Source organism: Terriglobales bacterium (assembly GCA_035573675.1).
GTDB lineage: Bacteria > Acidobacteriota > Terriglobia > Terriglobales > Acidobacteriaceae > DATMAB01.
Genome location: DATMAB010000018.1, coordinates 57,545 through 114,615, shown reverse-complemented (window position 1 = coordinate 114,615; position 57,071 = coordinate 57,545). Strand labels below are relative to the sequence as shown.

Annotated in this window: 54 protein-coding genes and 1 tRNA gene (2 of these 55 running past the window's edge); 40 read left to right on the top strand and 15 right to left on the bottom strand. The window is 63.9% G+C overall.

Annotated features, from left to right (window positions below; translation table 11 throughout):
* The 10 genes from VNK82_08510 to VNK82_08465 all read left to right on the top strand — a co-directional run.
* Positions 1-1,725: the 3' portion of a POTRA domain-containing protein gene (locus VNK82_08510; protein HXE90988.1), read on the top strand. The gene continues 1,221 nt to the left of window position 1, outside the view; only the last 1,725 of its 2,946 coding nucleotides appear in the window; the start codon falls outside the window, past its left edge; its stop codon occupies positions 1,723-1,725.
* Positions 1,725-2,375, top strand: coding sequence for a SurA N-terminal domain-containing protein (locus VNK82_08505; GenBank protein HXE90987.1), 651 nt, complete (start codon positions 1,725-1,727; stop codon positions 2,373-2,375). The genes VNK82_08510 and VNK82_08505 overlap by 1 nt, the downstream gene beginning before the upstream one ends.
* The gene (locus tag VNK82_08500; GenBank protein HXE90986.1) at positions 2,372-6,364 is read left to right on the top strand and encodes a translocation/assembly module TamB domain-containing protein; all 3,993 of its coding nucleotides are present in this window, start codon (positions 2,372-2,374) and stop codon (positions 6,362-6,364) included. Before VNK82_08505 ends, VNK82_08500 begins: the two co-directional genes overlap by 4 nt.
* Before the next feature lie 22 nt (positions 6,365-6,386).
* Positions 6,387-7,052 (top strand): protein-L-isoaspartate(D-aspartate) O-methyltransferase, encoded by a 666-nt coding sequence (locus tag VNK82_08495; GenBank protein HXE90985.1) that lies wholly within the window; start codon positions 6,387-6,389, stop codon positions 7,050-7,052.
* A 21-nt stretch (positions 7,053-7,073) separates the two neighbouring features.
* Positions 7,074-7,934, top strand: coding sequence for a UbiA-like polyprenyltransferase (locus VNK82_08490; protein ID HXE90984.1), 861 nt, complete (start codon positions 7,074-7,076; stop codon positions 7,932-7,934).
* A gap of 169 nt (positions 7,935-8,103) precedes the next feature.
* Complete coding sequence (locus VNK82_08485) at positions 8,104-8,307, top strand: cold-shock protein (protein ID HXE90983.1); 204 nt, start codon at positions 8,104-8,106, stop codon at positions 8,305-8,307.
* Positions 8,308-8,430: 123 nt separating this feature from the next.
* Positions 8,431-9,555, top strand: coding sequence for an aminofutalosine synthase MqnE (mqnE, locus tag VNK82_08480; protein ID HXE90982.1), 1,125 nt, complete (start codon positions 8,431-8,433; stop codon positions 9,553-9,555).
* A gap of 152 nt (positions 9,556-9,707) precedes the next feature.
* Positions 9,708-10,745, top strand: coding sequence for a sigma factor-like helix-turn-helix DNA-binding protein (locus VNK82_08475; protein HXE90981.1), 1,038 nt, complete (start codon positions 9,708-9,710; stop codon positions 10,743-10,745).
* A gap of 23 nt (positions 10,746-10,768) precedes the next feature.
* On the top strand, positions 10,769-11,938 hold the full coding sequence (locus VNK82_08470; GenBank protein HXE90980.1) for a hypothetical protein: 1,170 nt from the start codon (positions 10,769-10,771) through the stop codon (positions 11,936-11,938).
* 84 nt (positions 11,939-12,022) lie between these two features.
* The gene (locus VNK82_08465) at positions 12,023-13,207 is read left to right on the top strand and encodes a N(4)-(beta-N-acetylglucosaminyl)-L-asparaginase (GenBank protein ID HXE90979.1); all 1,185 of its coding nucleotides are present in this window, start codon (positions 12,023-12,025) and stop codon (positions 13,205-13,207) included.
* A gap of 59 nt (positions 13,208-13,266) precedes the next feature.
* On the opposite strand, the gene glpX is transcribed toward VNK82_08465, so the two are convergent.
* The 3 genes from glpX to VNK82_08450 form a co-directional block, all read right to left on the bottom strand.
* Positions 13,267-14,301, bottom strand: coding sequence for a class II fructose-bisphosphatase (glpX, locus tag VNK82_08460; GenBank protein ID HXE90978.1), 1,035 nt, complete (start codon positions 14,299-14,301; stop codon positions 13,267-13,269).
* Between the two features lie 114 nt (positions 14,302-14,415).
* Positions 14,416-15,594, bottom strand: a complete 1,179-nt coding sequence (locus VNK82_08455; protein ID HXE90977.1) for an acyl-CoA dehydrogenase family protein — start codon at positions 15,592-15,594, stop codon at positions 14,416-14,418.
* Between the two features lie 228 nt (positions 15,595-15,822).
* The gene (locus VNK82_08450; GenBank protein ID HXE90976.1) at positions 15,823-16,185 is read right to left on the bottom strand and encodes a hypothetical protein; all 363 of its coding nucleotides are present in this window, start codon (positions 16,183-16,185) and stop codon (positions 15,823-15,825) included.
* 89 nt (positions 16,186-16,274) lie between these two features.
* Between VNK82_08450 and VNK82_08445 the strand changes: the two genes are divergently transcribed.
* Positions 16,275-16,481, top strand: a complete 207-nt coding sequence (locus tag VNK82_08445; protein HXE90975.1) for a hypothetical protein — start codon at positions 16,275-16,277, stop codon at positions 16,479-16,481.
* A gap of 39 nt (positions 16,482-16,520) precedes the next feature.
* Complete coding sequence (locus VNK82_08440) at positions 16,521-16,706, top strand: hypothetical protein (protein HXE90974.1); 186 nt, start codon at positions 16,521-16,523, stop codon at positions 16,704-16,706.
* 9 nt (positions 16,707-16,715) lie between these two features.
* Here the strand turns inward: VNK82_08440 and pyrF are convergent, their stop codons facing one another.
* The 3 genes from pyrF to thiD form a co-directional block, all read right to left on the bottom strand.
* Positions 16,716-17,474 carry an orotidine-5'-phosphate decarboxylase gene (gene pyrF / locus VNK82_08435; protein ID HXE90973.1) on the bottom strand — a complete coding sequence of 253 codons (759 nt, stop codon included), beginning with the start codon at positions 17,472-17,474 and terminating at the stop codon, positions 16,716-16,718.
* A 23-nt stretch (positions 17,475-17,497) separates the two neighbouring features.
* Complete coding sequence (locus VNK82_08430; GenBank protein HXE90972.1) at positions 17,498-17,974, bottom strand: septal ring lytic transglycosylase RlpA family protein; 477 nt, start codon at positions 17,972-17,974, stop codon at positions 17,498-17,500.
* Positions 17,975-18,132: 158 nt separating this feature from the next.
* A complete protein-coding gene (gene thiD / locus VNK82_08425) occupies positions 18,133-18,978 on the bottom strand; it encodes a bifunctional hydroxymethylpyrimidine kinase/phosphomethylpyrimidine kinase (GenBank protein HXE90971.1) in 846 nt (281 codons plus the stop codon).
* 107 nt (positions 18,979-19,085) lie between these two features.
* Here thiD and VNK82_08420 point away from each other — a divergent pair, with 107 nt between their 5' ends.
* The 8 genes from VNK82_08420 (at position 19,086) to VNK82_08385 (ending at position 27,489) form a co-directional block, all read left to right on the top strand.
* Complete coding sequence (locus tag VNK82_08420; GenBank protein HXE90970.1) at positions 19,086-20,312, top strand: tetratricopeptide repeat protein; 1,227 nt, start codon at positions 19,086-19,088, stop codon at positions 20,310-20,312.
* Positions 20,313-21,202: 890 nt separating this feature from the next.
* Positions 21,203-22,837 (top strand): hypothetical protein, encoded by a 1,635-nt coding sequence (locus VNK82_08415; GenBank protein HXE90969.1) that lies wholly within the window; start codon positions 21,203-21,205, stop codon positions 22,835-22,837.
* A gap of 118 nt (positions 22,838-22,955) precedes the next feature.
* A complete protein-coding gene (locus VNK82_08410; protein ID HXE90968.1) occupies positions 22,956-23,732 on the top strand; it encodes a hypothetical protein in 777 nt (258 codons plus the stop codon).
* 290 nt (positions 23,733-24,022) lie between these two features.
* On the top strand, positions 24,023-24,340 hold the full coding sequence (locus VNK82_08405) for a PspC domain-containing protein (GenBank protein HXE90967.1): 318 nt from the start codon (positions 24,023-24,025) through the stop codon (positions 24,338-24,340).
* Positions 24,341-24,497: 157 nt separating this feature from the next.
* A complete protein-coding gene (locus VNK82_08400) occupies positions 24,498-25,295 on the top strand; it encodes an alpha/beta fold hydrolase (protein HXE90966.1) in 798 nt (265 codons plus the stop codon).
* A gap of 101 nt (positions 25,296-25,396) precedes the next feature.
* The gene (locus tag VNK82_08395; protein ID HXE90965.1) at positions 25,397-25,804 is read left to right on the top strand and encodes a hypothetical protein; all 408 of its coding nucleotides are present in this window, start codon (positions 25,397-25,399) and stop codon (positions 25,802-25,804) included.
* Between the two features lie 89 nt (positions 25,805-25,893).
* A complete protein-coding gene (gene aroA / locus VNK82_08390) occupies positions 25,894-27,183 on the top strand; it encodes a 3-phosphoshikimate 1-carboxyvinyltransferase (protein ID HXE90964.1) in 1,290 nt (429 codons plus the stop codon).
* 39 nt (positions 27,184-27,222) lie between these two features.
* Positions 27,223-27,489: a hypothetical protein gene (locus tag VNK82_08385; protein ID HXE90963.1), complete on the top strand. Its 267-nt coding sequence runs from the start codon at positions 27,223-27,225 to the stop codon at positions 27,487-27,489.
* 51 nt (positions 27,490-27,540) lie between these two features.
* On the opposite strand, the gene VNK82_08380 is transcribed toward VNK82_08385, so the two are convergent.
* Positions 27,541-28,389 carry a fatty acid desaturase gene (locus tag VNK82_08380; protein HXE90962.1) on the bottom strand — a complete coding sequence of 283 codons (849 nt, stop codon included), beginning with the start codon at positions 28,387-28,389 and terminating at the stop codon, positions 27,541-27,543.
* A gap of 207 nt (positions 28,390-28,596) precedes the next feature.
* On the opposite strand from VNK82_08380, the gene VNK82_08375 reads away from it, so the two are divergent.
* Positions 28,597-28,673, top strand: a tRNA-Lys gene (locus VNK82_08375).
* 49 nt (positions 28,674-28,722) lie between these two features.
* On the opposite strand, the gene VNK82_08370 is transcribed toward VNK82_08375, so the two are convergent.
* From VNK82_08370 to VNK82_08360, 3 genes are read right to left on the bottom strand one after another with little or no spacing between them, the layout of a single operon-like run.
* Positions 28,723-29,700 (bottom strand): phosphatidate cytidylyltransferase, encoded by a 978-nt coding sequence (locus VNK82_08370; GenBank protein ID HXE90961.1) that lies wholly within the window; start codon positions 29,698-29,700, stop codon positions 28,723-28,725.
* The gene (locus VNK82_08365; protein ID HXE90960.1) at positions 29,697-30,335 is read right to left on the bottom strand and encodes a lysophospholipid acyltransferase family protein; all 639 of its coding nucleotides are present in this window, start codon (positions 30,333-30,335) and stop codon (positions 29,697-29,699) included. Before VNK82_08365 ends, VNK82_08370 begins: the two co-directional genes overlap by 4 nt.
* Positions 30,332-30,994: a CDP-alcohol phosphatidyltransferase family protein gene (locus tag VNK82_08360; GenBank protein ID HXE90959.1), complete on the bottom strand. Its 663-nt coding sequence runs from the start codon at positions 30,992-30,994 to the stop codon at positions 30,332-30,334. Before VNK82_08360 ends, VNK82_08365 begins: the two co-directional genes overlap by 4 nt.
* A 509-nt stretch (positions 30,995-31,503) precedes the next feature.
* Between VNK82_08360 and VNK82_08355 the strand changes: the two genes are divergently transcribed.
* Complete coding sequence (locus VNK82_08355) at positions 31,504-32,652, top strand: aminotransferase class V-fold PLP-dependent enzyme (GenBank protein ID HXE90958.1); 1,149 nt, start codon at positions 31,504-31,506, stop codon at positions 32,650-32,652.
* A gap of 63 nt (positions 32,653-32,715) precedes the next feature.
* On the opposite strand, the gene VNK82_08350 is transcribed toward VNK82_08355, so the two are convergent.
* Positions 32,716-34,785, bottom strand: coding sequence for a M13 family metallopeptidase (locus VNK82_08350; protein ID HXE90957.1), 2,070 nt, complete (start codon positions 34,783-34,785; stop codon positions 32,716-32,718).
* Between the two features lie 177 nt (positions 34,786-34,962).
* A complete protein-coding gene (gene lysS / locus VNK82_08345) occupies positions 34,963-36,513 on the bottom strand; it encodes a lysine--tRNA ligase (GenBank protein HXE90956.1) in 1,551 nt (516 codons plus the stop codon).
* Positions 36,514-36,757: 244 nt separating this feature from the next.
* Between lysS and ndhC the strand changes: the two genes are divergently transcribed.
* From ndhC to VNK82_08265, 16 genes are all read left to right on the top strand, one after another.
* On the top strand, positions 36,758-37,117 hold the full coding sequence (gene ndhC, locus VNK82_08340; protein ID HXE90955.1) for an NADH-quinone oxidoreductase subunit A: 360 nt from the start codon (positions 36,758-36,760) through the stop codon (positions 37,115-37,117).
* 213 nt (positions 37,118-37,330) lie between these two features.
* Complete coding sequence (locus VNK82_08335) at positions 37,331-37,957, top strand: NADH-quinone oxidoreductase subunit C (GenBank protein HXE90954.1); 627 nt, start codon at positions 37,331-37,333, stop codon at positions 37,955-37,957.
* The gene (locus VNK82_08330; GenBank protein HXE90953.1) at positions 37,954-39,108 is read left to right on the top strand and encodes an NADH-quinone oxidoreductase subunit D; all 1,155 of its coding nucleotides are present in this window, start codon (positions 37,954-37,956) and stop codon (positions 39,106-39,108) included. Before VNK82_08335 ends, VNK82_08330 begins: the two co-directional genes overlap by 4 nt.
* Before the next feature lie 470 nt (positions 39,109-39,578).
* Complete coding sequence (locus VNK82_08325; GenBank protein ID HXE90952.1) at positions 39,579-40,859, top strand: complex I subunit 1 family protein; 1,281 nt, start codon at positions 39,579-39,581, stop codon at positions 40,857-40,859.
* A 4-nt stretch (positions 40,860-40,863) separates the two neighbouring features.
* Positions 40,864-41,325 (top strand): NADH-quinone oxidoreductase subunit I, encoded by a 462-nt coding sequence (locus tag VNK82_08320; GenBank protein HXE90951.1) that lies wholly within the window; start codon positions 40,864-40,866, stop codon positions 41,323-41,325.
* 16 nt (positions 41,326-41,341) lie between these two features.
* Positions 41,342-41,851, top strand: coding sequence for an NADH-quinone oxidoreductase subunit J (locus VNK82_08315; protein ID HXE90950.1), 510 nt, complete (start codon positions 41,342-41,344; stop codon positions 41,849-41,851).
* 105 nt (positions 41,852-41,956) lie between these two features.
* A complete protein-coding gene (gene nuoK / locus VNK82_08310; GenBank protein ID HXE90949.1) occupies positions 41,957-42,262 on the top strand; it encodes an NADH-quinone oxidoreductase subunit NuoK in 306 nt (101 codons plus the stop codon).
* A gap of 113 nt (positions 42,263-42,375) precedes the next feature.
* Positions 42,376-44,475 carry an NADH-quinone oxidoreductase subunit L gene (gene nuoL, locus VNK82_08305; protein HXE90948.1) on the top strand — a complete coding sequence of 700 codons (2,100 nt, stop codon included), beginning with the start codon at positions 42,376-42,378 and terminating at the stop codon, positions 44,473-44,475.
* Between the two features lie 133 nt (positions 44,476-44,608).
* Entirely contained in the window at positions 44,609-46,393 is a 1,785-nt protein-coding gene (locus VNK82_08300; protein HXE90947.1) for an NADH-quinone oxidoreductase subunit M, read from the top strand.
* Positions 46,393-47,955, top strand: coding sequence for an NADH-quinone oxidoreductase subunit N (locus tag VNK82_08295; protein ID HXE90946.1), 1,563 nt, complete (start codon positions 46,393-46,395; stop codon positions 47,953-47,955). Before VNK82_08300 ends, VNK82_08295 begins: the two co-directional genes overlap by 1 nt.
* Before the next feature lie 32 nt (positions 47,956-47,987).
* Positions 47,988-48,239 carry an AtpZ/AtpI family protein gene (locus VNK82_08290; GenBank protein HXE90945.1) on the top strand — a complete coding sequence of 84 codons (252 nt, stop codon included), beginning with the start codon at positions 47,988-47,990 and terminating at the stop codon, positions 48,237-48,239.
* A gap of 4 nt (positions 48,240-48,243) precedes the next feature.
* Complete coding sequence (locus VNK82_08285; protein HXE90944.1) at positions 48,244-48,663, top strand: ATP synthase subunit I; 420 nt, start codon at positions 48,244-48,246, stop codon at positions 48,661-48,663.
* A 21-nt stretch (positions 48,664-48,684) separates the two neighbouring features.
* On the top strand, positions 48,685-49,434 hold the full coding sequence (gene atpB, locus VNK82_08280; GenBank protein ID HXE90943.1) for a F0F1 ATP synthase subunit A: 750 nt from the start codon (positions 48,685-48,687) through the stop codon (positions 49,432-49,434).
* 99 nt (positions 49,435-49,533) lie between these two features.
* Positions 49,534-49,851, top strand: coding sequence for an ATP synthase F0 subunit C (locus VNK82_08275; protein ID HXE90942.1), 318 nt, complete (start codon positions 49,534-49,536; stop codon positions 49,849-49,851).
* Positions 49,852-49,965: 114 nt separating this feature from the next.
* On the top strand, positions 49,966-50,862 hold the full coding sequence (locus VNK82_08270; protein ID HXE90941.1) for an ABC transporter ATP-binding protein: 897 nt from the start codon (positions 49,966-49,968) through the stop codon (positions 50,860-50,862).
* A 97-nt stretch (positions 50,863-50,959) separates the two neighbouring features.
* On the top strand, positions 50,960-51,667 hold the full coding sequence (locus tag VNK82_08265) for a hypothetical protein (GenBank protein ID HXE90940.1): 708 nt from the start codon (positions 50,960-50,962) through the stop codon (positions 51,665-51,667).
* Between the two features lie 93 nt (positions 51,668-51,760).
* On the opposite strand, the gene VNK82_08260 is transcribed toward VNK82_08265, so the two are convergent.
* Positions 51,761-53,245 carry an NADH-quinone oxidoreductase subunit N gene (locus tag VNK82_08260; protein ID HXE90939.1) on the bottom strand — a complete coding sequence of 495 codons (1,485 nt, stop codon included), beginning with the start codon at positions 53,243-53,245 and terminating at the stop codon, positions 51,761-51,763.
* Positions 53,242-54,750 (bottom strand): NADH-quinone oxidoreductase subunit M, encoded by a 1,509-nt coding sequence (locus VNK82_08255; protein ID HXE90938.1) that lies wholly within the window; start codon positions 54,748-54,750, stop codon positions 53,242-53,244. The genes VNK82_08260 and VNK82_08255 overlap by 4 nt, the downstream gene beginning before the upstream one ends.
* Before the next feature lie 107 nt (positions 54,751-54,857).
* On the opposite strand from VNK82_08255, the gene VNK82_08250 reads away from it, so the two are divergent.
* Together VNK82_08250 and VNK82_08245 are read left to right on the top strand one after the other, a co-directional pair.
* Positions 54,858-55,124, top strand: a complete 267-nt coding sequence (locus VNK82_08250; GenBank protein ID HXE90937.1) for a hypothetical protein — start codon at positions 54,858-54,860, stop codon at positions 55,122-55,124.
* 9 nt (positions 55,125-55,133) lie between these two features.
* On the top strand, positions 55,134-55,580 hold the full coding sequence (locus VNK82_08245; GenBank protein ID HXE90936.1) for a type II toxin-antitoxin system VapC family toxin: 447 nt from the start codon (positions 55,134-55,136) through the stop codon (positions 55,578-55,580).
* Positions 55,581-55,606: 26 nt separating this feature from the next.
* Here VNK82_08245 and nuoL (VNK82_08240) read toward each other — a convergent pair whose 3' ends face one another.
* A protein-coding gene (gene nuoL, locus VNK82_08240; GenBank protein ID HXE90935.1) for an NADH-quinone oxidoreductase subunit L crosses the window boundary here: on the bottom strand, positions 55,607-57,071 show its 3' portion. The gene runs 497 nt beyond the window's last position; the window shows 1,465 of its 1,962 coding nt (coding positions 498-1,962); its start codon lies beyond the right edge, outside the window; it ends in the stop codon at positions 55,607-55,609.

The following is a 57,071-nucleotide window of genomic DNA, read 5'->3' as shown; positions in this document are numbered from 1 at the left end:
TCGAACGGATTCGCGCAGGTGAAGGTTTCCAGCCGCGTCGAGCAGTTCGAGGGCGACCGCCTGCGGGTGGTGCTGAGCATCGAGGAGGGGCCACAAACCCGCGTGGCGTCGCTGGCCATCCGCGGAAACAAGGCCGTGGCCGAGGAACAGATCCGCTCGATGATTTCCATCATTGAGGGGCAGCCGTTCTCAGAGGCGAACGTCCTGAGCGACCGCGACCTGGTGCGCAACTTCTACTTCAACCGCGGGTTCCCGGAGGCCACGCTGGAATTCTCCTCGCAGCCCGATCCGGCCGACGCCACGCGCATGCACGTGACCCTCGAGATCCATGAAGGCCCGCAGTTCTTCGCCGATCAGGTGATCGTAAGCGGTCTCCGCTACACCCGCCCGGAGACGGTGAACCGGCAGGTGCGCATCTCGCCGGGCGGACCTCTCTCGCTGTCGGACATGCTGGAGACCCAGCGCCGTCTTTACGACCTGGGGTTGTTCAACGAAGTCGATATCGGCGTGCAGAATCCTGACGGGAATGCGCGCAACAAGAACGTGCTCATCCAGGTGGAGGAAGCCAGTCGATGGACGTTCGACTACGGCGCCGGGTTCGAGGTGCAGACCGGGGCCGCCGGGGTCGAGCCCCAGGGCGACCTTGAAGCCAGCCCCCGATTCTCTTTCGACGTGACACGCATCAACTTCCGCGGACGCGACCACTCCCTGGTCTTTAAGTCGCGCGTCGGGCGCCTGCAGCAGCGAGGGCTCATCGGCTATATTGCGCCACGCTGGTTTGACAAGGAGAACCTGCGGCTGTCTCTTACCGCCTTCTATGACAGCACCAGCGACGTCCGCACCTTCACCTCCGAGCGCCTCGAAGGTTCCATCCAGGCCGATCACGTACTCAGCAAGGCCACGACGCTGCTCTACCGGTTCGCCTTCCGCCGGGTCCAGGTGGACGAATCCAGCCTGAGGATCGAGCCGGCCCTGATTCCCCTGCTGTCGCAGCCGGTGCGCGTCGGCATTCCGAGCGTCACCTACATTCGCGATACGCGCGACGACCCCATCAACTCGACCCGGGGCTGGTACCTCACCAGCGACCTGGGCATCTCCAGCAAGATCTTCGGTTCGGAGGCCGATTACTGGCGGCTGTTCCTGCAGAACACCACCTACCACGCTTTCCGGCGGCGCAGCATCGTGCTGGCGCGCTCGACTCGCATCGGATTCACCGAGCCGTTCGATACCACAGACATCATCCCGCTGCCCGAGCGGCTGTTCAGCGGCGGCGGCAATTCGCATCGCGGCTTTGCCATCAACCAGGCCGGCCCGCGCGACCGCGAGACCGGGTTCCCGCTCGGCGGGCAGGCCCTGTTCCTGAACAACGTGGAACTGCGCCTTCCGCCGGTTACCTTGCCCTACCTGCGCGAGAACGTGAGCTTTGTCCTGTTCCATGATGCCGGCAACGTCTTCGAGAGCGCCCGCGACCTGTTCCGCGGCCTCGGGCGCTGGTCCCAGCCGAACCCCGCCCAGTGCCGCCTGCTGACCCTGAACGCCCGCTGCGACCTCAATTACATGTCCAATGCCGTCGGAGGCGGCCTCCGCTACCAGACCCCCATCGGCCCGGTGCGCGTCGACTTCGGATACAACCTCAACCCGCCCACGTTTCCCATCCGCGAGGAGGGCCGATCGGAAACGCTGCGGCACTTCAACATCTTCTTCAGCATCGGGCAGACATTCTGATGATTTGTCGCTTACGAATCGCCTTGCTTGTCTTCCTGGCTGCGGCGCCCGTGATGCACGCCGGCCAGCTCCTGGATCGCATCGTCGCCACCGTCGATTCGCGCATCATCGCCGAGAGCGAGTGGGAGGAGGCGGTGCGTGTGGAGTGCCTGTTGGAGGGCCGCCCGGTCGAACAGATTGGCGCCGCCGACCGCCAGGCCACTCTCCAGCGCTTGATCGATCAAGCCTTGCTGCAGCAGCAGATGGAGAACACCGGCTTCGAGCCTGCCACCTCGGAGGACGTAGCAGAGCGCCTGCGCAACGTCCGGGAGCGCCTTCCCCAGGGACAGGACGACGCTGCGTGGCACGCCCTGCTCGCTCGTTACGGACTGACCGAAGACACGCTTCGCCAGCGCCTGGCCCTCCAGCTCGACCTGGAGCGTTACATCGACCAGCGTTTCCGCTCCACCGTCTATGTCGAGCCGGCCGCCGTCGAAGCCTACTACCGCGACCAGCTTGCGCCGCAGCTCCAGGCGAAGAACGCGCCTGTGCCGTCGCTGGCTGAAGTGCGCGAGCGGATCGAGCGCCTGCTCACGGAACAACGCGTGAATGAGCTCGTGGCCTCGTGGCTGAAAGCGCTGCGTACACAAACGGAGATTCAGGTGCGATGAACGAGTCCGTGCCCAAGCCGCGCCGCCGTGGCCGATGGCTGCTGCGTCTCGTCATCTTCGTGCTGGCAAGCGGGTTGCTTGTGGGATGGTACTTGTCGAGTGAGGCCTTCGAAGCCCGCTTGCGCGCGCAAATGGTGGAGGGCATCGAGGAAGCGATTGGGACTCGCGTCGAAATCGGCTCTTTCCACTGGGACCTCTGGAACCTGGGCTTTGAGGCTCGCGAGATGGTGCTGCACGGTCGCGAGCCGAAGGGAGAGCCCGCGCTCGCTCGCATCGAATCCCTCAGCGTTCGCCTGAAGGTGCTGTCACTGTTCCGGCCGAGTTTTGGCGTGCGCGAAATCGTGGTGACGCGGCCGGTCGTCCGCATCATTACCTTTCCGGATGGCTCGCTCAACGTGCCGATGCCCGGCACCAGCCGACCGAAAGGCGCAGGCACGCCGGCGAACCTCCATGCGCTCTCGGTCGACCGCCTCGACATCACCGGCGGCGAATTGTCCTGGAACGAACGCCGCATTCCGCTCGACCTTACAGTTCGAGGCGTCACGCTCTCTCTGGCGTTCGCACGGTTCGACCGCAGGTACGACGGAGACCTTTCGCTGGGGAACATCGAGTTCCGCTATGGCGGAGCCCCACCACTGACCTCGCGGACACGGGTGATCTTCCGCATCTGGCCCAAGGCGGCGGAAATCTCCAGCCTGCGCTGGGACTCGAAAACATCACGCCTTGAGGCGACGGCCCGCGTCGAGAGCTTCGTGGAACCCGATCTTCGCGTGAACTACTCGGGAGCGCTGGATCTGCGCGAGTTTGGCCCGCTGGTTCACCGGCCGGCCCTACGGAGCGGCCGGATCGAGTTCAGCGGCGAGGGCAGCGGCCCACCGCGGGAACTCACCTTTTCCGGGCGCATGCGTTGGGCGGATGTCAGCTGGCAGACGCCCGGGGTTCGCCTCTCCGGCCTTGCGGGAGGAGCGCAGTTCACCGGCAGCCGAGAGCGCCTCGCTTTTTCCAACGTCTTCGCCCACGCGATGGGAGGCAATCTTACCGGGTCGGTCGCGGTCGAGAACTGGACGCCGTGGCGCGCTGACGAAAAGTCTGCGCCACGGGGTGTGGCGAACCTCAAGCTCACCGGCATCCGCCTGGCCGCGCTGGCCGGCGCAGTTTCCACGGAATCGCTTCCACTTGCGCGCCTGAAGTTTGCCGGCAGCGCGGCGGGCACCGTGAAGCTGGCCTGGCGCGGCGCTCTTGCGGCTGCGAACTGGGCATTCGCGCTCGATATCGTTCCACCGGCCGCGCCGCAATCGGAAGACTGGCCGCTTAGGGGCGCGATTGTGGGCGCCTATCGCTCCGAGGCGCGATCTCTCAGTCTGGAGCATCTGCACTTAGCCACACCGGCTTCGCGGCTGGAGGCTGTCGGTTCGCTCGGTTCGCCGGGGGCTTCGATGGAGGTCTCGCTGCGCCTGGATCGCCTGGCTGAGGCGCGCAAGGTTCTGGACATATTCGCTTCGTCGCTTCCGCTCCACCTGGAGCCTGAAGGGCGGGCCGCTTTCGACGGGCGCCTGAGCGGAGCACTTGGGTCGCCACGGCTCCAAGGCCGATTCACCGCGGCGGAATTTGCCGTAACGCGGCCCACGGGTGCGGAAGGCAGCCCGCTGACCATGCATTTTGACGCGTTCTCCGCTGACCTGGACTATTCGGCTGCGCACCTCGAAATCCGCAATGCTGAGCTGCTGCATGATGCGGCCCACATCGCATTCGACCTGGCGACCGAGCTTCGCCACGGCCGCCTGGAGCCATCGGCGCCGCTGACGAGCAACGTCCGGATACGGGATGCCTCCCTCGACCGGCTGCAGTCGCTGGCCGGGACCAGCTATCCGCTTCGCGGCGTTCTGGACCTCGAGTTCTCCGCCCGCGGCACGTGGCTCGATCCACGAGGCGAGGGCAGGCTGGAGGTAAGAGAGGCAGAACTGTTCGGTGAGCCGTTCCGGGCGTTCGCTTCCGGCCTCCGCGTCCGGCAAGGGGAACTCGAGCTCAGTGAACTCGTGATGGCGCAAAACGGTGGGCGCGCTGCAGGCACGGCCGCCTGGCGTTTTGCCGATCGCTCTTTCCGGCTCGATCTCGATGGTTCAGGTTTCCAGCTTTCGAGGTTCCGGCGCCTGCAGCGTCCGCAGTTCTCGACTGGCGGTCAGTTTGCGTTCCGGCTGCAGGGTCGCGGAACTCTCGCCCAGCCTGACCTTTCGGCGGATGTGCGTCTGACCGACCTCGTGCTCAACGGAGAGGAAGCGGGCGACCTCGAAGCTCACGCCGTCACCCGCGCGGGAACGTTGCATCTCAGGGCCCGCTCCGCATTCCAACAGGCCGAGCTCGACGCCGATGGCCAGATCGGCTTGCGCGCCGGCTGGCCCGCCCAACTCGCAGTACGCTTCGCCCGGCTCGACATCGATCCGCTGCTGCGAGCGGTGGTGCCCGGGCGAATCACCGGACATTCCGCTATGGCAGGTCAGCTCCGAATCGAGGGGCCGCTCGGTGACCGCAAAGCCCTTTCCCTGGATGCGGAGGTTTCACAGTTGGCCGCGGAGATTGCCGGCGTCCGCCTGGAGAACGACGGCCTCATCCAGTTCGCGGTGCGCAACGGGACGCTGGAGGTGAGGCGCTTCCACATCGTCGGCACGGGCACGGACCTTTCGGCCCAGGGCCGCGCCGAACTCCTGGGTGCGCGCCGTCTGGACCTTCGCTCCCAGGGACGTGTGAACTTCCGCCTGCTGCAGTCCCTCGACCCGAACTTCCAGGCTTCGGGCGACGCCACCATGGACCTGACCATCACCGGCACCGCGCAGCAGCCCAATCTGTTCGGCAAGCTGCGCATCGCAGACGCGTCCCTGGCCTTCATCGACGCGCCCAATGCCTTGAGCGAAATCAACGGCCAGATGACGTTCAACCAGAATCGCCTGCAGATCGAATCGCTCACGGCCCGCACCGGCGGAGGCACGCTCGACCTGGGAGGCTCGGTCGCCTATTCCCGCGGTCTTTTCTTCGATCTCACCGCCCGTGGGCGCGAGATTCGCCTGCGCCATCCTCCCGGCATCAGTTCGGTCGCAGATGCCGACCTGCGGTTCGTGGGCTCGGCCGCGGGCTCGCTGCTCTCCGGCGAAGTCACGGTACGGCGTTTCACGGTCAGCCCCAAGTTCGACTTTGCCGCCTACCTGGTTTCGCGGCGGGCGCCGATGGCCCTTCCGGGACCCGCGAACCTGGTGGAAAAATTGCGGTTCGACGTGCACATCACCTCCACGCCTTCCCTGGAGGTGCAGACCTCTCTGGCCCGCATCTCCGGGGACGTGGACCTTCGCCTGCGCGGCACGGCCGCGGCCCCCGCGGTGCTGGGGCGCGTCGACATCACCGAAGGCCGCATCGTCTTCAGCGGCACGGAGTATCGCATCAACCAGGGCGAGATTACGTTCTCCAACCCGGTGCGGGTGGAGCCGGTGCTCGACCTGGACGCCTCCGCCCGGGTCCGTCAGTACGACATCTCCATCGGCTTGCACGGCCCGATCGACCACCTGACCACCACCTACCGCTCCGACCCGCCCCTGCCCACCCCGGACATCATCGCGTTGCTCGCCTTGGGCCGTACCCGCGAGGAGACCGTCATGACCCGGCAAACCACGGACACGTTCGGCCAGGATGAGGCCAGTGCGTTGCTGGGCTCCGCCTTGAATGCCACGCTCAGCAGCCGTGTGCAGCGGCTGTTCGGCGTCAGCCGCATCAAGATCGACCCGCAGGTCGCCGGTCCGGAGAACAATCCCAACGCCCGCCTCACGATCGAGCAGCAGGTTTCGCCGCACGTCACGCTCACCTACATCACGAACCTGTCCCAGTCCTCGCAGCAGGTCATACAGGGCGAGTTCTACCTTAGCCGGACCGTCTCGCTGGTGGCGGTGCGCGACCAGAACGGCGTGGTCGGTTTTGAGTTGAGAATCCGGCAGCGAAAGAAGTAGAACAGGGAGTCGAGGGAGGCAGTTGGCCGGCGCTTCCCAAGCCGACCCCTATCTGCTGCGCCGCCTGGCCATGGTGGAGGTGCAGTTGCGCGCCCGCGGCATTCGCGACGAGCGCGTCCTCGCTGCCATGGCGCGGGTGGAACGCCATCGCTTCGTGCCGCCCGAGCATCAGGATGACGCCTACGGCGATTTCCCGTTGCCCATCGGCGAGGGCCAGACCATCTCCCAGCCTTACGTGGTGGCGGCCATGCTGGAGGCGCTCGCGCTCCGGCCCGAGGATCTCGTACTGGAGATCGGGACCGGTTCCGGCTACCAGACCGCGCTGCTCGCCGAGCTGGCGCGCGAGGTCTACAGCATCGAGCGCCAGCCGCGCCTCGCCATGCGTGCGGAAGAGGAGCTCCTGGCGTTGGGCTACGCCAACGTGCATCTGCGCGTCGGTGATGGCACCCTGGGCTGGCCCGAGGTTGGTCCTTTCGACGCTATCATCGTCGCCGCCGCGTCGCCTCAGGTCCCTCCGACTCTCTTCGAGCAGTTACGGGAGGGCGGCCGCATGATTGTGCCGGTCGGTTCGACCTTCGCGCAGGAGTTGCAGCTCATCCGCAAGCAGTCTGGCCGCACCTTCGTCACCCATCTGGATGGCTGCCGCTTCGTGCCGCTCATCGGCCGCGAGGGTTTTTCCGCTTCCTGATTCCGCCGCTACAATCTCCCTGTGGCCCTGATCCGCAACATCCGCATCACGCTGGAAATGATCAAATGGGAGCACTCCGTCTTCGCGCTGCCGTTCGCGCTCTGCGGGGCCATGCTGGCGGCCGGCGGCTGGCCGACGGCCCACCAACTGCTGTGGATTGTCGTAGCCATGGTGGCGGCACGATCGGCAGCCATGGCTTTCAATCGCCTGGCCGATCAAGTTCTCGACGCCGCCAATCCCCGCACCCGCACCCGCGCGCTTCCGGCGGGTACCCTCTCGCGCCGTTTCGTCTCCCTGTTCGTGCTCGCCTCGGCCGCCCTGTTTGTGTTTGCGGCGGGGCAGCTGAACCGGCTCACCTTTGCGCTGTCTCCGGTCGCGCTGGCCGTGATCCTGCTTTACTCGTACAGCAAGCGCTACACGCGCTGGTCCCACCTGGTGCTGGGTTTCGCGCTGGGGATGTCGCCAGCCGCGGCTTGGATCGCCGTCCGAGGCTCGCTGGATCCCCGCATCCTGGTGCTGACGGCCGCCGTCACTCTGTGGGTCGCTGGTTTTGACATCCTCTATGCCTGTCAGGATTACGAGTTCGACCGGCAAACCGGCCTGCACTCGATTCCGAGCGCCTTCGGTATCGCGTGGGCGCTGTGGATCGCACGCATCCTGCACGGGGCCATGCTGTTGCTCCTAGCGGCTCTGGTGGCCCTGTTCTCGCTCAACTACCTCGCGATGGCGGGTGTTGTGGTGGTCGGGGTTCTCCTGACCTACGAGCACACCCTGGTTTCGCCGCAGGACCTCAGCCGGCTGAACGCCGCGTTTTTCACCATGAACGGCGTCATTTCCCTGGCGTTTTTCGCCTTTGTCGCCGGTGACCTCCTCCTCGGCTGACCGTACCGGAAGCCGCTTGGCTCTATCCAAACCCTTGACTTTCCCCCTATAATCGCCCTTGAGTCTGGCGTGGTGAGCGACGGTTCTCATGACCGAAGCCCCGGGGCGCTTATGCCCTCGGGGCCTTTGTCTTTAGGACGGCGGCCAGCAGCAAGGAGCAACAGCAGCGATGAGGGAACGAGGCACGGTGAAGTGGTTCAATGCCACGAAGGGCTACGGTTTCATCCAGCGGGAGAAGGGAGGCGACGTCTTCGTCCACTACTCCGCCATCCAGTCCGATGGCTACCGCACGCTTAACGAGGGCGAAACAGTCGAGTTCGAGGTTACCCAGGGACCGAAGGGATTGCAGGCGTCCAACGTAGTCCGCGTCTGACCGCCGGCGTCCGCCAGCCAGGTTTTTCATTCAGTTCGCCGCATCTGTTCGTTTCGAGGGGTTCGTGCGTCCCCACCCGGTACGACGGCGGAGGGCAGCCGTGCGGTATCATCAAATGCACGCATGGCACATCCCTTCCAGACCGACGACCCGCGCCTGCATCCCATCCATGAGAAAGTGATGGCGGGTGTCCGCTTGGATGCCGAAGACGCCCTTGCCCTCTACCGCTCCGCCGACGTGCTGGCCCTGGGCTGGCTGGCCAACCATGTGCGCGAACGCATGCACGGCAATGTGGCCTGGTTCAATGTGAACCGCCACATCAATCCGACCAACGTTTGCGTGGCAGCCTGCCGCCTGTGCGCCTTCGGCCGCAAGCAGGACTCCCCCGGTGCCTACACCATGGCCCTGGAAGAAGCGTTCCAGACGGCGGCTTCCGGCTGGAACGATGCCATCACCGAGTTCCACATCGTCGGCGGACTGCATCCCGACCTGCCCTTCCAGTACTTCCTCGATCTCATCCGTGGACTGAAGGAACGCTTCCCGCAGGTGCACCTGAAGGCCTTCACCATGGTGGAGGTCGCCTATATGGCCAAACGCGCGAAACTTTCCATCCGCCAGACGCTGGAGCAGCTCAAGGCGGCCGGGGTGGAGTCGCTTCCCGGAGGCGGGGCGGAGATCTTCGCCGACCGCGTGCGCCACATCATCTGCGACCACAAGATCGATGGCGACCAGTGGCTGGATACGGCGCGCATCGCCCACCAGATCGGTCTCCGCTCCAACGCCACCATGCTCTACGGGCACGTCGAAACTGACGAAGACCGCGTCGACCATCTGCTCAAGCTCCGCGCTCTGCAGGATGAGACCGGCGGCTTCCAGACCTTTATTCCACTGGCTTTCCACCCCGAGAACACGGCTCTGCGCCATCTGCCCAAAACCACAGGCCTGGCCGACGTGAAGAACATCGCCATCGGCCGCCTGGTGCTGGACAACTTTCCCCACATCAAATCGTACTGGCAGATGGTGACGCCCAAAATCGCGCAAATCACATTACGCTTCGGCGCCGACGACATCGATGGCACCGTCATCGAAGAGAAGATCTACCACGACGCCGGCGCCACTACCCCGCAAGGACTCCGCCGCCAGGAGCTGATCCGGCTCATCCGCGAGGCTGGCCGCGAACCGGTCGAGCGCGACACGCTCTATCGCCCGGTCACGCGGAACGAAGCCTCCTTCACCGTCGCCGTCTGACTCCCTCTTCGCGGGAAAAGTCAAGGCGAAAAGGACCATCCCGGCGGTTTTGCTCTTGACGTTTTTCCGCGGGTGTAGAATCAATTTGTCGGCAGCCTGTAAGGCCGTCCTCAATCGTGGGTGCAGTTGGACTCTCTTATTCCGAGGCTCCCATGAACGTGCACTTCAGCTACAAAGCCGCCAAGACCCCCGAAGTCGAAAAGGAACTCCAGAACCAGATAGAGAAGCTCGAACGACGGTTGCACGCCTTCCGCCCGGAACTGGTGCACCTGCACGGCAGCATAGAGCCTAACTCCACGCGCGCTTCCGTCAGCGTTGCCTTGAACCTGCGCCTGCCCTCCGGGCAGTTGGCCGTGCACGACTCGGCGCCTACGGGCGTACAGGCCGCCAAGGCCGCCTTCTCCGACCTGATGGCGCAGCTCAACAAGCACAAGGAGCTGCTGCGCAGCCAACACAAGTGGCGCCGGCATTCCCGCCAGACGGCTTCAGCCGTCCCCTTCGAGAAAACCGTGGCTGCCGTACCGGCCCCCGGCGTCACCAACGCGGACATCCGCTCCTACGTGAATGTGAACCTGGCGCGCCTGGAGCGCTTCGTGGAGCGCGAGCTGCGCTATCGCGAAGCCGCCGGCCTGATCGACCCCGGCTGGATCACCCGTGAGGACGTCATTGATGAGGCCATCGCCACCGCCTTGGCCAACGGCGAGGAGCGCCCCCAGCCGCTCTCACTGGAGCGCTGGCTTTATAGGCTTTCCATCCGCGCCCTCTCGGAGATTGACGCGCGTGACCACGAGCACGTTCCTGCGGCGGTACCACTGGAAACCTCCGCCCGCAAGCAGAACGTCCGCGCTACCGACGACTCCCAGCTTCAGTATCACCAACCCGATGAGCTTCTTCTCGAAGAAGAGGTCATCGCCGACCGCCGCGCCCTCACCCCGGAGGAGATTGCGGCCTCCGACGAGGTCCTCCAGCAGGTGGAGCGCGCTCTGTTGCACGCCCCTGCCCGCGACCGCGAAGCCTTCGTCCTGTTCGCCATTGAGGGCTTTACCATCGAGGAGATCGCCGCCGCGACCGACCGCTCCGTGACTGACGTCCGCGCCTCCATCGCCGCCGCGCGTGAGCACTTGCGCCGCACCCTGCCGGGCCCGGAGGTCTTCCGCGAACGCCTTCTGCATTACTCCAGAACAGCCTGATTCTGTTTTCCCCGGAGGCCCTTATGATCACTCGCGACGAGCTTCGCCATCTGGCCGAATTGGAATCGCCGGAAGGTGCTGCCGTCAGTTTCTACTTTCAACCGCCCCGTCCTCAGGATAAGTCCCACCACGGTGAGATTGTGGCCGTGAGGGAGAAAGTGCGCGAAGCCCTGCGCCGCCTGCCGGCCAACGGCAGCTCAGCGGCCGCGGTCCGCCGCGACCTGGAACGGATTTTGGCCATGAACGAACTCTGGCACGGTGACCATCGCCGCGCCCGCGCCATCTTCGCCTGTTCCGCCCGCGATTTCTGGCGTCAGTACGACCTGCCGGCCCGCCTGGGACGCACCGAACTCTTCCTTGACTCACGCTTCCAGCTTCGCCCGTTGCTCGCCCTGGGTGAACAGCTTTCGCGCTGCCTCGTGGTCGCTCTCGACCGCGAGCACGCCCGCTTCTTCGAGGTCGAAATGGGTGAGATCCGGCTCAAGGACGAATTCATGGATGCCCTGCCTCCCCACGGCGCCAGCGAGGGGTTCCTGGGCTATGATGCCGGCCATTCTCAACGCCACCTGGCGGCGGAGGCGCACCGGCACTTCCGCCGGGTCGCCACCCGCGCCCGTGACCTGATGCTCACCGGCGGCTGCGACCGGCTGCTGGTCCTGTGCCGCGACGACGTCTGGGCTGAGTTCGAGCCCCTGCTGCATCCCTACCTCAAGGGGCGACTGCTGGGGCGCGACCCACTCGATCCCGTGCAGACCACGCCCGATGAGATTCGCGACCACGTCGAGCTCCGCCTGGACCAGCTCGAAGCGCAACGCCGTAGCGCCCTGGTCGAGGACGTGATGGCTGAGGCGCGCCGCAACGGCCGCGGCGCGCTTGGCCTGCGCCGTGTGCTGAATGCCCTGGAGCGCGGCGAAGTCCAAACCCTGTTACTCGGCGAAGGCTTCCAGGCCCAAGCCTCCGAGTGTCCCCACTGCGGCCATCTCGACTACCGCGTGGCGGCGAACTGCGGCGTCTGCGGTCAGCCTACCCGCGAGCTGGAGGACGTCACCGACCATCTGGTGACCCGCGCCCTGCGGGGCGGGGCGGACCTGGTCTGTGTGCCTGAGCATGCCGGACTGTCAGCCGCCGGCCGCATCGGCGCGCTGCTGCGCTTCCGCGCCGACCGGGGCGCTTCGCAGGCCATCGCGGGATAGGCAAGCTATAACGACGTGTATTGCCGCGAGGGCGGACCACCACCGCCCTCGTGCTATTCTTTCGCCCTTCCAGGAGGATCTCTCATGAAAACTTCCCGCCGGGATTTCCTGGTCGCCAGCAGCATGACCGCCGCCGCTGTTGGGCTTGACCTTGAAGCTCAACAGCCGCCGTCGTCTCCGCGCCGTCCCGCGATCATCAGCAAAGTCACTGGCAGTCCGTCTCAGGACGGGGCCTACCAGTTGCTGCAGCGTGGCGGCGACACCCTGGACGCAGCTCTGTTCGTCTGTCGCGCGCAGGAGGATGACCCCACCGACGACTCCGTCGGCCTCGGCGGCCTGCCCAACGAGGAAGGTGTGGTCGAGCTGGATGCCTGTTGCATGCACGGCCCCACCCGCCGCGCCGGCGCCGTAGCTTCGGTCCGCGGCATCAGGAACGTCTCCATGCTCGCCAGAACGGTGATGGAGCGCACCGACCACCTTCTGCTGGTTGGCGAAGGCGCTGCGCGCTTTGCCCGCGCGCACGGCTTCCCGGAAGTGAACCTGCTCACCGAACGTTCCCGCAAGACCTGGCTGCTTTGGAAGGAGACCATGTCGCGCGCCGATTCCTGGGGGCCCGGTCTCGCCGATCCCAAATGGACGCCGCCCACCACCGTGCCTCCTCTCGATGCCCTCAAGCAACAAATTCGTTGGATGGAAGAAGTCGCCGCGCGTCTGGGCATCGAGCCCGAGTTCCGCCGCCAGGCCATCGAGCGCGTGCTCTTTCCGCCCACGGGTACCATCCACGTCTCTGTCGTGAACGAGAAAGGTGAGATGTCCGGAGCCACCACCACCAGCGGCCTGGCCTGGAAGATCCCCGGCCGCGTCGGCGATTCGCCCATCATTGGGGCCGGCTGCTGGACCGACCAGGATGTCGGTTCAGCGGGAGCCACCGGCCGGGGAGAGGACTGCATCAAGATCTGCGGCGCGCACACCATTGTGGAGAACATGCGCCGCGGCATGGAACCCACGGAAGCCGGCCTCGATGCCTTGCGTCGCATCGCCCGCAACTACAACAACGACATGACCCGCCTGCGCTTCGTCGAGATGATCTTCTACATCCTGCGCAACGACGGCGCTTACGCCGGGGTCTCGATGTGGAATCGCACTTCCAGCGGCAAGCCCACCCGCTTCGCCATCCACGACGGCACGCGCCGCATCGAGAACTGCGTTCCGCTGTTCGAAGGTACGCCCGTGGAATGGCCGCCCGCCGAGTGGCAGGCAGCGAGCTAGTGGCAGGCAGCGCTCCTTCGGTGGGCGTTCTCTTCGGAGGACTGAGAACCGGGAACTAACTACGCAAACCTTACCTTCACATCCGCCCGCTTCTCGAGATGGATGGAGTCGACGAACCGCACCTTCCCGGTTTCCATGGTCATAATGAGGGAACTGGTCCGCGTGCCTTCGCCGAAGAAGCGCACGCCCCGCATGAGCGAGCCGTCGGTCACGCCAGTGGCGGCGAAGATGATGTTCTTGCCCGGTGCCAGGTCTTCGGTGCGGTAAATCTTTTTCTTGTCGGTTATGCCCATCTTGGCGATGCGCTCTTCCAGTTCCGGCTTGTCGATGACCAGGCGGGCCAGGATCTCGCCGTTCAGGCAGCGCAGCGCCGCCGCCGTCAGCACCCCCTCGGGTGCTCCACCAATGCCCATGACTGCGTGCACGCCCGTCCCGATCACTGCGGCGCTGATGCCCGCCGAAAGGTCACCGTCGCCGATCAGCCGGATTCGCGCCCCGGCCTTGCGGATGTCGGCGATCAGCTTCTCATGCCGCGGCCGGTCGAGCACGATCACCACCAGGTCCTCGACGTCGCGGCTGAGCCGCTTGGCGATGGCTTTCAGGTTGTCTGCCACGGGCGCGTCCAGGTCCACAGCGCCCTTGCACGACGGCCCCACCACCAGCTTTTCCATGTAGCAGTCGGGCGCGTGCAGCAGCCCGTGGCGCTCCGAAGCCGCCAGTACGGTGATGGCGTTGGGCGCCCCGGTGGCGCACAGGTTCGTGCCTTCCAGCGGGTCCACAGCGATATCGACTTCGGGGAACTCCACGCCGTCGACCGGCGGTGCGCCCACCTGCTCGCCGATATAGAGCATGGGTGCTTCGTCGCGCTCACCCTCGCCGATTACGATGGTGCCGCGCATGGGCACGGTGTCCATGGTCCGCCGCATGGCTTCGACCGCCACGTGATCCGAGTGTTTGCGCTCGCCCTGGCCCATGGTTTTGGCGCAGGCGATGGCGGCTTCTTCCACTACGCGCAAGAACTCCAGCGCCAGCTCGAACTCCATGTGTTTCGAGAACGTGCTCTTGGACGTCGCCGATTTCGTCTGTGTCGCCACTCGCGCCTCCACTCTCCGGCCGATTCTGCTGCAACGGTTGGCGGCTCAGTGCCAAGTGCTAATCGCCAGATGCCGTTGTACTGGCCACTGGCCACCGACCACTAGCCACTGCCTTTAGAACGCATCGATCCCCGTGATCTGCGCTCCGATGATCAGCGTATGGATATCGTGCGTACCTTCGTACGTCTTCACCGACTCCAGGTTCATCATGTGCCGCATGATGGGATAGTCGTCGGCCACTCCGTTCGCTCCCAGGATGTCGCGCGCCAGCCGCGCGCACTCCAGCGCCATCCACACGTTGTTCCGCTTGGCCATGGAGATGTGGTAGTGCTGCGCCCGGCCCTGGTCCTTCATGCGTCCCACCTGCAGCACCAGCAGTTGCGCCTTGGTGATTTCGCTGATCATCCACACCAGTTTCTCCTGCACCAGTTGGTGGGAGGCGATGGGCTGGTCGTGGAACTGCTTGCGCACCTGCGCGTATTGCAGCGCGGTGTCGTAGCAGGACATGGCGGCTCCCACGGCGCCCCACGCGATCCCGTAGCGCGCCTGGTTCAGGCACATGAGCGGCGACTTCAATCCCCCCGATTTCGGCAGCAGGTTGCACGCCGGCACGCGCACGTCCTGCAGCGACAGCCCCGACGTCACGCTCGCCCTGAGCGACCACTTCCCGTGCACATCCTGCGCCGAGAAGCCCGGCCGGTCGGTCTCCACGATGAATCCCCGGATGCGGTCGCCCTCGTCGGCCACCTTGGCCCAGATGATGGCCAGGTCGGCGATCGTGCCCGACGTGATCCACATCTTTTCTCCGTTCAGGATGTAGCTGTCGCCGTCTTTCTTGGCTCGAGTCAGCATCCCGCCCGGATTGGAGCCGAACTGCGGTTCCGTGAGCCCGAAACACCCCAGCTTCTCGCCCTTCTGCATGGCCGGCAGCCACTTCTGCTTCTGCTCTTCGCTGCCGAACTCGTAAATGGGATACATGCAGAGCGCGGATTGCACGCTCACGAACGAGCGCACGCCGCTGTCGCCGCGCTCCAGCTCCTGCATCACCAGGCCATACTCCACGTTCGACATCTCCGCGCAGCCGTAGCCCTTCAGGCTCGCGCCGTAGTAGCCCAGGTCGCCCATGGGCTTCACCAGTTCGCGCGGGAAGCGCCCCTCGCGGTTGCACTGCTCGATGATGGGGGTCAGGTTGTCCTCGATGAACTTGCGCGTGCTGTCGCGCACCAGCCGTTCCTCGTCGTTCAGCAGGGAATCAAACTCGATGAAGTCCACTCCCCGGAATTTCATGGCCATGACGGTCTTCTCGCTTCACGCTCGGGGTTGATGATGGCTCGGCAGTGCGGGCGCTCGGTGCCGCGCACCCGCTCGGTGAGACCCTTAGAACTTAACAAAGCCGCAAGGCAGGGTGCAAACAACGAGGGACATGCGGGAAAAAAGGCGCAGCCACGACTGTGCTGCGCCCTCAACACCCCAGACCGACGATCTGGAGCCTGCAACCCGGTTCCGTCCCTGACGCAGGCGCTACTCGACCTTCAGCGAGGCCACCTGGATGCTGTCTCCCTCCACCGTTCCTGTCACCGAGACGCGGATATCCTTCTCTTTCGCCAGGCCGGCCAGTTGTTTCTTTGCTTCCTCGTTGCCCTTGGCGTCGAATTTGATCACCTGCTTGTCGGCGGTCAGCACCGCATAGCCGCTCTTCACACAGTCGGACATCAGCAGGCACTCCTTGCTGTGCTTGGCCCCGAATGCCTCGCCTTCCGGGGCATGCTCGTTGCTGCAGGCGATGTCCACCAGGTGTCCGCTCAGGGTTTGCTTCTTGCCCCCGGCCAGGGCAATCGTGGCCGCCAATGCCACCACCGCCAAAGACAACACGACTCGCTTCATGATTCTCTCCTTGGGATATGTGTACCGGATAGATGGCCAAGGCCGCCCGGAGGTTACCGTGCTCACCCTCCGAATTAGAATATTCGCCGATGCCCGCTCCGCCAGCTTCTTCCCCGGCGGTTCCCGGCCGTCGCCGCCGCTTCACGCTGCGGCGCGCCGTCACGGCACTGTTCGTGCTCTGCCTGGGTTTCAGCATCTGGACGCAGGACCTGCGCGCCGTTATGCTATTTCTGCTGGGCTTTTTGCTGTACCTGTTTATCGGCGTCGGGGAGTGGCGGGACCAGCAGGACCGCTAGGTCCTTCATGCCGCCCCCAATCTCAAGGAGAACTGATTCATGCGAGGCGCAAAAATCGCCAAGACGGCCGACCGTCAGAAGGTCATGGATACGGCCAAGAGCACCGACTGCCCCAAGTGCGGCAAACCCACCCGGGTGGTCAAGCGCGTCAAGGACCGCGAGCGCGGCGTCCCCGGCGGCATCTACATTTCCTGTTCGGCTTGCGAGTTCTGCGAGAAGCTTTAGGCTGCTTGCTCACGCCGGGACCACGAGCGAGCGTCCTTCGGCAGCTCGGGTGATCTCCACGACCACTGCCCGCGCCGCCTCACCCGGATCGGGTGCCCCGGTTATGGGTCTGCCCACCACGATGTAGTCCGCTCCCGCCCGGATTGCTTCCCCGGGTGTGGCCGTGCGTGCCTGGTCACCGGACGCGCTCCCCGCAGGCCGCACGCCCGGGGTGACGAGCACCATTTCCGCTCCCAGTTCCCGCCTTAGTTCGGCCGTTTCCCGGGGTGACGCCACCACTCCGCCGCAGCCGGCCTGCTGGGCCAGCCGTGCCAGCCGAATCACCTGTTCCGTGAGCCCGACGGGAACGCCGATTTCGCCCAGGTCAGCTTCGCCCAGGCTGGTGAGCACGGTCACGGCCAACACCAGCGGAGGGCTCCCGGCCTTGCCCGCCGCCTCCACCGCCGCCTCCAGCATCCTGCGCCCCCCGCAGGCATGGACAGTCAGCATGGAAACGCCCAGCTCGGCCGCCGAGCGCACGGCACCGGCCACCGTGTTGGGGATGTCGTGGAACTTCAGGTCGAGGAAGACTCTCCGTCCGCTGCCCGTTAGCTCCCGTACCAGGCCCGGCCCCTCGGCCACGAAAAGCTGTTTACCGATTTTATAGCCCGGCCCCGGCCCGATGGCTTGCACCAGCCTCTTCGCTTCGCTTGCCGTAGCCACGTCCAGCGCCACGATCAGCCGCTCGGCGGCAGCGGCGAGTGGGCGTACACAGGTACCCTCAGGCATCGCGCCCAGTCTATACCCCGCCCCTAGTTCAGACCAGACAGATTGTGGACTTGGGCAAAAGTGGCAGGCGGCTCGACCACGTCCAGCCGCACCCGGGCGATTCCCCGGTGGTGGAAGCCCAGGAGCTGGGCTACGCCGTAGGTCAGGTCGATAATCCGGTTGGCCGGCACCGGCCCGCGGTCGTTGATGCGCACCACGACCCACCGGCCGTTCTTTAGGTTGGTGACCTTAACCCATGTCCCTAGAGGCAGTTGCCGGTGGGCGGCCGTGAACTGGTACATGTTGAAGCGCTCGCCGCTGGCTGTGGTCCGGCCATGGAAGCGCTTCCCGTACCACGACGCTTTCCCCACCTGGTAGGGCTTGTCCTTGGGTATCCCTTGGCGGGCTCTGGTGCGTAGCCCCGTGTCGGGCTTTGTCTTGGGGGTGTTTCGAGTGGGTTCCGCCCCTCCGGCGACCGCCAGTAGAGCCACGGCCACCAAACTGGCTAAAACTCGTCTCATTCAACCTCCGATTCAACTAATGCGTACTCGCTATACTGCGTCCCCCACCCCAAGAATATCCGGTAACTATATGAAAAATGGTAGGAAAAGTCAAGTTCCTGAGCTGTTAAGAGCCAGAACGTCAATCAGAGGGAGATGGGTGACCCCTACGAGCTGCTCTAATGTGAGGGTTCTGGCAAGTCCGGCACGGGACGGGGTGCTTGCTCCATGCGGAAGAGGTGATGGATCGGCCCGCTTCCATGCCCTATAGGGAATGAGCGGGCAATCGCCTGGGTCACGTAGGCCTTGGCCAGAACCACCGCGTCCTTCACCTGCCGCCCGAGGGCAAGGTTGGAAGCCAGCGCGGTGGCAAAGGCGCATCCCGTGCCATGGGTGGAGGTAGTGGCCAGACGTTCTGAGGCGAACTCCGATTGCTCCGGCTCGCCCTCCCCGGCCACGCTGAGCAGGTCCACGGCCCGCTCCAGATGTCCCCCGGTCACGACCACCACCCTCGCACCCATCCGGTGCAGCTCCCGGGCGGCGGCCTTCATCCCAGTCAGATCAGTAACCGGTCGGCTGGTGAGGGTGGCTGCCTCGTCGATGTTGGGAGTGACCACGGCGACCCTCGGTAGCAGGCGGCGGCTCAGCCGCTCGATGCCCTTCGCGTCCAGCAGCTCCGACCCGGACGACGACCGCATCACCGGATCCAGGACTACGTTCGGCGGCTTGCGCGCCTCCAGGAAATCGGCCACCGCGTCCACGATGGGCGCGGAAACCAGCATGCCGATCCGCACCGCTGCCGGCTTCATGTCCGCCGCTACCTCGTCCAGCGTTTCCCGCACCAGGCGCGCCGAGACCGCCTCCACGCGCCGCACTCCGGTCGTGGACTGGACCGTAAGCGCCGTGATGCAGGCGATGCCGTAGCAGCCATGCGCCGCAATCGTCTTGATGTCGGCCGACACTCCCGCACCCGACGACGGATCAAAGCCTGCGATGGTCAACACCACGGGCGGCGCCGAGGGCATACGCGCGCACTCTAACGGAAACCCGCCTCAGTGGGAAGAGCCGGCCGCGCCTTCCGGAGTCCGTGCTTCTCACCCGTGCGGTAAACTCGAGGTCGAACCGTTGTCCCATGCTCGTGGCTCGCCTGCGTTCGCCCGTCGTTGTGCTGCTGGTGCTGGCCCTGGTTTCGACCGCTCCCGGCCAGGCGCTCAGCGCAGCCGCGTCGTCCCCGCGTCCTGCTTCCGGAGCGCGGCTGGATCCGCTCACCCGCTCCGGCTTCGAGGCCTACTACAGCTTGGACTATGGCTCCGCCATCCGCGACTTTGAACGGGTTGCGGCCGCCCATCCCGCCGATCCTTTCGCGCTCAACCACCTGTTGGCCGCGGTCCTGTTCCAGGAGCTCTACCGCATCGGCGCTTTTGACACCGGCCTGTACGCCAACAACAGTTTCTTGGAGCGCAAGCAACATCCGCCTGACCCCAGGGCGCGCGCCCGCATCCAGGACCTGATCAGCCGTGTCACCCAGCTCTGCGAGCAGCGTCTGGCGGCCGACCCCAATGACGTGGACGCTCTCTACGCCCGCGGCGTCGCTCGCGGCCTGCAGTCCACCTACATGGGCCTGGTGGAGAAAAGCTGGATCGCCGCGTTGCGCAACGCCAAGGGCGCACGCGACGACCACGAGCGCATCCTCGAGCTCGACCCCGGCTACGTTGACGCCAAGACCGTCGTGGGCGTGCACGAGTACATCGCTGGCAGCCTGCCTTTGATGGTGAAGATGATGGCCTTCCTCGCCGGCTACCGCGGAAACCGGGAGAAAGGCATCCGCTATTTGTATGAAGCAGGCAACGCGGGCGGAGAGAGCGCCGTGGACGCCAAGATCGCTCTCGGCCTCTTCCTCCGCCGCGAGCAGCGCTACGATGAGGCCCTCGGCATCGCCCGCAGCCTGACCACGCTCTATCCGCGCAATTTCCTCTTCGCGCTCGAAGTGGCCAACATCCTCAACGACTCCGGTCATGGCCCCGAGGCCATCGCCGCCTACCAGCGCGTCATCGAAAACGCCTCCCGCTTCTACCAGCCCCATTTGGAGCTGGCCTACTTCGGCTTGGGCGAAAGCCTCAAGGGGCAGCGCCGCTACCCGGAGGCCGCGGAGGCCTACGCCAACGTCGCCAAACAGCCGCGCGTCGAGGCCGAACTCAAGCTGCGCGCCGACCTCTACGCCGGCCAGGTCTACGACCTCATGGGCCAGCGCCAGCAAGCCCTGGCCCGCTATCAGGCCGTCATCGCCGCTGCTCCCCGCGACTCGCGCTGGGCCTCCGCCGCCCGCAAGCACCTCAAGGAACCCTACAAGCGGGATTAGCGGACCGGGAAGGGGATTAACGTTCGAGTTAATTCGTCCTTGGTTACCCCTCCCCCCTATAGGCCTCTAATGGAATCATCAGGTTACGGGCCGAGCTCCCGGCCGGTCCCGGGATCTAAAGGACTTAGAGGTAAAGTCTCTGAAACAAAGGGGCTAGTGGATTTCGGGACGCCTCCTGAATCTCACAATGATAAACACAGCAATGTGATTAAAGCATAGTGCAAAGGACTTGTCAAGTTCCAAATTCAGGCCCTCGAAGGGCGGTGTTCCGATAGCGGAACAAAAACGAGGTTGCGTGTAGCAGGGGTCGGGAATTGGGGTAGGGTGGCGCGCAACCTTCGGCGGTCGAAAGGGTGAGCGCATGCCACGAGTCGCGATCGGGGTCCTGCTGATTCTCGTCTTTGTTTCCTACGTGCTGGTATCCCTTCCACCCGAGACGGTATCGGCGCAGGCGTATGGCGGGAATCCAGCCAGCGGCGGCGGGCGAACATCTACTTCCCCAACGAGCAGTCCATCTTCTATGGGGCGCAGGTGAACTCTGTGAACGTGGGGCGCGGCAACCTGACGTTCGTCAGGCGCGACCTGGTGACGGTAGGCCGAATGCCAGTGGTGGTAGCACGGGTCCATGACTCGGCCGGGCGGGGCAGCGTAGAGTTCGGGCCGGGCTGGCATTTGTCAGCGGCGGAAACGATCGAGGTGAAAGTGAGCCGGGATACCGGACGGCGTTCCGTTACAGTTCGACGGGCCGGCCGCTGGAGGCCGACTTTGGGAACGGGACAACCGTGGGGATGGAGTTCGACAGCCTGGGCCTGAGGCGGAAGCAGGAGTACAGCAACGGCGGCAGGGTGGACTAGTGGTACGATCCGGCGGGCAACCTGACCGAGATTAAGGTGCTCCATGCGGATGGGTCGCAGACGGGGCAGAAGCTGTTGCTCGACGGGTCTTACCAGATTGTGAAGCAAACCCTGTCGAGCGGCGGCGAATACACCTTCCAATACGACAAGAACGGCAATCTCACCGAAGCCCGGTCGGCCACGTCGGCAACGCGCTTTGAGTACGATGGCCTGAACCGGTTGACAGGGGTAGTGACGGCAGAGGGCCAGCGGCTCACGTACAGCTACGCACCGGGGGAGCGCTCGCTAGTAGCGCGGTACGACCACGGAGCCAGCCTGTCGGCGGGGGAACGGCGGGATAGCGGGCTGACGTTTGCCAGCTATTGGGAGGTGGCGGCGACCCGCAGCCTGGCATCCGACTTTGGAGCGGTGCGGTATTCGGAGGCGCTGGGCCGGTTCCAGCTTTCAGGAACTGAGGGCGAGGAAGTTGTCACGCCTGAAAGCAGGGTGCTGACTGCCCTGGAGAAACTGCGGCTGTACGACTACGGAGTACCGCTGGATGAGCGAATCGGGGAGTTCCAGAAGCCGTCGAACCTGATGTTCCTGCCACCCGAGTATGCCAGTGTCAATTGCTGCCCGTTGTGCCTGCCCGGCGAAGAGTGCCCGCCGTGCGATCCGGGCACATACGGGCCAGTCATCTACAGCATCACCCCTTCGCAGGGAGCGAGCGGTCAAATTGTCACTGTCATCATCTCCGGCGAGGGTTTCGAGCAGGGTGCGTCCGTGACTGCTGGGAGCGGAATCACGGTTACAGGGGTGCTAATGACTAGCGACACACAGCTTCAGGCAACGTTTTCGATCAACCAGAATGCACCGCTCGGAAATCACAGCGTGAGAGTGGATGGCTCTAACGCCAAAAACTTCAAGGTCACGCCTGGTGTGACGATAACCAGCGCAGATATCACGCAAGACCTGATTACTCTAGAGCTTGTGGGGCCAGGGACTGGCAGCCTCAGGCTCGAAGTCAAGGGCGCGAATGGTCAGCCGCCCATTCAGGTCATCAACACAGGGACCAGCTCGCTTGCGGCGGGCACCTACAACTATACGTTCGACCTCAACACGATTCCCATTGGAGAGTACTTTACGACGACAGCGACCTGGACAGTGAATAGCATCGCGGGCGTCAGTACCCAAGCGACACATTTCAAGGTGCTTGGAAGCTATCGCCAGAGCCAGTACAACACTCCGGCTGAGAACCGCTGTACTGGCAATCCGACTCCCGTTACAGTTTATAACAACAACTGCTCGGCAACTGCCGCAACTATGATTGATGGCTTTGTGTTTAGGGTGACAAACCCGCAAGGAGGAACTGGTAGCGGTCATTCCATCAGTTTTGGAGACGTGAAGCAGGAGTTCTTTTGCTCAAACAGAGGGGACTTCCGCAGTTTCCAAACGATAACGGGAACATTGGGTCCGGTGAATAACTCTACTGTCGCGGTATGCGGCACAAGCGAACTCTATCAAGCAAACATGAGAGTGTTTATCCGAGGAGTGGGGGTGAAGTCGGTTACAGACCGATGCCCTGCATGCTGCATCGATGTAACTCACCTCGACAATTACACGACAGATACGAGGTGCAGCGGGATTCAGGATCTCACTGCGGCTCCCGCCTTAACAATCAGGCTATATTGAGGTAACCATGAGAATGCAATCTTTAGCTTCGTTGCTTATTCTCTATGCCTTGCTCAGTTCCGGATTGGCACGTGGTTCTGAGGAATCTTGGCGGATTCAGAGTATGAGCCTCCAGCCGATGGACGAGTTCGAGCGGCGGTTCCATGCGACTGTTGTGAGGGGTGAGGGAACAAGGTCTTTCGAATTGTCTGATGGTGTTCCCCTGACGAGAATAACGGAGCACTTTGTCTCCGGTAATGAACTGGTTCTCCTGGGCGAAGCTGGGAGGGCACAAGCGGTGGTCATCTTCGACCTCATACATCGGACGAAGGTTGACTGGTTCTATTGCTACAAGCCACAACGCCTTTCGGAAAGGTGGATCGTCTACGTCGAATACTACCCGGCTCTGGGTGAAGGTGAGCCGACGGATGTGGTCCTACTCTACGATCTTGGCAAGACTCCGGCAGAGAACCGGCTGAAGAGGCACGCCGGCCCTCTCCCTCCGGGCAAACACGACTCGCCCATAGAAGTGGGAGTACCGATCTACCCGGAGGCCAACGCCGAGGGCTCTTCGTACGTGAACCACGTGGAAAGCGTGTCACTCGCCCGCCACGTCCTCGGCACACCGAATTTCCTGCTGCTCCCCTCCAAGCATTTTGTCTTTGTCTCGAGCGAAGGCAAGGAATTCAAAGACCTGAAGAACTACGTGGTGATGATTTCCCTTGCAGAAGGAATGCACAAGCCCAAACTTACGAGAATCGAGATTCCCAAACGCGAGTTCAAGAAAGCCGGGGAGAATCCGGCATTCGTCAAAGTAACGCGGCTTGAAGAAGCAGCACCAAATGCTGTGCGGCTCTATGTGCCCGAGAGCGAATACGGCGTTGGGAGCATAGTCGTCGAATTGCCAGGGTCCTAAAGGACGCTCATGACAGTTTCTCAGTTTGCACTGCTGTTGGGAGTTGTTGGGTTGACCTAGGGGACAGCACCGGAGCGTAAGGAGAGGGCAGGGATCCGTAACACCAAAGTTGGTTCTGCCACGTAGACTCGGCGTCAAGGTCAAGCCGCAGGTCTCAGCCGTGAACCCGACCGACGTTGCTCGGAGTAGGGGTCCCTCGCTTCGCTCGGGACGGGAATGAGAGCCTTCTGCCGAAAACCTGAACCTCGGGCGCGATTCCTGCGTATCATTTTCTGAGGAGGAGGCACTCCATGTACTGCAACTACTGCGGCAAGGTCATCCAGGACGACGCCAACCTCTGCGCCTATTGCGGCAAGCGCGTGGGCGTGGTGGTGGCCCGCAAGCGGCTGGTTCGCCCGCGCGTCGGACGCAAGATCGCCGGCGTCTGCCAGGGCTTCGCGGAATACTTTGACCTCGACGTCAGCCTGATCCGCGTCCTCTGGGTTGTGGTGGCGCTGTTCGGTGGTGGCGGCGTGCTGGCCTACGTCATCGGTTGGATCGTGATGCCCGAGGAGCCGGAGATTGTCCCTGCTCCCCAGGGCACGCCCGCCGAGGCCCGCAACCACTGATCTAAGCCAGGGCTGTCAGCATCCGGTGGGAGACCCGGGCTTCAGCCCGGCTTTTTTGAAGCGGTCTGCGGAGGGCTTTAGCCCTGGCCCTCAAATCACCAAATCACCAAATCACCAAATCACAACTTCCCTCACTGGTTTATCATTCCTGCCCGCGATGCACACCGTCTCCCGCGATGCCGACATCTTCTGCCAGCTCCTCGGCGACGGACCGCCGGTGGTCCTGTTGCATCCCTTTCCTACTCATCACCATTTCTGGCTGCCGGTTGCCGACCTGCTGGCCTCGCGCTATCGCCTGCTGCTGCCCGACCTCCGCGGCCACGGCGAGTCCACCGCCGGCGATGGCCCTGCCACCATGCCGAAGCACGCCGCCGATATCGCCCGCGTCTGCGATGCCGCGGGCGTGGGTCGCGCCGTCTTTGCCGGCGTCTCCATCGGCGGCTACATCCTGTTCGAGTTCTGGCGCCGCTACCCGGAGCGCGTGGCCGCCCTTATCCTGGCCAACACCAAAGCCGGGGCCGATACCGAAGAGGGCCGCCTCGCCCGCCTGCGCTCCGCCGACGAAGCCGAAGCCCACGGCACCGAGCCCTTTTTCCAGTCCATGCTCCCGAAGTTCATGGGCGAGACCACGCGCAGCACGCGCCCCGACCTGGTCGAATCCGCGCTCCGGATGATGCGGCGCATGACCGCGCCTGCGCTCGCCGCCATCCAGCGCGGCATGGCCGAGCGCCCGGACTCCTTCCCCACACTGAAGACCATTAAGGTGCCCACGCTGGTCATCGCCGGAGAGGAGGACACGCTCACCCCGCGCGAAGAGCAGGAGCGCATTCAGCAGGGCATTGTCGGCAGCCGCCTGGAGGTCATCGCGCGCGCCGGCCACTACGCTCCCTTCGAACAACCCGAAGCCGCCGGCCGCCTCCTGCGCAGCTTCCTCGATTCGCTGAATATCGGCTGAATCCTGTCTCCCGGGGCTTGACCCTTGCGGGATGGCTGCTCGGACTCAATTCGTCAATTCGAAAATTCGTCATTCGTCAATTTTGCTAGAATCCCACCGTCATGGTTGAGACTTACCTCATCCCTCCCTCGACCCGCGTCACCGCAGCGGGCGACGGCGCCGCGGTCGACATCTCCGCCGCCGGCCATCGCGTCTTCCTCGCTACGCTCGTCATCACCGATATCGTCGAGCAGGAAGCGCTCGACGTCAGCATCTGGGGTTCCGCGGACGGCGCCGCCTGGGGCACCCAGCCGGTCGCCAGGTTTCCGCAGAAGTTCTATCGCGGCCAGCACCCGCTGCTGGTCGACCTGACCGGCCAGCCGGACATCAAGTTCCTGCGCGCCCACTGGGACGTCAACCGCTGGGGCCGCGGCTCCCTCACCCCCATGTTCGAGCTTCATGTCACGCTGCGCGAAGTTCCCAAGGACGTGCTCGCAGAAGTCTCTGCCACCGCCCGTACGCGCACCTGAAGCTCGGCTGGTAACCTGAAAAGAAAGAACTGGTTTCGTTCATAGTTCACACTTTCTGTCCTGCCGGGCCTGTGTAAACTCAATTCAGCGTGTCGCTCGACCTCGCCATCCGTCCCGCGCGCAATCTGCTTGGCGCTCTGCGCCTTCCCGGTGACAAGTCCATTTCTCACCGTTACGCCATCTTGTCCGCGCTGGCCGAGGGCGAATCTCGCCTGGAGAATTTCGCTACTGGCGCCGACTGCGCCTCCACGCTCGCGTGTCTGCGGGCGCTCGGCTGCGAAGTCAAACAGGAGGCAGAGGGGACGCTCACGATCCGCGGCCGGGGCCCGCAACTCTCCCCGCCCCAGGGTCCGCTCGAATGCGGCAACTCCGGCTCCACCATGCGCATGCTGGCCGGCATTCTTGCCGCCCAGCCCTTCAGCAGTGACCTGGTCGGCGACGCCTCGCTCTCCCGCCGTCCCATGGCGCGCGTCATCGAGCCGCTCACCCGGATGGGCGCTGCCATCGCCGCCTCCGGCGGCGCCCGCCCGCCGCTGCGCATCTCCGGCGCGCGTCTCCGCGGCATTGATTACGCCCTGCCGGTGCCCAGCGCCCAGGTGAAGACTGCCGTGCTGTTCGCCGGCCTGATGGCCCAGGGCGAGACCTCGGTTTCCGAGCCCGTGCCCACGCGCGACCACGGAGAACTCGCGCTTGAAGCCTTTGGCGCCCGCCTCACTTGCGCTCCCGGACGCATCTCCATCCGCGGCGGGCAGGCCCTGCGCCCGGTCGCCTTCCGCATTCCGGGCGACATCTCCACCGCGGCGTTCTTCCTCTGCGCCGCCGCCCTCTTTCCGGAATCGAACCTGGTGCTCGACGACGTCCTGCTCAACCCCACGCGTTCCGCTCTGCTTGACGTGCTTTCCTCTCTCGGCGCCCGCTTTTCCATGCTCAACGTCGAAGACCGCATGGGCGAACTCGCCGGCACCATCCGCTTGGAGCCGCGACCACTCGGCGGCGCCCGCATCTCCGGCGCCCCAACCGTTGCCCTGATTGATGAGTTGCCCGTACTCGCCGCCATCGCGCCTTATACGGGGCAGGGAATCGAGATTCGGGATGCTGCCGAGCTGCGCGTCAAGGAATCCGATCGCATCGCCGCCGTCGCGCGCAACCTGCGCGCGTTGGGCGCCGAAGTGGAGGAATTTACGGATGGCCTGCGCGTCCCCGGCCGCCAGCCGCTCAAGGGCGGGGAAGTGGACTCCTTCGGCGACCACCGCATCGCCATGGCCTTCGCCGTCGCCGCCCTGCGGGCCCAGGATAAGGTCGTCATCCGCAACGCCGACGCCGCCCAAGTGTCCTTTCCGGAATTCTTCGAAACGCTGGAGCAACTCGTCGAGCGCTGAGGCCGTGGGAATCTACACACACATTGTGGAGGATTGGGTATGACGTCAGAGGATGCCCGCCTGCTTCAGTGCAGCATTAACAACGTTGTGAGGTTGCACTGCACCGATGGCGAAGTCATTGTGGGAAAGATTGATACTGTTGATGTTGAAGATGGAGAGGTGGTGTATGAGATGCTTTCCACCACTGACGAATCGAAATACGAGAAATTCGATCGTCAACCCGCATACTTGATTCGTTTCCAGGAAATCGTGTCAGTCGAGGTTCTGACCGCCTATGGCAAGGGCGAAACGAATCCGCCTCAGTGATTCATTGATTCAATGATCCACTGATTCAATCCAAATTACCAGAATTCCCGATTACCCAATCTCCAATTGTTTCTTCGGCACTTTCACATCGCTCGCCAGCCCCACCGCCGCCATTGCCCGTATGAAATACCAGCCAATATCCACTTCCCACCACTTCCACCCGAAGCGCGCCGAGTTGGTCTGCGAGTGGTGGTTACGGTGCCAGTTCTCGCCCCAGGCCGCCAGTTGCAGCGGTCCCAGCCACCACAGGTTCTTGCTGGAATCGCCCCGGTGCTCGCCCATGTGGGTCAGGCTGTTCACCGCGCACTGCCCGTGCAGCGAGTACACCATGCGCAGCGCGCCCATCCAGAAGAATCCTTCCCAGCCGAAGAAAAGTCCGCACAGCAGCGAGGCCACCACGATGGGCGCTTCCATCCGCGTCCAGAAGCGGTAGATGGGCTTGTTCAGATCCGGCGCCCACTTCTCCAGGCTCTCCGGGGGATTCTGGTACAGCCACCTCAGGTGCGCCCACCAGAATCCGCCATGTTTCGGGCTGGAGATGTCGTCCGGCGTGTCCGAACGCGCGTGATGCCGGCGGTGGAAGGCCACCCAACTGGTCGGATTCCCCGAGCCGTTGAAGATGGTGAAGAAGATCAGCAAGTTCTCCAGCACCGGGTTCAGCTTCACCGTGCGATGCGCCAGCATGCGATGGAAGCACACCGTTGTGCCCAACCCACCCAGCATCGCCGCCCCTAGCGTGATGGCCAGCACCGGCAGGCTGGGAATGGGATAGAGCACCAGCCCCACTAGCGCCAGCACATGGATCAGCACCAGATAGGCGAGGACCAGTTCGCGTCCTTTCGCCGGTTTCCAGAAGGGTTCTTCCCAGGGACGGAGCACAGCCGCGGCAGCTTCACTCATGCGGGGTCAAGGAGTCCTTTTTCAAGCGCTCAGATATGCAAAAGCCCCCGAAGGGCCTGCAAGACCTTACTTGGGTCTGAGCCTCCAGTCCAGCAAAACCTGCGTTTTTGCGTGTAATAGTTTGGTAAGCGAGACCGGCCTCGGCAGCGGCTTGCCCCCGGGGCGCATCTCCTCCCGCCCACTTCGTGTGTTAGATTGGCGATTGTGGGGCGCGTAGCTCAGCCTGGTAGAGCAACGGCCTTTTAAGCCGTGGGTCGAAGGTTCAAATCCTTCCGCGCTCACCATGCCCTCCAGCGATAATCCCTCCACAATCCCTGCACTCACAAAGCAACCCTACCGCAGCCAGGGCAGAGGGTAGCTGCCGGGCGTGTAGAAGTAATTGACCAGGTGGAAGAAGAACGGGGCGGAGAAACAGATGGAGTCGATGCGGTCGAGGATGCCGCCGTGGCCCTCGATGAAGCTGCCGTAGTCCTTCACGCCGCGGTCGCGCTTGATGGCGGACATCACCAGGCCTCCGAAAAAGCCCATCAGGGTGATGGAGAGCGCCATGCCTGCGGCGGCCGGCGGCGAAAACGGCGTCATCCAGTAGAGCGCCGCTCCCACCGCGGTGGCCGTGGCCACTCCGCCCAGGAATCCCTCCCAGGTCTTGCCGGGGCTGACGTGGGGCGCGATCTTGTGCCGGCCCGTGAGCTTTCCCCACACGTACTGCATCACGTCGCTCAACTGCGCCACGACAACCAGGTAGAGCAGCAGCTTGGCGTTCTGGCCTGCGTAGCCGGGAATCTCCAACATCAGCAGGCCGGGAGCGTGGCTCACGCAGAAGACGCAGATCATCAGCCCCCACTGGAGCTTGGCGGCGCGCTCCAGAAAGCGTTCGGTGTCGCCGGCCATGGCGATGCGCGTGGGCACGAACAGGAAGGCGTAAATGGGAATAAGAATCGTGAACAATCCGTACCAGCGGATGCCCACCAGCACGTACTGCAGCGGCGTGAACACGAAGAACGACCAGAACAGCGTGCGATGATCGGCGGGGCGCGTGGGCGTCAGCGTCAGGTATTCGCGCAGCGCCAGAAACGATAACAGCGCGAACAGCACCAGCGACCCGATTCGTCCGGTGGCGAGCGTGAACGCGAAGACCACGCTCATCACCCACCAGGCACGGGTGCGGGCGTTGAGATTGGCGACGGTGTCGCGGCCGGCCTCGGACTTCACCGTGCGCGAAAGCACCCAGCCCAGTAGGCTGGCCAGTACCAGCGCCGCCAGCACGCCGCTGAAGACGAGTTGCAAGTCGCGATCGATGCGCAGGCTCATTGCGGCCTCAGCTTGACCAACGCCTGGCGCGCGCGCTCCAGGAATTCACGCTTGTCTTCGCCCTCGGCAAGTTGCATAGGCGGGCCGAAGGTCACCGAACTCAGCAGCGGCACGGGCAGCACTTCGCCTTTGGGCAGGATGCGGTTCAGGTTCTCCATGTATACGGGCACCAGCTCCAGTCCGGGCATGCGGCGGCACAGATGATACAGGCCGCTGCGGAACGCTCCCACTTGCTCGCCCGAGCCGCGCGTGCCTTCAGGAAAAAGGATGAGAGAGGACTCCTCACCGAGGGCTTCGACCAACCGGTCCATCAGACTGCGCGCGGCGGTCATGCCTTCGCCGGGCGTGGCGCGCGCGAAGTCGCGCTCGATCAGAACGGCGCGGAAGACATCCTGTGCCAGCAGGCGGCGCAGGCGTCCTTTCTCCCAGTAGTCGCGAGCGGCCACCGGACGGGTGCGGGCGCGGACTTCGGGCGGAAGCGACGCCCAGAGCACCACGAAGTCCAGGTGGCTGGTGTGGTTGGCGAAGTAGACGCGCTGGCGCAGGGAAGGCTCGCAGTCCAGCCAGCGAGCGTTGGCGCCGCTGATCAGCCGGGCCAAGCCGGCAAGTACGCTGGCCAGCGGATGGACTTTCACCGCGCTTCCATATCGCGTGCGATGCGTGCCACACGCCGGACCAGGGTGACGATCTCTCCGGCGATGATGACCGCCAGCGCGATGGCAAGGATGCGCGGCGGCCGGGCGAGTGCCGTCTCCGCAATCCCAAGCAGGCACGCGCCGGTCAGGATGGCCATGCGCTGCTGTTTGGCCGCCGGCCCGATGAAGTACTGCGTCACCCCGACGGAGCCTCCGAGCACGCGCACGTAGGCGGTCATCACCGCCAGCAGGGCGGCGGTCCAGCCCAGCTCCGGGCCATACCCGGGCCAGGTGAGCGAGTAGCCGGCGGCCACGAAGATGAGCGCGTCAGCGATGCGGTCTGGGATGTCGTTGTACAGCTCGCCGGTCTTGGTCTTCATGCCGCCTTCGACCGCCACCATGCCGTCCAGCAGGTTGCACAACAGGCGCAGTTGGATGCCTGCGGCGGCGGCGAAGAACAACGCTATGCGCGGCGAGGCTTCGGCATCGCGTCCGCAGTACAGGGCCGCAGCCGCGGCGGCGGCAAACAAGATGCTGAGCAGCGAAATGTGATTGGGCCGGACGCCAGCGCGCGTCAGCCACGACGCCAGCGTCTTGGCCCACGCCGCCTGTCGCGATTTCAGCGGGCGGCGGGCGGCCTTGGGACTGGGCGATTCCATGACGTATGGCCGCGCATTATAGGGCGGAATCGCGAGCGAGCGACGAGATCCCCACGTACGCGCCGAAAAGCACGGCGCGAACGTGGGGCACCGAGGCGCTCCACGGCGAACAACTGCCGAACATTGTCGATTGCATCATTCCAGGTGCACATAGCAATAAGCTCTTAAGAACAAAGGGAGGAAACAAACAAGTTGCTTCTGGGACGCTGTGGATAACTCGGTCTTGTAAAAGAACGCAACCTCACTACCATCAGAGCATCGAGGCGGTACGCGCTCCAAATGCGTTGCCGCCCCGGTTGAGAAAGGGCCAGCTGGTGTGGGGACACAGGGTGCGCGGTGTCCAAGACCGCGCGCTGCCGACCGCTGGCCCTTAAAAGTACCGCATGTACCACCTGCCACGTCAACCACCAGGGGACACCAAGCGTCCCAATCGTGAGCGCGCGTCCTTCTGAGTAAAGGAGGTGCGTGGTGTACCATCTAGCTCCTGCGTCCTTCACGCAGCAAAACGAATGAGAGACCCGCTGGCTCCCGCCACCGACTTCCCGGGCTTGGCTGGCATCACCTATCTCAACTCGGCTTCCATCTCCGTCACCCCCAAGCCGGTGATGGACGAGATGCAAACCTTCGAGCGCCAAATCGCGAGTTCGGGCACGGTCAGCTTCGACGATGCCGCCGAAGCCCGGGTCTATGACGGCGCGCGCGCGTCGGTGGCCCGGCTGCTCCACGCCACACCGGACGACATCGCCATCATGACCAGCGCCACCGAGTGCCTGGGGCAGATCGCCTGGTGGCTGAAGCCGGGAAAAGGGAAGAACGTAGTCTCCGCCGATATCGACTTCCCCAGCGTGACCTATCCCTGGCTGCGAGTGGCGAAAGACAGCGGGTGCGAAGTCCGCCTGGTGAAAGCTCAGGAAAATCCCGAATCGTTCGGTATCGACGCCATCGCGCGCCTGGTGGACAAGAACACGGCCGCCCTCTGCATCAGCCACGTGCAGTACGCCACCGGGCATCGCCTGGACCCGGTGCAACTCGCCGATCTGGCCCACGCCCACGGCGCGCTCCTGGTGCTGGACACCACGCAGTCTTCCGGCGTGATTCCGCTCGAGGTGCGCAAAGCGAAGTTCGACTTCGTGCTGTCCAGCGCCTACAAGTGGCTGTGCGGACCCGGGGGCGCGGCTTTCTGCTACATGCATCCGGACGTCTGGCGCAAGTTCGACCCGCCGTTTGTGGGCTGGCACTCGACCAAAGTGACGTTCGCCTTCGACGCCACCGCCATCGACCTGGCCGAGGCTGCCCGCCGCATGGAGTACGCCACCGTGGCCTACGGCGCCGGCCTGGGCATGGCCGCGGCCATCGATTACCTGTGTGACCTCGGAATCGAGCGCATCGAGCGGCACGACCTCGCGCTGGCGGCCCTGTTGATGGAGGGCGTGGAACGGATGGGGGCGCGCCTGGTGACGCCGCGTGAAGATGCCCAGCGAGCGGGCATCGTCGCCGCGCGTTTCCCGCAGCGGCCCGCTGCCGAGATCGTGGCCGCCCTGCGCGAGCGCGGCATCGTCTGCGCTGCGCGCCTGGGCGCCGTGCGCCTCGCCCCGCACGTGTTCAACGGCGAGGAGGATGTGGCGAGGTGTCTGGAAGAGCTGGCGAGGATTGTCTAAGCACGAATTTCGATCCCTGGATGCCGCAGCGCTTGGGTCTCTGTGTCTTTGTGGCTGCAGGCCTCACCAGATCCTGCACACCTTGTCCGGCGGTTTGACCATGGGATCGCCGGCCTTGCAGGCGAAGGCCTGGCCGAACTCCGGCATGTTCACCACCACGCCGTTGATGCGATACACCCCCGGCGAGTGCGGATTGGTGACCGCGTTGACGCGCTTGTTCTCGTCGCGCTCGTTGTTGCAGTCCCATTGCGCGTAGCCGATGAAGAAGCGCTGTTCGGGCGTGAAGCCGTCGCGGGCTTCGAGTTTCTGGCCCTTGGTCTTCTCCTTCCACGCTTCCCAAGCCAGGATGACGCCCGCCAGGTCGGCGATGTCTTCGCCTGCGGTCAGGTTGCCATTGATCTTGATGTCGTCCACGATCACGTACTGCGAGTACTGATCGATGACGCAGGCCGCCCGCTCGCGGAACTTCTTGTCGTCTTCCTGGGTCCACCAATCCTTCAGGTTGCCTTCGGCGTCGAACTGGCGGCCTTCGTCGTCGAAGCCGTGGATCAGCTCGTGCCCGATGGTGGCGCCGGTGTTGCCGTAGTTGGGCGCGTCATCCATCCTGGGGTCGTAGAGGGGCGGCTGCAGCACGCCCGCGGCGAAGTTGATGTCGTTCATCTGCGGGTTGTAGTAGGCGTTGACCGTGGGCGGCGTCATGAACCATTCGCCGCGGTCGAGGGGCTTCCCGATGCGATCGAGCTGCCGCTTGCTCTCAAAGAGCGTGGCGCGCTCCACGTTGCCGAAATAATCGTCGCGCTCCACGCGCACCGAACTGTAGTCGCGCCACTTGTCCGGATAGCCGATCTTGTTGACCATGGTATGCAGCTTGCGCAGCGCCTGCTGCTTCGTCTCCTCGCTCATCCACGCGAGGTTCTTCAGGCGCGCCGCCATCTGTGTTTGAATGCGCTTCACCATATCCAGCGCGTCCGCCTTGAGCTGCGGACTGAAGGCGCGCTCGACGTACACCTGTCCCAGGGCTTCGCCCAGGTCCTCGTCCACCCGGCGCACACAGGTCTTCCATCGCGGCGGCGGCTGCTCGACCCCGCGCAGATACCGCCGGTAGAAGGCGAAGTTCTCGTCGCGAAACGGCTGGGAGAGCAACTGCGCATGGCTGCGCGCGGCGTGCCAGCGCAGATACGTCTTCCAGTCGTCCAGGCTGCGCGTTTTGAGCTGGCTCTCCAGTTCGGCGACGAACGCCGGGTGTTGCACGTTCAGATCCTTCAATCCGGGAAGGCCCGAGCCCGCGAAGTAAGTCCGCCAGGCGAAGCTGGGTGCGGTTTGTTCCAGCTCTTCGACCTTGAGCTTGTGATAGTTCTTGTACGGGTCGCGGCGCTCCACCCGCGTGAGCGACGCCTTCGCCAGCGCCGTCTCGATGGCCATCACCGTTTCCGCTCCGGCCCTGGCTTTCTCCGGCGAGTCGCCGATCAGCTCGAACATCTTCTGCACGTGCTCGAGGTATTTGTCGCGGATCTCCGGGAACTTGCCGTCATCTTTGACGTAGTAGTCCCGGTCGGGCAATCCGAGTCCGCCCTGGTACACCGCAGCGATGTACTGCGTGGAATCCTTGGCGTCCTGCTCGGAGAAGAAATTGAACATGCCCGCGCCACCGCTCATGTGCTCGCGGGCCAGCACGCCGGCGATCTGCTCTTTCGACGAGATCTTCGCGATGGCGTCCAGCGTGGGCTGGAGCGGCGCCGCGCCCCGCTTGTCGATGGCGCTCTCATCCATGCAAGCGGCGAAGAAATCGCCGATCTGCGTTTCCACTTTCGTGCGCCTGGCATCGGGCCTGGCGGCGTCTTCGAGGATGCCCCACAGGAAGCGGAAGTTGTCGTCGTTCAGCTTGCCGTAGACGCTCCACGCGGCCTGGTCGCCCGGAATGGGATTCTTCTTCTCCCAGCCGCCGCAGGAGAACTTGTAGAAGTCCGCGCACGGGTTCACACTGCGATCCATGGCGGAAAGGTCGAGGCTGGGGATGTAGGGCAGCGCCTTCAGCGGAGTCTCCGCCGGGGCTTCCTTTTTCGGCGCGGAGTCCTGCGCCCACATCGGGGAGGAGCAGAGAAGCAGGGCAACAAAGAGTCGTGCGATTCGCATAGTCGTTCGCCGTTTCAGGATGGGATGGGGGCCGCCAAACACGGTCTGCAAACAAGCATTGTGGCATGAACCTCTGGGAAACCAAAGTCGGGCGAGGAGTGCGCCAAGGCCTGAATCGCAGTCCCGGCGATCGCGTGGTAACAATCACGCAAGGAACCAGACTACGCAATTACCGAATCACTTCCCGCCTTCTCTCTCCTCGGCCGCTTCCTCTTCCGCCTTCCTTGGCCGCAGCAGCGGAAACAGGATGACGTCGCGGATGGACCTGGAATCGGTCAGGAGCATGGTCAGCCGGTCGATGCCGACTCCGTATCCCGCCGACGGTGGCAGCCCGTAGGCGAGCGCGCGGATGTAGTCTTCGTCCATCACGTGAGCTTCCTCGTCGCCCTTGGTGCGCTGCGCCAGTTGCATCTCGAAGCGGCGGCGCTGATCCTCGGGGTCGTTCAATTCGCTGAACGCGTTGCCGCACTCCAGCCGCCCGATGAACACCTCGAAGCGCTCCACCCAGCCGGGCTCATCGCGCTTGACCTTGGAGAGCGGAGAGACCTCGACGGGAAAGTCATAGATGATGGTGGGCTGTACCAGGTGCTCTTCGCACACCGCCGCGAACAGGTCGGCGATGGTCTTGCCCGCCGGAGCATCCGGATCGTACGGCATGTGCGTGTGGACGGCGTTGAAGCGCTTCACCAGCCGGCCGACCGATTCCGCCGCGGCGAAGTCGCTCATCTCGGGCCGCGCGCCCGCCGCTTCCGGCCAGTACTGGATGATGGCCTCGCGCATGGTGAGCCGCTGCCACTTCGCGAAGTCGATCTCTTCGCCGCCGTAGGTGACGCGCGTCGAGCCCTTCGCTTCGCGCGCCACGAACGGAAACATCTCCTCGGTCAGGTCCATGAGGTCGTGGTAATCGGCGTAGGCCTGGTAGAACTCCAACATCGTGAACTCGGGATTGTGTTGCGTCGAGATGCCCTCATTGCGGAAATTGCGGTTGATCTCGTAGACGCGCTCCAGGCCCCCGACCACCAGCCGCTTCAGGTAGAGCTCCGGGGCGATGCGCAGGTACAGGTCGATATCCAGCGCGTTGTGATGGGTGACGAACGGGCGCGCCACGGCGCCGCCCGCGATGGGCTGCATCATGGGCGTTTCCACTTCCACGAAGCCGCGCGCATCGAAGAACTTGCGCAGCGCCTGCACGATCCGGCTGCGCGTCAGGAAGACCTCGCGCACTTCCGGATTCATCACCAGGTCGAGATACCGCCGCCGGTAGCGCAGCTCCACGTCCTGCAGGCCGTGCCACTTCTCCGGTAGCGGCAGCAGGTCTTTTACCAGCAGCGTGACCTCGTCCACGTGCACGGTCAGCTCGCCGGTCCTGGTGCGGAACAGGTAGCCGCGCGCGCCCACCACGTCGCCGATGTCGAGCAACTGGAACAGGGCGAAACCCTTCTCGCCCACCGCGTCCTTCTTCACGTAGATCTGCAGGCGCCGGCCGTCCTGCTGCAGATGCGCGAACGCCGCCTTGCCCATCAGGCGCAGGGCCATGATGCGCCCCGCCACCCGCACTTCGACCCGCGGCTTTTCCAGCTCCTCGGCGGACTTCGCCGTGTACGCCTCCAGGATCTGCGGCACGGTGTGCGTCGGCTCGTAGCGGTACGGATAGGACGGGTAGCCCAGCGCTTCGATCTGCTTCAGCTTCTCGCGCCGCAATTCGTAGATTTTTTCGTCCAGGGACACGGGCCGGTCCGAGCGTCAAAACGCAAAGGACGGATTATAAAGGAAGCGCTCTTGGCTTTCGGCTGCCGGCCTTTGGCTGAATGCTATCCGGACAACACGAAGTGGAACTCACCACCGCACTCACCTCCGGGCGTAGTCGTTCAAATCTCCTTGGCAAGAGCCAAGAGCCAAAAGCCAACCGCCAACCGCCAAAAGCCAAAAGCCCTTCCCACTTCACACATCGCAGATGTAGGATGTTTCCGTCATGCCGCAGAACTACGTTCCCATCTTTCTCTTCATGGTCGTGGCCCTGGCCATCCCCGTGGTCACGCTGCTCATCGCCAAGCTCGTCCGCCCGGATAATCCCACGGAAAAGGGCAAGCTCCTGCCCTACGAGTGCGGCATTGACCCCGTCGGCGACGCCCGCGGCCGCTACTCCGTCCGCTTCTACATCGTGGCCATCCTGTTCGTGGTGTTCGACGTCGAGACCATCTTCCTGTTCCCCTGGGCCGTGCAGTACAAGCTGCTGGGCCTGTTCGGCTTCGTCGAGATGATGATCTTCCTCGGCATCCTGGTCGTGGGCTACATCTGGATCTGGAAGAAGGGCGCCCTGGAATGGGTCTAGGGGAACGGCAGGGCTTTTAGCCGTGCCGTGACGAGCTGGCAACTCTGCTTCCCGTGGCCGTCGCTCGGACGAGTCCGCCCCACGGCGGACGAGGAACGCGCGAGGGTCACGCTCGAGCCGCCCCATCGCCGCCGTATACAATTGACACTATCCGGCCCGGCTGTTACAAAACTCTGTTCCTGTCGTGAGCCAGCCGGTTCGCCTGAGCCACGAATGGCCGACGAGACCAAGCCCACTCCGCCCTCGCCCCAAGGCGCCGAAAAGCCCACGGCGCAACCTGCTGCTGCCGCCGCCGAAAAGCCCGCTCACGCTCCTCCTCCCAAGCCCGCCGGGCCTACCGCCGAGCCCTGGGAATCGGAGAGGGTCGCGCGCCTGAAGCAGCGCTTCGGCTCCGGCATCCAGGAAGCCGTCACCTACCTCAAGCAGAACTACCTGGTCGTGGACCGCTCCATCGCCCACGACGTCCTGCGGCTTCTGCGCGACGACGAGCAGTTCGACTACTGCGTGGACGTGACCGCCGTCCACTACCCCGGGCGCGAGAAACAGTTCGACGTCGTGTGGATCCTCTATTCGTTCGCGCGCAACGAGCGCATGCGCGTGAAGACGCGCATCGCCGACGGCGAAACCGCGCCCTCCGCCGTCGCCCTCTGGCCGACCTGTAACTGGCTGGAGCGCGAGTGCTACGACATGTTCGGCATCCGCTTCGAGGGCCATCCTGACATGCGCCGCATCCTGCTGCCCGACGACTGGAAGGGCCACCCGCTGCGCAAGGACTACGGCATCATTCAACAGGATCAGGAGTGGGTGCAGATCAACCTGGGGATCAAGAGCGGCCAATGAGCGACGTCACCACCAAATTCCCCAGTTGGGACCTGCGCGACGCCGACCAGACCCACCTCGACGCCAACGAGATCATCCTCAACATGGGGCCGCAGCACCCTTCCACGCACGGCGTGCTGCGCGTCATCCTCAAGCTCGATGGCGAGCGCGTCCTGGGCACCGAATGCGTCATCGGCTACCTGCACCGCGGCGTGGAAAAGATCGCCGAGAACCGCACCTACGCCATGTTCAATCCCTACGTGGACCGCATGGATTACGTGGCTGCGGTCTCCAACGGCCTGGGTTACTGCGAAGCGGTCGAGAAGCTGATGAACGTGGAAGCGCCGCCCCGCGCCCGCTACATCCGCACCATCCTCACCGAGCTCAACCGCCTGGCCAGCCACATGCTCTGGCTGGGCACGCACGCCCTCGATATTGGCGCCATCACGCCGCTGTTCTACACCTTCCGCGACCGCGAAGAGATCCTGAAGATCTTCGAGAAGTATTGCGGCGCGCGCCTCACCACCCACGCCTTCCGCATCGGCGGCTGCCTGTACGAAACCTACGACGGCTTCGAGGACGACGTGCGCAGGTTCTGCGACTTCGTTACTCCCAAGATCGACGAATACGAAACGCTGCTCACCACGAACCGCATCTGGCTGGAGAGAACCAAAGGCGTCGGCGTCATCTCCGCCGAGGACTGCAAGGCCTTTGGCGTCACCGGGCCGGTGCTGCGCGCCTCCGGCGTGAAGTGGGACTTGCGCAAGGCCCAGCCCTACGCCGCCTACTCTGAAATGGACTTCGAGATCCCCACCGGCCAGAACGGCGACACCTACGACCGGTACCTCGTCCGCATCGCGGAGATGCGCCAATCGGTGCGCATCTGCCGTCAGGCGGTGGAGCGGATTCCCGACGGCCCCATCATGGCCAAGATCCCCAAGGTGCTGAAGCCGCCCGTGGGCGAGATCTACCATTCCATCGAGGCTCCCAAGGGCGAGCTGGGCTACTTCATCGTGAGCGACGGTTCCACGCAGCCCTACCGTGTGCGCGTGCGGCCGCCCTCGTTCGTCAACCTGCAGGCCCTGGGCAAGATGGTCGAAGGCTCCATGGTCGCCGACGTCGTCGCCGTCATCGGCACCATCGACATTGTGCTGGGCGAGGTGGACCGGTAACGGATTTGGTGATTTCGTAATTTGGTAATTGGGTAAATTCGCGATGGCTGAAATGGTCGAGTTCAAGGATCCACGCGAGGAACTCAGGCGCAGAACCAAGGGCTTCGCGCTGCGCTTGATCCGGCTCTATCGAGCTCTTCCGCGAAGCACGGAAGCCCAGGTGCTGGGCAAGCAAGTATTGCGAAGTGGGACCTCAGTGGGTGCAAACTACCGCGCCGCTTGCCGGGCTCGCTCGCGGGCCGAGTTCATTTCCAGGATGAGAATTGTGGCGGAGGAAGCTGACGGTTTTCTGGCTGGAGTTGATGATCGAAGCGGACATCGTGCCTGCGAAAAGGCTGGCCAGTCTTCTGAAAGAGCTCGCGAGTTGACCGCCATCTTCAGCACTTCCGCTCAAACCGCGCGTCGGAGATAGAAAGAGTGAAGCAGTCAATTTCCAAATTACCAAATTACGCAATTACCAAATTGGATTGATGGCTGACCTACGCAACTACATTCTCGGCTACCTCGACCAGAACGTCACTCCTGGCGAGGCCGGCAACGTCCTCTGGGCGCTCATCTACATCCTGCTCATCTTCCTGGGCGTGTCCATCGCCGTCATCGCCATGAACTGGCTGGAGCGCAAGATCCTGGCCCACATGCAGGTGCGCCTCGGCCCGATGCGCGTCGGCCCGCACGGATTGCTGCAGCCCATCGCCGACGCCCTCAAGCTCCTGATCAAGGAAGACATCATGCCCGAGGGCGCTGACCGCGTAGTCTTCTGGCTTGCGCCGGTCACCGTGGTCATCACCGCCTTCACCGTCTACATCGTCATCCCCTTCGGGCCCACGCACGCTGTCACCGACATGAATATCGCCCTGCTGTTCATGCTGGGCGTGTCGTCGCTCGGCACCCTGGGCGTCATCATGGCCGGCTGGGCCTCCAACTCGCACTACCCGCTGCTCGGCTCGCTGCGCTCCAGCGCCCAGATGGTCTCCTACGAGGTCGCCATGGGCTTGAGCGTGGTTTCCGCCATCATCATGAGCAGCATGGCGACAGGCACCGGAACGCTGAGCATGATCGGCATCGTGCGCGCCCAGGAAGCTCAAGGCGTCTGGTTCCTGTTCAAGTTCTTCCCGCTCGGCCTTATCAGCTTCTTCGTTTTTTGCGTAGCCATGGTGGCCGAAACCAACCGCGCCCCCTTCGATTTGCCGGAGGCCGAGTCCGAACTGGTTGCCGGCTTCCACACCGAGTACAGCGGATTCCGCTGGTCGCTGTTCTTCCTGGCCGAGTACGCGGCCATGATCGCAGTGTCGTCGGTCGCAGTGACGCTGTGGCTGGGCGGCTGGCTGCGTCCTTTCTCCGGCACGCTCACCGGCCCGGCCTGGGACCTGGTGTTCTCGCTCTTCCCGGCGCTGACCTTCTTCGCGCTCGCGGCCATGGCCTTCGTGGGCACCATCCGCATGCCCAGGCACCCGCTGTTCCGCCTGCAGACGTTGGGCCTCGCCGGCTTCGCCGCGCTGCTGGCCCTGATCGGCGCGCTCCTGCTCCTGCCCCCTGTTCGCGACCGCGTGCAGGACATATACTGGTTTTCGCTGAAGGTCGCGTTCTTCATGTACCTCTACATTTGGTATCGGGGGACGTTTCCGCGGTACCGGTTCGATCAACTGATGAAAGTGGGATGGAAGGTGATGATTCCGCTGAGCCTGGCGGCGCTGATCGGGACGGCGCTGGTGGGGATCGCGCCGGAACTGGCGGCCCGGGTGGGACGGTGAAGCGATGGACGTAAAGCGGCTGGCGCGGAAGATCTTTCTGGTGGACCTGCTGCAGGGGCTGGCGCTGACGTTCCGCTACCAGCACCCGAAAGAGGTGTACACGGAGCAGTATCCGCTGGAGCGGCCGCAGGTGGCGGAGCGCTACCGGGGCGCGCCGCGGCTGAACGTGAACCCGGAGACGGACGAGACGCTGTGCATCGCCTGCGACCTGTGCGCGCTGGCGTGTCCGGAGCACCTGATCGTGGTCACCAGCGAGCGTAACGAGAAGACGCGACGCAAGGAACTGACCACCTTCACCTACGACCTGAGCCGCTGCATGTTCTGCGGATTGTGCGAGGACGCCTGCCCGACCGACGCGCTGGAACTGACGCAGGACTTCGAGCTGGCCAACTACACCCGCGAAGGCGCCATCTGGGACCGGCAGGCGCTGGAGCAGGGACCGCAACCGACGGTGTACAGGAAGTGAGCGCAGAGCCCACCCGATGACGCCCGTCGCCACGACCTTCTTCTTCTACTTTCTGGCCGGACTTGCCGTGGTGAGCGCCATCCTGGTGGTGACGCAGCGTAACGCCGTGCATTCGGCCATCTCGCTGATCTTCACGCTGCTTTCGCTCGCCGGTCTTTACATGATGCTCTACGCGCCCTTCGTGGCCGGCGTGCAGATCATCCTGTACGTGGGCGGCATCATGGTGCTGTTCCTGTTCGTCATCATGCTGGTGAGCCTGGAAAAAGCGCAGAAAGAAGAACAGTTCAACCGCATGTGGCCGGTGGGGCTGGTGGCCACGGCGCTGCTGGGGGCGCTGCTGCTGTTCGTCTATCTCAAGGACCGGGCGGCCTTCGCCGCGCCCATGACGCAACTCCCGGAAGGGCAGAACACGCAACAGATCGGCCTGATGCTGTACGGGCAGTACCTGCTGCCGTTCGAGATCGCCTCTGTGCTGCTGCTGGTGGCGATTGTGGGGGCGGTGGTGATGGCCAAGAAGCGGATCTAGCCATCGGGCGATTGGTGAAGTGCGAAGTATGAACTGTGAACTGAAGAACCGTGAAGCGCCGGCTACGGTGACTGGGCAACCGGGTACCGGCGACTGACAACTGACATGGGTGAGATCGGCACAGTGCACTATGTGATCGTGGCGGCGATCCTGTTCGCCATCGGCACCATCGGGGTGCTGACGCGGCGGAACGTGGTGATCGTGCTGATGTCCATCGAACTGATCCTGAACGCGGTGAACCTGAACCTGGTGGCGTTCTCGCGCATGTACGGGCTGGAAGGCCAGGTGTTCTCCATCTTCGTAGTGGCGGACGCGGCGGCGGAAGCGGCCGTCGGCCTGGGCATCCTGATCGCATTCTTCCGCAATAAAGAGACGGTCAATGCGGATGAGATCGACTTGTTGAAATGGTGAACGGCGAGAGGTAACAAGCAATAAGCAATAAGCGATAAGCAGTAAGCGAAAAGCTAAAAGCCAAAAGCTAAAAGCCAAAAAGCTAAAAGCCAAAAAGCCAAGAGCCCAAAAGCGTGTTTTTCCTAGACAACATCTGGCTGATACCGCTGCTGCCGGCGTCAGGGGCAGCGACGATGTTCTTCTTCGGGCGGAGGATTTCGAACCGCGCGGTGAGCATCGTGTGCGTGGGCTCGGTGGTGCTGGCCTTCGCGCTGGCATGCGGAGCGGTGTGGCAGTACATGGATTACGCACACGCGCAGCCGGGCAAGCCGTTCGAGAAGGTCCTGTTCACGTGGCTGGGAACGGGCACGGGCGAACTGGCGTACGTGGGCGCGGGCAACCACGTAGCGCACTTCCGGGCCGATGCGGGCTTCCTGCTCGATCCGCTTTCGAGCATATGGCTGCTGTTCGTCACCGGCGTGGGCATGCTCATCCACATCTACTCCATCGGGTACATGGGGCATGAAGGCGGGTATTACCGCTTCTTCGGTTACCTGAATCTGTTCATGTTCTCCATGCTGACGCTGGTGCTGGGGAACAACTACGCGCTGATGTTCGTGGGCTGGGAAGGCGTGGGCCTGTGCTCCTACCTGCTGATCGGTTTCTACTTCGACCGGAAGTCGGCCACCGACGCGGCCAATAAAGCGTTCATCGTGAACCGAGTGGGCGATGCGGCGTTCCTGCTGGGGATGTTCACCATCGCCTGGTACTTCGGGTCGCTGCAGTACACGCGCGTGAACGAGATCGTGCACGAAGGGGCGAAGAGCGGGGCGTTCCTGGCGGGCGATCCCATCATCACCATGGCCACGCTGCTGCTGTTTGTGGGAGCGTGCGGCAAGAGCGCGCAGTTGCCGCTCTACACCTGGCTGCCGGACGCGATGGAGGGCCCGACACCGGTCTCGGCGCTGATCCATGCGGCCACCATGGTGACGGCGGGTGTCTACATGGTGGCGCGCTCAAACGCGCTCTTCCAACTGGCGCCGGCGTCGATGACGGCGGTGGCGGTGGTGGGAGCGCTCACAGCCATCTTCGCGGCCACCATCGGGCTAGTGCAGAACGACATCAAGCGGGTGCTGGCGTATTCGACGGTCTCGCAACTGGGCTACATGTTCCTGGCGCTGGGCGTGGGCGCCTTCGCGGCGGGCGTGTTCCACGTGTTCACGCATGCCTTCTTCAAGGCGCTGCTGTTTCTGGGGGCGGGGTCAGTGATCCACGCGCTTTCCGGCGAACAGGACCTGCGCAACATGGGAGGGTTGGCGGACAAGACTCCCACGACCTACAAGACCATGCTGGTGGCGACGCTGGCAATTGCCGGCATCCCGCCGCTGGCGGGCTTCTTCTCGAAGGACGAGATCCTGTGGCAGGTGTGGGCGGCGCATCAGCCGGTGCTGTGGGGCCTGGGTTTTGTTACCGCCATCCTGACGGCGTTCTACATGTTCCGGCTCTTCTACCTGACGTTCTGGAGCCCGGCACGGATGTCGCACGAGGTGGAGCATCATGCGCATGAGTCTCCAGCTTCCATGACCATGCCGCTAGTGGTGCTGGCAGCGGGGGCGGCTCTGGCGGGATTCCTGGGCGTGCCGGCGGCGTTGGGAGGCAGCAATCGCTTCGAGCATTTCCTCGAGCCGGTGTTCGAGCGCGTGGGCAAGGCGGCGGAAGCGGGGCATGGCACGGCGCATGATCCCATGGAGTACGTGCTGATGATCGCGTCCGTAGCGGCGGCGGGCGTGGGCTGGTTCCTGGCCAGGCGTTTCTACTCGGGAGCGGAGAAGGACTACGCCGAGCCGATGGCGCAGGCTGCGCCGCCCGTGTATCAGGCGCTCTTCAACAAGTACTGGGTGGATGAGCTGTATGACATGCTGTTCACGGGCCGCCGGAAGCTGGGGCCGGTGCGTCTGGGCGCGCTGGGCGTGGGGGAAGCCACGCGCCGGTTCGATGAGCTGGGAATCGACGGAGCAGTGAACGCCACCGGGTGGCTGACGCGAGCCTCGGCAGTGGTTTCGATGTGGTGGGACAAGTGGATCATTGATGGATTGCTTGTGAACGCGCCGGCTTACGCGATGAAGCCGCTGTCGTATTTCACGCGCCTGGTGCAGTGGGGCCTGGTGCAGTGGTACGCGCTGGTGATGGTGGCGGGGCTGACGGGGATGATTCTGTACTACGTGAGGCGGTGAAGGGATTGCAGAATTGCGGAAGTGCCGAATTGCGGAATTGGAGTGTGGAGCGAGCGGCAGTAGAGGGTAGAGGGGCTCCTCGCTTCGCTCGGAACGACAAACAAGGGCGCAACCGGCAACTGGGAACTGACCTATGACTGAGGGCTGGGTTTACAACCACATACTTTCGATCATCCTGTTCACGCCGCTGGCGGGGGCGCTGGTGGTGCTGCTGGTGCCCAAAGAGAACGAGAAGGCGATCAAGGTGCTGGCCAACCTGTTCGCCTTCGCGGGGTTCCTGGTGTCGCTGCCGCTGGTGCCGTGGTTCTGGGCGGTGCGGGGCGTGGCCGGGTTCCAGTTCGTCGAGGGACGCGCGGCGAGCGCCGACTTTGCCGGCAACTGGATTCCCTCGATTGGCGCGAGCTACGTGATTGGGATCGACGGCATCTCGTTCCTGCTGGTGATGCTGACCACGCTGCTGGGCTTCCTTTCCATCCTGTCGTCGTGGTCGGCGATCACGGAGCGGGTGAAGGAATACTACGTCTGGTTCCTGGTGCTGCAGACGGGGATGCTGGGCGTGTTCGTGGCGCTGGATTTCTTCCTGTTCTACGTGTTCTGGGAAGTGATGCTGGTACCCATGTACCTGCTGATCGGCATCTGGGGCGGGCCGCGAAAGCTTTACGCCGCCATCAAGTTCTTCCTGTACACGCTGGTGGGATCGGTGCTGATGCTGCTGGGCATCCTGTACCTATACTTCCACCACTACCAGGTGGCGGGCTTCTACACCTTCGGGATCGAGGCCTTGTACCGCACGGCGCCGCAGATTCAGGGGCAGGCGGCACTGTTCCTGTTCCTGGGCTTCTTCGTGGCCTTCGCCATCAAGGTGCCGATGTTCCCGTTCCACACCTGGCTGCCGGACGCGCACGTGGAAGCGCCCACGGCGGGCTCGGTGATCCTGGCGGGCGTGTTGCTGAAGATGGGGACGTATGGCCTGGTGCGGTTCTCGCTGCCCATGTTCCCTGCGGTGTCAATGGATGAGAAGGTGCGGGCGTGGATGATCGGGCTCTCCATCGTGGCCATCATCTACGGGGCGCTGGTGAGCCTGATGCAGAAGGACATGAAGAAGCTAGTGGCCTACTCGTCCGTGAGCCACCTGGGCTTCTGCACGCTGGGGATCTTTGCCGTGAACCCGCTGGGACTGAGCGGGAGCGTGCTGCAGCAGATCAACCATGGGATTTCGACGGGAGCGCTGTTTTTGATCGTGGGCGTGCTGTACGAACGGAGGCACACGCGGGAGATCGCCGAGTACGGCGGCATCTCGCACGTGATGCCGTGGTACGCCACCATCACGCTGATCATGTTCATGTCGTCGCTGGGGCTGCCGCTGCTGAACGGGTTCATCGGCGAGTTCACCATCCTGCAGGGCGCTTACATGGAGAGCAAGGCGTGGGCGGCGTGGGCGGTGTGGGGCGTAGTGCTGGCCGCGGCCTACCTGCTGTGGCTTTACCAGCGCGTGTTCTTCGGGCCGGTGAACAATCCCAAGAACAAGGAGCTGGCGGACCTGAACCTGCGCGAGATCGTGACCTTTGCGCCGCTGGTGCTGCTGGCATTCTGGATCGGGATCTATCCCAAGCCGTTCTTCGAGATCCTGGCGCCGCCGGTGAACAACATCGTGAAGGTGGTGCGGCCGGAGTATCCGCTGAAGCCGGCGGTGGTGGCGGGAACCCCAGTACCCAGTAGCCAGTACCCAGTTGCCAGTATGCCGCGAGCAGAGCGGGAGTCCCAAACAGAAGCACGGCCGGCGGTTGCCGAGGGGATAGGGATTCCTCGACTCGGCCTCGGTCGCTCCGCTTCCTCGGGCTCGCTCGGAATGACAAACAAGAAAAAGGCGATCGCGGCGCTCGCTCGGGATGACAGGCGAACCGAGGGAGCGCGCTAGTGTCGCCGGTTTCCCAATTCTTCAGCAGTGCGGATTACGCGCTGGCGCTGCCCATGCTGCTGCTGACGCTGTTCGGCTGCGGCATCCTGCTGATCGACCTGCTGCTGCCCAAGGAGTGGAAGATCGCCAACGCGTTCACGGCGGTGATCGGGCTGCTGTTCGCGACGGTGGCGGTGTACAAGGTACACGCCGCTTACCGGCTGGCGGAGCTGCAAGGCGGAGTGGCGCTGGACATCAGCGGATTCGGCGGCATGGTGCTGTTCGACCGCTTCGCCATCTACTTCTTTTATCTCGTGCTGGCGGGCGCGCTGATCACCATCCTGATGTCGGTGCGCTACCTGGAAGTGGAGCGCGAGCATCACGGGGAATATTACGCGCTGATGCTGTTTGCCGTGGTGGGCATGATGGGCATGGCCTGCGGCTATGACATCGTGCTGCTGTTCATCAGCCTGGAGACCATGGCGATTTCGACCTACGTGCTGGTGGGCTTTCTGCGCAGCGACCGCCGGTCGAACGAGGCGGCGCTGAAGTACCTGCTGCTGGGAGCGTTCTCCTCGGGCATCTTCGCCTACGGGCTCTCGCTGCTGTACGGGCTGGCGGGCAGCACCAACCTGGGGCAGATCGCGTTCCGGCTGGGACAGCACATCGAGCAGCAGCCGAACGATCCGGTGGCCATCCTGGCGATGGTGACCACCCTCGCGGGCCTGTTCTTCAAGATCGCGGCGGTGCCGTTCCACCAGTGGGCGCCGGACGCGTACGAAGGTGCGCCGACCACCATCACCGGATTCATGTCGGTGGCGGTGAAGGCGGCGTCGTGGGCGCTGCTGCTGCGCCTGGTGCTCTACGGCATGGACGCGCTGCGTCCGCTGTATCTGCCGGTGCTGGTGTTCGTGGCCATCGCCACCATGACGGGCGGGAACCTGGCGGCGCTGACGCAGACCAACCTGAAACGCCTGCTGGCGTACTCTTCCATCGCGCACGTGGGCTATATGCTGCTGGGGCTGGTGGCGGGAGACGCCAACAATCCGAGCCCCACCGGCATCAAGGGCATCCTGCTGTACCTGCTGGTCTACACCTTCATGAACCTGGGAGCCTTCGCGGTGATCACCGCGCTGCGGCGGCAGAACATCATCGGCGACGAAGTGGACGACATCGCCGGACTGTACTTCAAAGCGCCTACGTCGGCGGTGCTGATGTTCATCTTCCTGCTGTCGCTCACCGGGATCCCGCCGCTGGCCGGGTTCTATGGGAAGTACTTCATCTTCCTGTCGCTGCTGGAGACGGGCAGCGCCGACCGCCCGCTGAACTTCTACCTGGCAGCACTGGCGGTGTTCTACGTGGCGGTGTCGCTGTATTACTACCTGCGGATCGCCAATGCCATGTTCATGCGCGAGGCGGTGGACGCCGAGCCAGTACGACTGGCGCCGGGCGTAGGGCTGACGCTGGCCATCACCGGCGCGGCGACGGTCGGCATCGGACTGTTCCCGGACTTCTTCATCCGCGCCGCCGAGTGGTCGCTGCGCACGGGAGGAGGAGCGGCGATGATGGGATGGCTGCGGTAGGGGCACGACGTTTTCTCTCAGAGTCCGCGGTCATGGATGAAACCCGCCCACCTCCGGACCAGAAGTCGAATGAAAAGAAGAAGAACATGTGGGTACAACTGGCGCGCTACAGCCAGCTCGGCTTCGTCCTGCCTACCGCGACCGTGGTGGGCTGGCTGCTGGGAGCGGCGCTCGATCGCTGGCTGGGGACGAAGTGGCTGTATTTGGTGGGGCTGTTGCTGGGGATCGCGGCGGGATTCATCGAGCTGATACGGACCGTGAGCACGCCGGATGACCGAAGGTGAGGGAGTGGCAACGGAGCAGCCGTCGGCCGATGCCTTCTATGCAGCGGCGTATCCGCGGATTGTGCGCTTCATGCTGGTGCTGGCGGTCGTGTTCGTACCGCTCGGCTGGCTGTGGAAGGGCACAGCGTTCGCTTTAGGGCTGGCCGCGGGATGCGCCATCGCGCTGGTGAATTTCCATTGGCTGAAGCGCACGGTGAGCGCCGTGGCCGACCGCATTACCGGGTCGGGAAGAGCGGAGCCGGCGCGGGGCGTGGTGCTGCGCTTCCTGCTGCGCTACGTCCTGTTGGCCGTGGGCGCGTATGTTATAGTGAAAAGTTCGGCGCCCAGCGTTTACGGTCTTCTGGCGGGGTTGTTCCTGCCGGTGGGCGCGATCGCGTGCGAGGCCGCTTATGAAGCCTGGGTGGCGCTGCGCCGCGGAATCTGAGGCGATGTCCCCGAAATCTGCATGGCACTGATCGCTTTCTCGGCCGAGCTTCCCTTCACGGCCCTGATGAACAAGCTGTTTGGCGGCGTGGCCCTGGCCGTGATGGAGCAAGTGGGCGTGCATGCGCACGACCCGGCGCATCCCATCCCGAACTGGATGGCGATGCAATTCCTGGTGGCGGGCGTGCTGATCCTGTTCTTCGCGTTTCTGCGCGCACGGCTCTCGGTGGAGACTCCGGGCGGATGGCAGCATTTGATCGAGGCCGTGCACGGGTTCATCCAGAACCAGAGCCGGGAGATCATCGGACATCACAGCGAGCGCTTCACGCCGTTCCTGATGGCGCTGGGACTGTTCATCTTCACCTGCAACATGCTGGGGCTGGTGCCGGGGTTTGAGTCGCCGACCGCGAATCCTTCGGTACCTCTGGGCTGCGCCGTGTGCGCGTTCGTCTATTACAACTGGCAGGGGATCCGGAAGCAGGGCGTGCTGCACTACGCGGCGCACTTTGCGGGACCGATGCCGATGCTGGCGCCGTTGATGGTGCCGATTGAGATCATCAGCCACCTGGCGAGGATGCTGTCGCTGACCATCCGCTTGTTCGCGAACATCTTTGCAGGCGACATGGTGACGCTGGTGTTCTTCTCGCTGGTGCCGGTGGGCATCCCGGTGGTGTTCAACATGCTGCACGTAGGCGTGTCGTTCCTGCAGTCGTTCATTTTCGTCCTGCTGACGACGGTGTACCTGGCGGGCGCCGTCGCCGAAGAGCACTGATCGCATTCATACCGGCTTGTTGGCCGCGAGCGTGAGGGCGTCTGCACGAGGATGGCGCCAACCACCCACTGGCGGCAATTCATCGGAAGGAGAAGCAACATGAGGAAACTGATGTATGTGTTCATCGGGCTGGCGTTGGTGACGTTGGCGACGCCGGCGTTCGCGCAGGAAGCAGGAGGCGCGGGCGGCGGCATGGGAACGGCCAACTGGGTGGCCATCACGTCCGGGTTCGCCATGGCCATCGCATCGGCAGTGTGCGGGCTGGCGCAGGCGAAGGCCACGGCGGCAGCCTGCGAGGGGCTGGCGCGGAATCCGGCGGCACGGCCGGGAATCCAGTTGGCGCTGATCCTGGGACTGGCGCTGATCGAGTCGCTGGCGCTGTATACGCTGGTCATCATCTTCGCCAAAGTCAGCTAGGCGAAGCGGAACAAGTTCGGCCACCGGTCGCGGGAGCGGTCGGTGGCCTTTGTGTTTGCGAAAGCGCTGCGTGTCCGGTGGGCGCGGTGGGCGGTGGTGACTACAATAGGCGCGATGGCGGCGGCGCTGGAGTTCGAGGGAGTCACGAAGGAGTATCGGGGCTTTTTCGGGAGGAAGTCTGTGCGTGCGCTGGACGATTTCTCCCTGCGCGTGGAGCAGGGCGAGATTTTCGGATTCCTCGGCCCGAATGGAGCAGGGAAGACCACCGCCATGCACCTGGCGATGGGATTCATGCGTCCGACCGCAGGCGAGGGACGAATGCTGGGAAGACCATTCGGCGATGCGGCAACGCGAAAGCGCGTGGGCTTTTTGGCGGAGCACGTGGCGCTGTATCACCGTCCGGCGGAAAAGCTGGTGCGGTTCTACGGGAAGCTCAATGGATTGCGCGATCCCGGGTTGCAGCGGAGGGCGCGTGAGGCGTTGGAGGCCGTGGGGCTGGCGGAGGAAGCGGACCGCAACGTGGGGCGCTTTTCACGCGGGATGCTGCAACGCGTGGGGCTGGCGCAGGCGCTGGTGAATGATCCGGAACTGCTGCTGCTGGATGAGCCGACGGCGGCGCTCGATCCGCTGGCGCGCATCGCGGTGCGGGAGCTGCTGCTGGCAGCACAGGCCGCGGGGAAGACCGTGTTTCTGAGTTCGCACCTGCTGTCTGAGGTCGAATTGATCTCGACGCGGGTGGCCATCCTGCACCAGGGAAGAGTGCGGAGGACGGGCACGGTGCGCGAGCTGCTGGAAGCGCGCGCGGAGAGCGAGGTCGTGGCCCGAGGCATCGATGTCGTCGCGTTCAGTGGCACGGCCGCAGGAGACGGGCTGGTGACGTTTTCCGTCCCGGCAGAGGAGCAGCGGAAAGCGATCGAGCGAGTGTGGGCGGCGGGCGGCGAAGTGGTGAGCGTGAATCCGGTGCGGAAGACGCTGGAGGAGATATTCGTCGAACTGACGAGAGAAGAGTGAAGGGCAAGTAGGAACTTTGAACTACGAACTAAGAACCAAGAACCTATGACCTTGAACCTGAGACCTGAGACCTGAGACCTGAGACCTGAGACCTGTGGTGCCTATCTTCCTCATTGCGGGAAACCTGGTGCGCGAGCAGCGCTGGCCGATGCTGTTCCTGGTGTTGTGGTCGGGCGTGGTGGCGCTGGCCTTCACCTGGGGTGAAGAGGAACTGATCCAGAACGACTTCGTCTTCCTACTCGGACAAGAAGCGTTGTATGCGGTAGCCTTCGCCACGTTCGTGGCCGCATTCAGCGTGCACAATGAACGGCGCTCCCGGCGGATCCTGGCCGTGCTCTCGAAAGCGATCGAACGCCGGCAATACTTGGCGGGGATGCTCCTGGGCGTGCTGCTGTGCTGCGCGGCGTACTGCGTTTCCATCGGGCTGAGTGCGCTGTGGATCACCCGCAAGATGGACTTTCCCGCCTGGCAATTCGTCCTGCTGACCAGCGTGCTGGTGATGACGTGCGCGGTGGCGGCGGCGATCGCACTGTTCTTTGCCACCTTCCTTGACCCGCTGCCTGCGACGGCGGCCACGGCATTGCTGATCGCGGCGCCCGCGGCCCTGGAGCGCCTGTTGGGAGCAGGCTGGGCCAACGCCATCCCGGTGTATTCGCTGAGCGCGGCGGCGATGCGCTTCTCCTATGATCCAGCGTGGAACCCGGGGTGGGGCGGACTCGGCGTTGCGGTGGTGCAGACGGTCGTGTTCTGGGTGGCGGCGTCGTGGGTGTTTGAGAGAAGGGATATTGCCGTGGCGGTGGAATAGCTCGCTGAAGGAGCGCCGCTCAGCACTCAGCCATTAGCGATAAGCGACAAGCAATAAGCGATAAGCCAACAGCCAAAACCCCAAAAACGAAAATCAGAAGCGCAGGATGTCGGCGGCGGAACGGGCGGCGAAGTCCAGAACGCGGCCGGGCAGGATGCCGAGGTAGAGCGTCGCGGCGGCCGTGAGGGTGAGGACGGCGGCCAGCGGCGCCGGGATGGTCAGAGCGGGCATTTCTTCGCGCGGGTCGCGCATGTACATCACCACGATCAACCGCAGGTAGTAGTAGGCCGCGATGGCGCTGTTCACCAGGCCGATGACGGTGAGCCACACCAGATTCGCCTTGAGGGCGGCGGCGAAGACGTAGAACTTGGCGAAGAAGCCCCCGGTAGCCGGGATGCCGATGAGCGAGAGCAGGAATAGGGTGAGGGCGGCAGCCAGAACGGGCGAGCGCCGGCCGAGTCCGGCATAGTCGTCGACGGAGACGTAGCGCTCGCCGGCGCCAGCCAGGTGGCTGACCACGGCGAAGGCGCCTACGTTCATGAAGGCATAGGCGGCGGTATAGAAGAGCACGGCGCGGACGCCGAGGTCAGGGGCGGCGCCGAACGCCACCAGCAGATAGCCGGCGTGAGCGATGGAGGAGTAGCCGAGCAGTCGCTTCACGTTGTTCTGCACCAGCGCGCCCAGGTTGCCGATGGTCATGGTGAGGGCGGCGGAGAGCCAGATGAGCCAGAACCAGCCCGGGGCACCGGTCGTGAGCAGGATGCGAGCCAGCACCGCGAAGGCCGCGGCCTTGGGCGCGGTGGACATGAAGGCCACGACCGGCGCGGGCGCGCCTTCGTAGACGTCGGGCGTCCAGATGTGGAAGGGCGCCGACGCGACTTTGAATCCCAATCCCACGAACATGAGCGCCACGGCAACGTAGGCAAGCGTGGGCACGTGCTCGACCTTCAGCGAAGCCGCGATGGCCGGGATGTAGGTGGAGCCGGTAGCGCCGAACATCAGCGCCACGCCATAGAGGAAGAAGGCGGTGGCGAAGGAGCCGAGCAGGAAATACTTGAGCGAGGACTCGGCGCTGGAGGCGACGCGGCGCCGGAAGCCGGCCAGAATGTAGGTGGAGATGGAGGAAATCTCCAGCGCGATGAAAATGAGCACCAGTTCCATGGCCGAGGACATCAACTGCATGCCCACGGCCCCCAGCAGCACCAGCCCGTAAAATTCGCCCGCGCGAATCTGCTCAGTCTCGAGGTAATCGAGCGAAGAGAGGATGACGAGCGTCGCGATGCCGGCAATGAGGAAGTGGAAGAACACGCTGAAGGCATCCACCTCGACCATGCCGAAGAAGCCAGGCCCGGGCGAAGCCGACTGGTAGACGCTGCCGACCAGAGAGAGCAATGCGCCGACCAGCGCCAGCAAGCCCAAGGGGCGGCGGCTGCGCCCGGCGGGCAGCAGTGGCTCGGCCATCATCACGGCGACGCCAAAGACAGTCAGAGCCAGTTCCGGCAGGATGGCGATGTAGTCCGACGCGCCCAACGAGAAGGCAGGGCTCTCGAACAGGGCGAAGGCGGCGGTCGGCATCATGGCGTCAGCACCTGCAACAACGCGGGCATCAGGGGAGCGAGCACGGCCTGGACGGCAGGATCGATGGCGCGCATCCAGTAGAGCGGAGCGACGCCCATGACCAGTGCCACCAGTGCCAGGGGCCAGAGAGAGAAGCGCTCACGCAGGTCGAGGTCCGAAAGGGAGCGGTTCACCTCCGAGGTGACCTGACCATAGAAGACACGCTGATACATCCAGAGCATGTAGCAGGCGCTCCAGATGACTCCGGTGGCGGCGAACACGCCCCAAGCGGTCTCAGCCTGGAAAGCGCCGAGCAGCACCAGGAACTCGCCGATGAATCCGTTGAGCAGCGGCAACCCGATGGAAGACAGAGTGATTACCAGGAAGAGCATGGCGTAGGCGGGCATGGGCGTGGCCAGGCCGCCGAACTCCCGGATCTCGAAGGTATGGCGGCGCTCGTAGAGCATGCCCACCAGCATGAAGAGAGCGCCGGTCGAGACGCCGTGGTTGAGCATCTGGTAGACGGCACCGTCGGCGCCCACCTGGGTGAAGCTGAAGATGCCGAGCACCACAAAGCCAAGGTGGCTGACCGAGGAGTAGGCCACCAGCTTTTTCAGGTTGGGCTGCACCATGGCGACCAGCGCGCCGTAAATGATGCCGATGATGGCCAGGGCGGCGATCCAACCGGCGTGCTCGCGTGACTGCGCCGGGAACAGGCCGACGTTAAAGCGCAGCAGGCCGTAGGTGCCCATCTTGAGCAGGACGCCGGCCAGCAGAACGGAGCCGGCAGTGGGCGCTTCCACGTGCGCGTCCGGCAGCCAGGTGTGGACAGGGAAGAGCGGGACTTTCACGGCGAAGGCTACAAAGAACCCGAGGAAAAGCCACTCGGCCGCGGTCCAGATGTTGGGAATCTGCTCGCGGTGGATGGCCTGCTGGATGGTGGCGTAGTCGAAGCTGCCGGTCTGCGCGTAGAGCCAGATGATGGCAGCCAGCATGAAGACCGAGGCCACGGCGGTGTACAGGAAAAACTTCACGGCGGCGTAGACCCGGCGCTCGTGGCCGTACATGCCGATGAGCAGCGCCATGGGAATGAGGACGGCTTCCCAGAAGAAATAAAAGAGGAAGAGGTCGAGCGCCAGGAAGACGCCGATCATGGCGGTCTCGAGCACGAGCAACAGCACGAAAAACTCTTTCACTCGCTCGTAGACCGACTTCCAGGAGACCAGCACGCACAGAGGCGTGAGAAACGTGGTGAGGACAACCAGCCAGACCGAGATACCATCCACACCGAGGTGGTAATGGATGTTGGGGCTCGGGATCCAGGGGAGGTCGACTTCGAACTGGAAGCCCTTACGCGCGGCGTCGAAGCTGGCCGGCAGATGGAGCGAGAGCACAAAAGTCACCAGGGAGATGAGCAGGGAAGCCCGGCGAAGCAGTTCGTCGCGGCGCGGCAGCAGGGCAAGGAGCAGCGCGCCCGCGAGCGGGGCGAACGTGACGAGCGTCAAAATGTGGGCGTCGAAGTTCATCGTCAGCTAGTCCGGCGGCTCGCCGCGAATGGCCCTGGAAAATAATATTGTTGACATCGCATAACGATATATGAAGAATTATATTTCATATGCCGGAAGGAGATTGTATGAAGGAAGTGAAGCACATGCCTCGCGGCGTAGCTCACCGGATCATGGAGCGCGCGGCCGCAATCGGGCGCGGCCGCCTGGTGCTGGTGATTCGAGACGGAAAACCGTCGCGCGTCTATGGCGAAGCGGAGTACGAGAAACGCAAGGCGCTCACCAAGGAAGTGAAGCCCTGGGAGCGTCGCAAGCGCAAGGTAGCAGCCGACCCGCTGGGTGCGATTGACGGCACCGTGCTGGGGCCAATCCGCCGCGAAGACATCTACGAATAGCCGGGGCCGATGATGCGGGCGCTGCTGGATTCCAACGTGCTGATTCATGCCGCGTACCGGCACTCTCCGTTGCATTCCATTGCGGCCGAGTTGTTGGCTCGCGGCCTGCGTGAGCGGAGACTCTACTGCATCGCTCCACAGAACCTGGTGGAGTTCGCGGCGGTGGTGAGCCGCGCCAAATTCGTCTCGCCGCCGTTGCCTCCTTCCGAGCTTGTGCGCATCGGTGACCTGTTGTATCGGTCCAGGCGTCTGGCAAAGATCTACCCGAATCGGGGGACCGTGATCCGTGCCATCCGCGAAGGTTCCGCCCTCGGAATCAGCGGTCCCACGTGGTACGACTTGTTTCTGGCGGTGACCATGCGGGACGCCGGTGTGCGTGAGATCATTACGGAAAACGTCCAAGACTTCAGCCGAATCCCGTTTGTGAACGCAAGGCATCCCCGGGATGTCCCGTAGAGCGTACTCGCTGATCCGCAGGTATCTCATCGCACCCCCAACCAGACCATGTAGACGAGGATGAGCGCGGCGCCGCCCACGACCCATCCGGCGTAGGAGCGCAGGTTGCCGGACTGCATGCGGCGAAAGGCTCCGGAAACGCTGCGCGCTCCGGAGGCGAGGGCGTTGACGGAGTCGTCGATGAGGGCGACATCGATGCCGCGCCACAGGACGTTGGTCGAGCCCTCCACGACGGGGCGAACGAACATGGCGTCGTAGCCTTCGTCCACATAGTACTTGCCAGCCACGGCGCGATAGAGCGCGGCCACAGAAGCCGTGATTCGCCCCGGGAGTCCGGGACTTTTCCAGTAGAGAAGCCAGGCGAGGAAGAAGCCGATGGCGCCGGCCAGCACGGAGAGCAACGTCAAGCCGCGCTCGAGCGTGACTTCGTCCCCGTGCCCTCCGGGCATCTCAGGCAAGCCGGCTGAAAATACCGGTTCCAGGAACTTCTCGAAATAGCTATGACCGCCGAGCGCATGCGGCACGCCGACGTATCCGCCGATCACGGAGAGCACCGCCAGCACCACGAGCGGGGCCAGCATGACCCAGGGGCTCTCGTGAATGCCGTGGCCATGTTCAACCTGCGAATCATGACCGTGCGATGACGGCGTGGCGCGCAGCTCTCCGAAGAAGGTCATGAACCACAGGCGGAACATATAAAAAGAGGTCAGGCCGGCGGTGAAGAACGCGACGCCCCAGAGGATGGGACTGCCGAAGGGGCTGGAGTAGGCGCGCCACAGGATCTCGTCCTTGGAGAAGAAACCGCTGAGGAAAGGCGCGCCGGCGATGGCGAGCGTGGCCACGGTCATCACGGCGAAGGTCCAGGGAACGTGCCTGCGCAGGCCGCCCATCCGGCGCATGTCCTGCTCGCCGGAAAGAGCGTGGATGACGCTTCCGGCCCCGAGGAACAGCAGCGCCTTGAAAAAGGCGTGGGTCATCAAGTGGAAGATGGCGGCGGAATAAGCTGCGACGCCACAAGCCAGGAACATGTAGCCGAGTTGCGAGATAGTGGAATAAGCCAGGACACGTTTGATGTCGAACTGGGCCATGCCGATAGTGGCGGCGAAGAGTGCGGTGAGGCAGCCGACGATGGCCACCACCATCAGAGCTTCCGGCGAGCGGCTGAAGATGGCGTTGGAACGCGCCACCATGTAGACGCCCGCGGTGACCATGGTGGCGGCGTGGATGAGCGCAGAGACCGGCGTAGGACCTTCCATCGCGTCCGGCAGCCAGACGTAAAGCGGTAACTGCGCCGACTTGCCGCAAGCGCCCATCATCAAGAGCAGCGCAATGGCGGTAAGCACGCCGGGGGCTGTCTCGATGCCCAAACGGGCGGCGGCGGGAAAGACCTCGTTGAACTGGAGTGAGCCAAAGGTCTTCACCATGAGGAACATGCCCAGCAGGAATCCGAAGTCGCCGATGCGGTTGACGATGAACGCCTTCTTCCCCGCG

Excerpts from the sequence above, each read along its gene's own strand:
- VNK82_08420 (HXE90970.1), top strand. The coding sequence starts at position 19,086 with ATGCTCGTGGCTCGCCTGCGTTCGCCCGTCGTTGTGCTGCTGGTGCTG.
- VNK82_08350 (HXE90957.1), bottom strand. The coding sequence starts at position 34,785 with ATGCGAATCGCACGACTCTTTGTTGCCCTGCTTCTCTGCTCCTCCCCG.
- VNK82_08475 (HXE90981.1), top strand. The coding sequence starts at position 9,708 with ATGAACGTGCACTTCAGCTACAAAGCCGCCAAGACCCCCGAAGTCGAA.
- VNK82_08505 (HXE90987.1), top strand. The coding sequence starts at position 1,725 with ATGATTTGTCGCTTACGAATCGCCTTGCTTGTCTTCCTGGCTGCGGCG.
- VNK82_08325 (HXE90952.1), top strand. The coding sequence starts at position 39,579 with ATGGCTGACCTACGCAACTACATTCTCGGCTACCTCGACCAGAACGTC.
- VNK82_08455 (HXE90977.1), bottom strand. The coding sequence starts at position 15,594 with ATGGCCATGAAATTCCGGGGAGTGGACTTCATCGAGTTTGATTCCCTG.
- VNK82_08400 (HXE90966.1), top strand. The coding sequence starts at position 24,498 with ATGCACACCGTCTCCCGCGATGCCGACATCTTCTGCCAGCTCCTCGGC.
- VNK82_08255 (HXE90938.1), bottom strand. The coding sequence starts at position 54,750 with ATGAACTTCGACGCCCACATTTTGACGCTCGTCACGTTCGCCCCGCTC.
- VNK82_08430 (HXE90972.1), bottom strand. The coding sequence starts at position 17,974 with ATGAGACGAGTTTTAGCCAGTTTGGTGGCCGTGGCTCTACTGGCGGTC.
- VNK82_08245 (HXE90936.1), top strand. The coding sequence starts at position 55,134 with ATGATGCGGGCGCTGCTGGATTCCAACGTGCTGATTCATGCCGCGTAC.
- mqnE (HXE90982.1), top strand. The coding sequence starts at position 8,431 with ATGGCACATCCCTTCCAGACCGACGACCCGCGCCTGCATCCCATCCAT.
- VNK82_08405 (HXE90967.1), top strand. The coding sequence starts at position 24,023 with ATGTACTGCAACTACTGCGGCAAGGTCATCCAGGACGACGCCAACCTC.
- VNK82_08380 (HXE90962.1), bottom strand. The coding sequence starts at position 28,389 with ATGAGTGAAGCTGCCGCGGCTGTGCTCCGTCCCTGGGAAGAACCCTTC.
- thiD (HXE90971.1), bottom strand. The coding sequence starts at position 18,978 with ATGCCCTCGGCGCCGCCCGTGGTGTTGACCATCGCAGGCTTTGATCCG.
- VNK82_08335 (HXE90954.1), top strand. The coding sequence starts at position 37,331 with ATGGCCGACGAGACCAAGCCCACTCCGCCCTCGCCCCAAGGCGCCGAA.
- VNK82_08300 (HXE90947.1), top strand. The coding sequence starts at position 44,609 with ATGACTGAGGGCTGGGTTTACAACCACATACTTTCGATCATCCTGTTC.
- VNK82_08385 (HXE90963.1), top strand. The coding sequence starts at position 27,223 with ATGACGTCAGAGGATGCCCGCCTGCTTCAGTGCAGCATTAACAACGTT.
- VNK82_08500 (HXE90986.1), top strand. The coding sequence starts at position 2,372 with ATGAACGAGTCCGTGCCCAAGCCGCGCCGCCGTGGCCGATGGCTGCTG.
- VNK82_08275 (HXE90942.1), top strand. The coding sequence starts at position 49,534 with ATGAGGAAACTGATGTATGTGTTCATCGGGCTGGCGTTGGTGACGTTG.
- VNK82_08355 (HXE90958.1), top strand. The coding sequence starts at position 31,504 with ATGAGAGACCCGCTGGCTCCCGCCACCGACTTCCCGGGCTTGGCTGGC.
- VNK82_08445 (HXE90975.1), top strand. The coding sequence starts at position 16,275 with ATGCCCGCTCCGCCAGCTTCTTCCCCGGCGGTTCCCGGCCGTCGCCGC.
- pyrF (HXE90973.1), bottom strand. The coding sequence starts at position 17,474 with ATGCCTGAGGGTACCTGTGTACGCCCACTCGCCGCTGCCGCCGAGCGG.
- VNK82_08410 (HXE90968.1), top strand. The coding sequence starts at position 22,956 with ATGGACGAGTTCGAGCGGCGGTTCCATGCGACTGTTGTGAGGGGTGAG.
- VNK82_08260 (HXE90939.1), bottom strand. The coding sequence starts at position 53,245 with ATGATGCCGACCGCCGCCTTCGCCCTGTTCGAGAGCCCTGCCTTCTCG.
- VNK82_08485 (HXE90983.1), top strand. The coding sequence starts at position 8,104 with ATGAGGGAACGAGGCACGGTGAAGTGGTTCAATGCCACGAAGGGCTAC.
- VNK82_08250 (HXE90937.1), top strand. The coding sequence starts at position 54,858 with ATGAAGGAAGTGAAGCACATGCCTCGCGGCGTAGCTCACCGGATCATG.
- VNK82_08360 (HXE90959.1), bottom strand. The coding sequence starts at position 30,994 with ATGGAATCGCCCAGTCCCAAGGCCGCCCGCCGCCCGCTGAAATCGCGA.
- VNK82_08395 (HXE90965.1), top strand. The coding sequence starts at position 25,397 with ATGGTTGAGACTTACCTCATCCCTCCCTCGACCCGCGTCACCGCAGCG.
- VNK82_08450 (HXE90976.1), bottom strand. The coding sequence starts at position 16,185 with ATGAAGCGAGTCGTGTTGTCTTTGGCGGTGGTGGCATTGGCGGCCACG.
- nuoK (HXE90949.1), top strand. The coding sequence starts at position 41,957 with ATGGGTGAGATCGGCACAGTGCACTATGTGATCGTGGCGGCGATCCTG.
- ndhC (HXE90955.1), top strand. The coding sequence starts at position 36,758 with ATGCCGCAGAACTACGTTCCCATCTTTCTCTTCATGGTCGTGGCCCTG.
- VNK82_08270 (HXE90941.1), top strand. The coding sequence starts at position 49,966 with ATGGCGGCGGCGCTGGAGTTCGAGGGAGTCACGAAGGAGTATCGGGGC.
- VNK82_08470 (HXE90980.1), top strand. The coding sequence starts at position 10,769 with ATGATCACTCGCGACGAGCTTCGCCATCTGGCCGAATTGGAATCGCCG.
- atpB (HXE90943.1), top strand. The coding sequence starts at position 48,685 with ATGGCACTGATCGCTTTCTCGGCCGAGCTTCCCTTCACGGCCCTGATG.
- VNK82_08465 (HXE90979.1), top strand. The coding sequence starts at position 12,023 with ATGAAAACTTCCCGCCGGGATTTCCTGGTCGCCAGCAGCATGACCGCC.
- VNK82_08440 (HXE90974.1), top strand. The coding sequence starts at position 16,521 with ATGCGAGGCGCAAAAATCGCCAAGACGGCCGACCGTCAGAAGGTCATG.
- VNK82_08370 (HXE90961.1), bottom strand. The coding sequence starts at position 29,700 with ATGAGCCTGCGCATCGATCGCGACTTGCAACTCGTCTTCAGCGGCGTG.
- VNK82_08315 (HXE90950.1), top strand. The coding sequence starts at position 41,342 with ATGACGCCCGTCGCCACGACCTTCTTCTTCTACTTTCTGGCCGGACTT.
- VNK82_08330 (HXE90953.1), top strand. The coding sequence starts at position 37,954 with ATGAGCGACGTCACCACCAAATTCCCCAGTTGGGACCTGCGCGACGCC.
- VNK82_08290 (HXE90945.1), top strand. The coding sequence starts at position 47,988 with ATGGATGAAACCCGCCCACCTCCGGACCAGAAGTCGAATGAAAAGAAG.
- VNK82_08320 (HXE90951.1), top strand. The coding sequence starts at position 40,864 with ATGGACGTAAAGCGGCTGGCGCGGAAGATCTTTCTGGTGGACCTGCTG.